Raw genomic sequence first — 54738 nt, 5'->3', positions numbered from 1 at the left:
ACATCGAGTGTCAACAGCGACACGCCGGGCGCGCCGGTGCGCTTCACGTGGGCCGCGCTCAAGCGCTCGACGCTGTTCTATCCGTTCATCGGCCTGCTGGTCGTCTGCATCGTGATGGTGTTCGCGAGCGACAGCTTTCTGTCGGCCGCGAACATCGAGAACGTGCTGCGCCAGGTGTCGATCAACGCGATCATCGCGGTCGGCATGACCTGCGTGATCCTGACGGGCGGCATCGATCTGTCGGTCGGCTCGGTGATGGCGCTCTCGGGCACGCTGTCGGCCGGCCTGATGGTCGCCGGCATGAATGGGGTGGCCGCGCTTGCGGTCGGCCTCGCGGTCGGTCTCGGCTTCGGCGCGGCCAACGGCTTTTTCGTCGCGTTTGCCGGCATGCCGCCGATCATCGTCACACTCGCGACGATGGGTATCGCGCGCGGCCTCGCGCTGATCTACACGGGCGGCTATCCGATCGATGGTCTGCCCGACTGGGTCAGCTTCTTCGGCAGCGGCAAGATTCTCGGCGTCCAGGCACCGGTCGTGATCATGGCGGTGATCTATCTGATCGCGTGGGTGTTGCTCGAACGGATGCCGTTTGGCCGCTACGTGTATGCGATCGGCGGTAACGAGCAGGCGACGCGATTGTCCGGCGTGCGCGTCGCGCGCGTGAAGCTGATCGTCTACACGATCGCCGGCTTGACGTCAGCGTTTGCCGCGATCGTGCTGACCGCGCGCCTGATGAGCGGCCAGCCGAACGCGGGCGTCGGTTTCGAACTCGACGCGATCGCCGCCGTCGTGATGGGCGGCACGTCGATCTCCGGTGGGCGCGGCTCGATCATCGGCACGCTGATCGGCGCGCTGTTACTCGGCGTCCTGAATAACGGCCTGAACATGGTCGGCGTGAATCCATACGTGCAGAACGTGATCAAGGGCGGAATCATTCTGCTCGCAATCTATATCAGCCGCGACCGCAGAAAGTAACGCTCGCTTCCCCACATCCCTCTTTTCGCAGGACCATGCAATGACGACTCAATCCGACCAGCAGAACATGACCGCCATCGTCTGTCATGCACCGAAAGACTATCGAGTCGAGCAGGTACAGAAACCACGCGCGCGCGCGCACGAACTCGTGATCCGCATCGCCGCGTGCGGCATCTGCGCGAGCGACTGCAAATGCCATTCGGGCGCGAAGATGTTCTGGGGCGGCCCGAGCCCATGGGTCAAGGCACCGGTGATTCCGGGTCATGAGTTCTTCGGCTATGTCGAGGAACTGGGCGAGGGCGCGGCCGAGCATTTCGGCGTGCAGAAGGGCGAGCGCGTGATCGCCGAGCAGATCGTGCCGTGCGGCAAGTGCCGCTACTGCAAATCCGGCCAGTACTGGATGTGCGAAGTGCACAACATTTTCGGCTTTCAGCGCGAGGTGGCGGACGGTGGCATGGCCGAGTACATGCGCATTCCGCCGACCGCGATCGTCCACAAGATTCCCGACGGCATCTCGCTCGAAGACGCCGCGATCATCGAGCCGCTCGCGTGTGCGATTCACACGGTCAATCGCGGCGATCTGCAACTCGACGACGTGGTCGTGATCGCGGGCGCGGGGCCGCTCGGTCTGATGATGACGCAGGTCGCGCATCTGAAGACGCCGAAGCAGCTCGTCGTGATCGATCTCGTCGAAGAACGGCTCGCACTCGCGCGCGAATATGGCGCGGACGTGACGATCAATCCTCGGAAGGACGACGCGCTCGCGATCATCCATTCACTGACGGACGGCTACGGCTGCGACGTCTATATCGAAACGACGGGTGCGCCGATCGGGGTGAATCAGGGGATGGACCTGATCCGCAAGCTCGGGCGCTTCGTCGAATTCTCGGTGTTCGGCGCGGATACGACGCTCGACTGGTCGGTGATCGGCGATCGCAAGGAACTCGACGTGCGCGGCGCGCATCTTGGGCCCTATTGCTATCCGATCGCAATCGATCTGCTCGCGCGCGGGCTCGTCACGTCGAAGGGCATCGTCACGCACGGCTTTTCGTTGGAAGAATGGGACGAAGCGATCAGGATCGCGAACTCGCTCGATTCGATCAAAGTGCTGATGAAGCCGCGCGCGTGAATCTGGGGCGCGGCGTTTCAACGGAGACTCTATGAACTACGTCATCGGCGTCGATATCGGCACGCAGAGCACGAAGGCGCTGCTGGTCGACGAGCAGGGCGCGATCGTCGCGCAGCATGCGTCGAGCTATCAGCCCGATACGCCGAAGCCATTGTGGGCCGAGCAGTGGCCCGCGGTGTGGCTGAAGGCCGTGGTCGAATGCGTGGCCGCGTGCGTCGGCGACGCGAAGGCGGCCGGCATCGCACCGGGCGCGATCAAGGCACTGTGCGTGAGTAGCCTGTACGGCGGCTCGGGCATTGCGGTCGACAACGACATGCGGCCGCTCGCGCCGTGCCTGATCTGGATGGACCGGCGCGCGACCGCGCAGGTCGACTGGGTGCGCGAGAACGTCGATCTCGAACGGCTCTATACGATCACCGGCAACGGGGTGGACAGCTACTACGGTTACACGAAGATGCTGTGGCTGCGCGAGAACGAGCCGGACGTGTGGGCGCATACGCGCTATTTTTTGCCGCCGAACGCATACGTGATCTACATGCTGACCGGCGAGGTCGCCGTCGATCACAGCTCGGCCGGCAACATCGGCGGCGTCTACGATATCGCGCGGCGCGACTGGTCGGACGAAGCGCTCGACATGCTCGGCATTCCCGCGACGATGATGCCGGAGCGGCTGGTCGAATCGTCGGAGGTGGTGGGCGGGCTGTTGTCGCAATGGACCGCGCAGCTCGGGCTCGACGCGGGAACCGCGATCGTCGCGGGTGGCGTCGATGCGGCGATGGCGACGTTCGCGGCCGGCGTCACGCGCGCGGGGCAGCACGTTGCGATGATCGGCACCAGCATGTGCTGGGGTTACATCAATCAGCGTGTCGACGCACGGCACGGTTTGATCAGCATGCCGCACGTTTTCAACGGGCAGCACGACATCTACGTATTCGGCGGCGCGATTACCGCGGGCGCGTCGGTCACGTGGTATCGCGAGCAGTTCTGTCATGCGGAGATCGAGGCCGCGCGCGCGACACCGCATGGCGATCCGCATCGGCTGCTCGAAGAGAGCGCCGCGCAAGTGCCGGCCGGCGCCGACGGCGTGGTGTTTCTGCCGTATCTGATGGGCGAGCGCAGCCCGGTGTGGGATGCGAAAGCGAGCGGCGCGTTCGTCGGGCTGTCGCTGTTTCATACGCGCGCGCATCTGTATCGCGCCGTGCTCGAAGGCGTGTCGTTCGCGCTGAAGCACAACATCGAGGCGGGGCGCAAAGGCGCGCAATCGCTCGACGACAAGCTGATCGTGGTCGGCGGCGCCGCGCATTCGGACCTGTGGATGCAGATCATCGCCGACGTCACCGGCTATCCGGTCTACACGATCGAGCAGGACGTCGAAGCCGCGATGGGCGCCGCGCTGCTCGCCGCGCTCGGGGTCGGTCTCGTGTCGCGCGAAGCGGCGCAAGGCGGCTGGGTCACGCTGATCGAGCGCGCGCAGCCCGAGGCACGGCGCATGGCGCTATACAAAGAGCGCTTCGGCGTGTACACGGACCTCTATCCGGCGTTGAAGCCGGTCATGCATCGCTTGCAATCATCATGAACGCTACTTTCGATTTTTCCGGCCGCTCGATTCTGGTGACGGGCGCCTCCAGCGGCATCGGCCGCGCGACGGTCGAGGCGCTGTGCGCGAGCGGCGCGTCGGTCGTCGCGGCCGCGCGCAACCTGAACGAGCTCGCGCGGCTCGCCGAGGAAACCGGCTGCGAGCCGTTGAGGCTCGACATCAGCGACGAAGCCGTGATCGACGAAGCAATGGCCTCGCTCGCACCGTTCGACGGTCTGGTGAATTGCGCGGGCATCGCGTTGCTCGAACGCGCGGTGGAAACGACGGCCGCAAGCTTCGATCGCGTGATGGCGGTGAATGCGCGCGGGGCGGTGCTGGTCGCGAAGCACGTCGCGCGTGGCATGCTCGACGCGGGGCGCGCGGGCAGCATCGTCAACGTGTCGAGCCAGGCCGCGCTCGTCGCGCTCGACGATCATCTGAGCTATTCGGCATCGAAGGCCGCGCTCGATGCGATCACGCGCGCGTTGTGCATCGAGCTGGGGCCGTACGGAATTCGCGTGAACAGCGTGAACCCGACGGTCACGCTGACGCCGATGGCGGTGCTGGCGTGGAGCGATCCTGTCAAACGCGATCCCGCTTTGCAGGCGATTCCGCTCAGGCGCTTTGCCGAATCGGCGGAAGTCGCCGCGCCGATTCTGTTTCTGTTGAGCGACGCGGCGTCGATGATCAGCGGGGTGTGTTTGCCGATCGATGGTGGTTATACCGCGCGCTAGCGGGTGTCAGGCACTGTCGGTTGCCGGGTGAAATGGAAGTACGCGGAGGCCCTACCAGACGGTGTGGGGCCGTCCGGTGGGAGGAAGTGCGGGCTACTCACTCAGAAGAAGACGCTTAAGCTTGTCAAGGAAAGCCTCAGTGGTCTGCTCCCACACGGTCGGATCGCACTGGTAGCCAAAATTTTCCTCAAATGCTGCGTCAAGGTTCCCCGCATGATCGTTCTTGAATCGGTCTATCTCGGCCACCGTCGCGTAAATCTCTTCCGGTGTGCATTCGCATGTAAAAGACAAAACCAATTCCTCAATTGTGTTTCCGAACAAGTCGAAATCTTCATGGAAGCGGCCACCAATCAATTGATACAAATTTTCGTATCTCAGATTGATCGACTGGCCGGATAGCACAGCCGCGAGCTGCTGAGCACTCAGTACAACCTTCAGTCCTTCGTCGTCATCGGCACCGGGCATATCGAAACACTCTGATGTTTTTATGGGGTTCCGATGCTGCCATGCTGACCATCTCTCAAGATTCGGATAACTCCGAACTTGCGTAATAGTGTTGGCTTGCTCTTTGTTCCCCGCCAGGATGCCAGGTTTGCCCGGGAAGTGCCTTACGCGCGCTAACCGCTACAGCATCGTCCGCACGTGCCACAGCTCGGGAAACAGCACCACGTCGAGCATCTTGCGCAGATACTGCGCGCCGCTCGTGCCGCCGGTGCCCTGCTTGAAGCCGATGATGCGCTCGACCGTCGTCACGTGGCGGAAGCGCCACTGGCGGAACGCATCCTCCAGATCGACGAGTTCCTCGGCCATCTCGTACAGATCCCAATGCTCGGACGGATTGCGATACACCTCGAGCCACGCCGCTTCGACCGATGCATCATGTTCGGTCGGCTTCGTCCAGTCGCGTTCGAGCCGCGCGGGCGAAATCCTGAAGCCGCGGCGCGCGAGCAGCCTCACCACTTCGTCGTAGAACGACGGCGCTTCGAGTGATGCCTTCACTTGCGCGTACACGTCGGCGCGATGCGCGTGCGGCTTCAGCATCTGCTCGTTCTTGTTGCCGAGCAGGAATTCGATCTGCCGGTACTGATACGACTGAAAGCCCGACGAACTGCCGAGGTACGGCCGCATCGCCGTGTATTCGGACGGCGTCATCGTCGCGAGCACGCTCCACGCCTGCACCAGCTGCTCCATGATTCGCGACACGCGCGCAAGCATCTTGAACGCGGGCGGCAGGTCGTCGCGATGCACGGCCGCGAGCGCCGCGCGCAGTTCGTACAGCGCGAGCTTCATCCATAGCTCGCTCGTCTGATGCTGGATGATGAACAGCATCTCGTTGTGATCCGGCGACAACGGATGCTGCGCGTCCAGCACCGTGCCGAGCGACAGATAATCGCCGTAGCTCATCGACTCCGAGAAGTCGAGCTGCGCGTCGTGCCAGCCGCTGTCGGCCGCGCTCGCGGACGGCGCCGACGCCGTCCGTCCGTGTCCGAACGGGCAGCCTTGTGCCGCCGGTTCTTCTGGCAAGCCCGGCGTGTGCATGTGATCGGTCATTCTGTCGTCCTCAGGTAACGGCGCCGCGCTGGGCGAATTCAGGGGCCCGCCAGGCCTCGCGGGTGAGCACGTCGCGCAAGATTTCGACGGCGTCCCATACGTCGACGAAGCGCGTGTACAGCGGCGTGAAGCCGAAGCGCAGCACGTGCGGCTCGCGATAGTCGCCGATCACGCCGTGCGAGATCAGCGCCTGCATCACCTCGTAGCCGTGCGGATGTTCGAAGCTAGCGTGCGAGCCGCGCTGCGCATGCTCACGCGGCGTCACGAGCTTCAGTGGAAATTCGCTGCAACGTGTCTCGACGAGTTCGATGAACAGATCGGTCAGCGCGAGCGACTTCTGGCGGACCGCCTGCATAGACGTTTGCAGGAACACGTCGAGCCCGCATTCGACGAGCGCCATCGACACCATCGGCTGCGTGCCGCACAGGTAGCGGCCCACGCCGTTGTCGGGCTGATACGTCGGGTTCATCTCGAACGGCGCGCGATGCCCCCACCAGCCCGACAGCGGTTGCGCAAACCCGTTCTGGTGACGTCTGGGCACCCACACGAACGCGGGCGAACCGGGACCGCCGTTCAGGTACTTGTACGTGCAGCCGACCGCGTAGTCGGCACCGACGCCGTTCAGATCGACCGGCACCGCGCCCGCCGAATGCGCGAGATCCCACAGCGCGAGCGCGCCCCTGTCGTGAATCAGCTTCGTCAGCGCGGCCATGTCGTGCATGTAGCCGGTGCGGTAGTTCACGTGCGTGATCATCGCGATCGCGGTGTCCTCGCCGATCGCGTCGGGCAGTTCGGACGGATCGTCGACGAGGCGCAGCTCGTAGCCGCGATCGAGCTGCTCGATCAGGCCCTGCGCGATATACAGATCGCTCGGGAAGTTCGAGCGCTCGGACACGATCACGCGACGTTTCGGATCGCGCGCATTGGCGAGCCGCACGGCGGCCGACAGCAGTTTGAACAGGTTGATCGAGATCGTGTCGGTAATCACGACTTCGTCTTCGGCCGCGCCGATCAGCGGCGCGAGCTTGTTGCCGAGTCGGCGCGGCAGCGCAAACCAGCCGGCATTGTTCCAACTGCGGATCAGTCCTTCGCCCCATTCGGCGGCGATCACGGTCTGCGCGCGCTGCGCGGCGGCGGCCGGCGGCACGCCGAGCGAGTTGCCGTCGAGATAGATGGTCGTCGGCGACAGCGCGAACTGTTCGCGCAGCGCTGCGAGCGGGTCGGCGCTGTCGAGCGCCACGGCTTCATCACGATGGTTCATGGTGGTTCGATGGGTTGGGTTGTCGGGTTGATCGCTCGCCGGGGAGCGTGGCTGAGCGCGAGCCGGGCAGTGCACGCAGCACCGCGCGCACCGGGCTCGCGTCGAGCGTGGTCAGCTTCAGCGGCAGCGCGATCAGCTCGTAGTCGCCGGGTTCGACCGCGTCGAGCACGATGCCCTCGAGAATCGCCATCCGGTGCGCGCGAATGCGGTGATGCGCATCCATCGTCTTCGATTCCTGCGGATCGAGCGACGGCGTATCGATGCCGAGCAGCGTCACGCCGCGCGCGGCGAGCAGGTCGACGGTCTCGGGCGCGACCGCGCAGAACGCACTATCCCACTCGCGCGTCGGCGCTTTTCTGTAAGTGCGCAGTAAGACTCGCGGCGGCAAATCGTCGAGCGAGCCGGCCAGATGTTGTGGCGTCACAACAGGCAACGCGCCGATACAGTCAATCACTCTGCATAAACCGAGATATGCGTCGAGCGGCACGTTGCCGATCGCGGCGCCGTCGGCGTCGTAGTGCAGCGGCGCGTCGGTATGCGCGCCGGTGTGCGGCGAGATCGTCAGACGCGCGACATTGACCGGCGAGCCAGCCTCCATGCGCCAGACGCGCTCGATGCCGACCGGCGTGTCGCCCGGCCAGACGGGCGTGGCGGTATCGACGGCGGGGGTGATGTCCCAGAGTGCTCGCATGAGGGTGTCGACGGTTGGTGACGATCTCTAAATGATAGAGGTCAAGCTGTGAAATGTGATTGCGAAAAAATCTCCTTACCAGCCGTGTCTTGGAACATAATTTGAGTCAAACAGGAAAGGGAGACCGAATATGAACGCGATCTCGCTCGACGCCACCGATTGCCGTATCTTGACGGTGCTTCAGCAGGAAGGACGGATCAGCAATCTCGACTTGGCGGAGCGCATCTCGCTCTCGCCATCGGCCTGTCTGCGACGCCTGCGTCTGCTGGAAGAGCAGGGCGTCATCGAACACTACCGAGCGTGCCTGAACCGCGAAGTTTTGGGGTTCGAGCTGGAAGCGTTCGTGCAGGTATCGATGCGCAACGACCAGCAGAACTGGCACGAGAGTTTTGCCGAAGCGTTGCGCGACTGGCCCGAAGTGGTCGGCGCTTTCGTCGTGACCGGCGAAACCCACTATCTGCTGCGCGTGCTCGCGCACAACCTCAAGCACTATTCGGACTTCGTGCTCAATCGCCTGTACAAGGCGCCGGGGGTGATGGACATCCGCTCGAACATCGTGCTCGAAACGCTGAAGGAAGATTCGGGCGTGCCGGTGTCGCTCGTGAAGAAGAACAGCGGGCACGGAGCCACGCATAGCGACCGTTCAGGATGATGAGGGCGGGGCGCGCCGTTTTCGACGCGTCCGACCGACAGGCGCTACAGACGCCAGGGAAGCGCCGAGCCGCTCAAAGCGGCTTCAGGCCGTGGAACTGCGCGCTCTGGAACACGAGCGGCAGCATGTCCGCGGCATTTTCATGCACACCGCAGCGCTCCACTTCGCCGACGAAAATCACGTGGTCGCCTTCCTCGTAGCGGCTGCGGTTATGGCATTCGAACCACGCGAGTGCGCCGTCGAGCACCGGCATGCCGCTGTCGCCCGCCGCGTGCGACACGCCCTCGAAGCGGTCGCCCTTCACGGTCGCGAAGCGCTTGCACAGATCGAGCTGCGTCGAGGCCAACACATTGATCACGTAGTGACTGTTGGCGCGGAACACCGGCATCGACGCGGAGCGCGTCGCGAGACTCCACAGCACGAGCGGCGGAGAAAGCGACACCGAGTTGAACGAACTGGCCGTGATGCCGATCAGTTGGCCGGACGCGGCGCGCGTCGTAATCACGGTGACGCCGGTCGCGAACTGGCTGAGCGCCTGTTTGAACGCGGACGGGTCGAAGTTGGGTGGGCTCGCGCGCTTCATCGGGGCGAGGCCCCCGTCGCGCGCCGTGTGAAAGAACGACTGCAGCGCGAATCAAGGCGCGAATTGAAGCGCGAATTGAAGCGTATACCCGCGCGGCGGGAAGCGGATGTTTCGAAAGTCATGGTGAAAATCGTTGATTTCCGCCAATTTTAACTGCAATCGCCGCGCGCGCCGCAGCACAATGCGTGCGGCGCGTGGCAGCCGGGCGGTTGCATCGACGATCGCCTCGAAAGGCTGCACCCGAAAATTTGCCGATCGTGCTGGATCGAGGCGCGGGCGCGGCGCTTGCGTGTGTGAGGCACGGTTATTCACACGTCGCGTGCCGGCGTTTCTATACTCGATATCTGCACGGCCGGATTTGCGGTCATTGCGCGACGGGTGCCTGACTCGTGCCTGACTGCGCCTTTCAGAACGCGTGTTCGGCCATATATTCGGATGCGGTGGCAGATACGGCGGCGCTACGCAGGCCGGCTGCCGATCATTGTGTGAATCTGATCCTGGGGTGAAGCTTATGAACGAGACAGCAACGCTCGGCGGTGGATGTTTCTGGTGCCTCGAAGCGGTGTATCTGGGCGTCGAGGGCGTCAATGCGGTGGAGTCGGGTTATGCGGGTGGTCACGCGCGCCATCCGAGCTACGAGCAGGTCTGCGACGGCGACACCGGTCACGCGGAAGTGGTCAAGGTCGACTTCGATCCGGCCAAGATCAGATATCGCGAGATTCTCGACATCTTTTTCGCGATCCACGATCCGACCCAGCTGAACCGGCAGGGCAACGACGTCGGCACGCAATACCGCTCGGTGATCTTCACGCATTCCGACGCGCAGCACGAAACCGCGCTGCAGGCGATTCGCGAGATCGGCGAACAGCGCATCTACGACGGCAAGCTCGTGACCGAGGTGCTGCCGCTCGGCGACAACTACTGGCCCGCCGAGGCCTACCACCAGAACTATTTCGCGCAGCATCCGAATCAGGGCTACTGCTCGTTCGTGGTAGCGCCGAAAGTCGCGAAATTCCGCCAGAAGTTCGCGCATCGGATCAAGGCGGGTTAACGGCGCAGCGTGGGGATTGGAGTCGGCAACGGGCGGATGCGTAAGACCGCCCGCTGCTGTTCGTCACTGCGGTTCCTGTGCTCGCGATGGCACCTCGTCGCCGTTATCGCCGCGTCCCTGCGTGACACGCACGCAGGCTTCGACGATTTCTTCGGCCAGTTTCACGCAGCTGAGCGGCGCCGATCCCTCCGCCTTGTTGTTGACCGCGATCACGACCGGCTGACCAGCGAGCGCGTAACGCGCGGCCAGTTCGGCGAGCGACGCGCGCGTCGCCGGATCTTCGTCGACGAGCCGGTTGAACGGCTCGTACTTCGCCTTCGCCTGTTCGTACTTGAAACCGCCGTGCAGGCTCCAGCGCACGATCAGCGGACCGGCCGGCTCACCATCGAGCAGCGCGAGCGCCGCGGCCTGGCGCAGCGGATCGGGCATCCGCGCATGAATGCCGACGCAGTAGCGCACGCCAGCCGTCTTCAGCATGCGGATGAAGCGCGGCGTGAGCAGGCTCGCGTCGCGAATCTCGACCGCGTAGCAACTGCCGTCGGGCAGCCCGGGCAGCGCGTCGAAAAACTCCCCCAGTCGTTCGATGAATACCGCCGGCTGCGCGAGCATCTGATCCGGCAGCGGCGAGAACTGGAACACCAGCGCGCCGGCCTTTGCGCCGAGGCCTTCGAGGCAGGGCGTGACGAAATCGTCGATCGCCATCTGTGCGTTCAGGAAGCACGGGTTCAGCGACACCGGCTCGCCGCGCTCGGCGCGCACGGTGGCGTCGGTGATCGTCATCGGCGCCTTGACGATGAAGCGGAAGTGCTCGGGCACCTGCTGCGCGTGGCGCAGGTATTCGGTGACCGTCAACGCCTGGTAGAACGAGCGGTCGATGCTGACCGTCTTCAGCAGCGGATGTGCGCCGTACGCACTCAAGCCCTCGCGCGACAGTTTGCTGTTGCTGTAGTCGTCGCCGTAGACGATGCCTGTCCAACCCGGGAACGACCATGTCGACGTGCCGAGGTGGATCTGCGGCGGCAATTGCGCCGCGAGCGCGAGCAGCTCCGGCGAGGGCGGTGCAGCGAGCACGTCGCGGCTGCGGCGCTTTTTCGGGGCGTCGGCGGAGGCCGGCGCGGAGTCTGGTTCAGGAGCGGGGCTGTCGGGCGGGGTGTCGGCTTCGAACAGCGACGCGGGGGCGTTGGATATTGCGGTCTTCGGCGTGCGCTTGTGCTCTGGCTGCGCGGCAGCGCTTGCGGCCGAATCGGCTTCACGTGCGGACATGGCCGGCGCTTCTGCCGCGGCCTCCACCGGCATCCCGAACAGATCGAACTGCTGCGCGGCCTGATGCGCCGCATCGTCCGTGCTGCCGTCCTTGCCGTTCAACGGCTCTTCGACGTCACTCGTCCTGCTCTGGTCCATCAATGTCCGGCCTGCTGTTCATCAGAATTGCGCCGCGGCGCGCGCTCCATGCACGCCGCCGCGGCGCGACCGGTCACAAACCGGGTCACAGCCGGGTCACAGCGGTTTTTCGTACATGTAGCGGCGCGACCACGGCAGGGTTTTCGCGCTGCGGCCGGCTTTGCGGCACACCACCTGGAAAATCGACACGTCGTCGTTTTCGAACGCATACGCGCAGCCGGCCAGATACACGCGCCAGATGCGGAATTTTTCGTCGTCGACGAGCTTGCGCGCCTGGTCTGCGTGGGCTTCGAAATTTTCCGCCCAGATGTCGAGCGTGTGCGCATAGTGACGGCGCAGGCTTTCGACGTCAACCGGTTCGAGCCCGCCGCGCTGCATCGATTCGAGCGCGAGGCTGATGTGCGGCAGTTCGCCGTCCGGGAACACGAAGCGGTCGATGAACTCACCGCCGCCGAGCGCGGTTTCGCCGCTATCGGCGTCGCTCGACGTGATGCCGTGGTTCATCGCGATGCCGTCGTCGGCGAGCAGATCGTGCATCTTCTGGAAATAGCCGGGCAGGTTCTTGCGGCCGACGTGCTCGAACATGCCGACGCTCGTGATGCGGTCGAACTGCCCCTTGATGTCGCGATAGTCCTGCAGGCGGATATCGATCTGGTTTTCGAGGCCCGCCGCTTTCACGCGCGCGGTGGCGAGATCGAACTGGTTCTGCGACAGCGTGACGCCGACGCACTTCGCGCCGAACTTTTGCGCGGCGCGCAGCACGAGCGCGCCCCAGCCGCAGCCGATGTCGAGCAGACGCTGCCCGGGCTGCAGCTGGATTTTGGTCAGAATGTGATCGATTTTCTTCAGCTGCGCGGTCGCGAGGTCTTCGGTGCCGGTCTCGAAGTACGCGCACGAGTAGACCATGTTCTCGTCGAGCCACAACCTGTAGAACTCGTTCGACACGTCGTAGTGATACTGGATCGCTTTCTTATCCGACGTCTTCGAGTGATTGAAGTAGCGCCGCACGCGCGCGAGCTTGCCGGCGCTCGTCACGGTGCTGCGCGCGAGCTGATAGCCGATATTGATGATGTCCGACAGCTTGCCCTCGATGTCGATCTTGCCTTTGACATAGGCTTCGCCAAGATTGTCGAGGCTCGGTTCGAGCAGATAGGGCAGCGCGGTTGCGCTCTTCACGTGTAGCGTGACCCGGGGCGCGGCGAACTGCCCGAAGTCGTGTTGCTGACCGTCCCACAGCACGAGGCGTGCGGGCAGGTTAGCTGTGGTTTTGACATCTTCAACCCACTGCGCCAGCTTTTTCTCCCAGAACATGTGATCTCTCCGTGTTCGTTGATTTAAAGCAAAGCTATGTGGATCGCGACATGGCGCGGCGCATTCCGCGGGCCGCGCAACGCAATCCCGCCGACGCGCGCCGCTACGTTGGCGCCGCCGCCGGCCTCATTCGTCCGGTCATCGACCGGTCAGGGCGACAGGCGTGCGATCAGCCAGTTGGCGCTTTCTTCCGCGCGCGTGTAAAGCAGACGATCGTGCAGCCGAGACGGCCGCCCCTGCCAGAATTCGATCGCGTCGGGCACCAGACGGTAGCCACCCCAGTGCGGCGGACGCGGAGGATTTTCGCCGTATTGCAGGCTGATTTCGCGTTCGCGTACTTCGAGCTGCGAACGGCTTTCAATCACCTGACTCTGATTCGATGCCCATGCGCCGATCCGCGAGCCGAGCGGACGGGACGCGAAATACGCGTCACTGTCTGCCTCGCTCGTTTTGACGACGCGGCCCTCGATGCGCACCTGGCGTTCGAGTTCGATCCAGTGAAACAGCAGGCTCGCGTAGGGGTTCACGTTCAGTTCGCGGCCCTTGCGGCTTTCATAGTTGGTGAAGAATACGAAACCGCGCTCGTCGACGCCCTTGATGAGCACGATGCGTGCCGAAGGCCGGCCGCGCGCGTCGACCGTGGCCAGCGTCATTGCATTCGGCTCGGGCAGCTTGGCGTCGATGGCCTGCTGGAACCACGTGTCGAATTGACGGAACGGATCGTGGTTGACGTCGGCAACGTCCAGTGAGCCCAGCGAGTAGTTTTTTCGAAGCTCGGCGAGTGAGATCATATTCTTATGCGAACGCTACAGTGTGGGCCAAGTATAGCTAAGGCGTCAGGTTTTTGCGCGCGAGCGAAGCAACGTATGGCGCGGCGCATGTTGCGCCGGCGCAAGCCTGCAACATTGCGTCGCTGCTCGTGGTCCTCCGCGGCTGTTTTCACGTGTTCAGGCAAAATACGGGCTGCGCGCCCCATTTGCCAAAGCAATTTGCCCAGGCGATTTGCCAAAGCGCCGCCGCCTGCTTTGTTCCGCCTGTGTTTTCGAGCCCTGCCATCATGTCCAGCACCGCCGCGCAATCCGATCTTACTACCAGCCTCGACGCGAACGAAACCGCCGACCGCGCGCGCCGTTTCGGCGGCATCGCCCGTCTGTATGGCGCGCCCGCGCTCGCCGCATTCGAGGGTGCGCACGTCGCGGTGATCGGCATCGGCGGGGTGGGGTCGTGGGTCGCGGAGGCGTTTGCGCGCAGCGCGCTCGGCACGCTGACGCTGATCGATCTCGACAACGTCGCGGAAAGCAACACGAACCGGCAGATTCACGCGCTCGACGGCAACTACGGAAAACCGAAGGTCGAAGCGATGGCCGAACGCATCGCGGCAATCAATCCGTACTGCGAGGTGCGGCTGATCGAGGACTTTGTCGAGCCGGACAATTTCGCGGCCACGCTCGGCGGCGGCTTCGACTATGTGATCGACGCGATCGACAGCGTGCGCACGAAGACCGCGCTGATCGCATGGTGCGTCGAGCGCAACCAGCCGCTGATCACGGTCGGCGGCGCGGGCGGTCAGCTCGACCCGACGCGGATCCGCATCGACGATCTCGCGCTGACGATCCAGGACCCGCTGCTGTCGAAGGTGCGCGGGCAGTTGCGCAAGCAGCATGGCTTTCCGCGCGGGCCGAAGGCGAAGTTCAAGGTGAACGCCGTGTATTCCGACGAGCCGCTGATCTATCCGGAAGCGGCCGTCTGCGATATCGATGAAGAAGCCGAGCACGTGAGCACGTCGCCGGGGCATACGGGGCCGGTCGGCTTGAACTGCGCCGGGTTTGGCTCCAGCGTGTGCGTGACCGCGAGCTTTGGTTTTGCGGCCGCGGCGTACGTGTTGCGGGAGCTGGCGAAGAAGGCGACGGTTTAGGAGGCAGCCCGGGCGGCGGTTTCAACCGCGCTGACCCAGGCTGCCATCGGGCAAAACATCACAATCGATCAATACAACGACGCGCTCAGCCTGCGCCGCCACTGCGACACCAGCTCCGGCTGATGTGCGGCCAGATCGAACACCGACAACATCGTCTTGCGGCCGATATCGTCGCGGAACGCGCGGTCGCGTTGCACGATCGCGAGCAGATGTTCGAGCGCCTGCGCGTATTTGCGTCGCGCGATAAACGCATTCGCAAGATCGAAGCGTGCTTCGAGATCGTCGGGGTGGCCGGCGACGCGCGCTTCGAGCGCATCGGTGGGCGGCAGGTCCGCGGCGGCGTCCACCGCGTCGAGCCGAGTCTTGATCGCGTTGAAACGCGCGTCGATGCCTTGCGTGGTTTTCGGCGACAGCAGATCGACTTCGTTGCGGGCCTCATCGATGCGGTTGTCTTCGAGCAGTAACTCGATGCGGTCCATGCGCGCGTCGTCGAAGCCCGGGTCGTAAGCGAGCGCCGCTTGCAGCAGGTCGTAGGCGTCGTCGCGGCGGCCTTCGGCGAGCGCGGTCTGCGCTTCGATGCGCGCGGCCGGCGCCCCTTGCGGCACGAGCCGGTCGAGGAACTCGCGCAGCTGTCCTTCCGTCAGCACGCCGACGAACTGATCGACGGCCTGGCCGTCGGCGAACGCGATCACGTGCGGAATGCTGCGCACCTGGAAGTGCGCGGCCAGCTCGTGGTTCTCGTCCACGTTGACCTTCACGAGCTTCCATTTGCCGGCGGCTTCGGCTTCGAGCTTTTCGAGCATCGGGCCGAGGCTCTTGCAGGGGCCGCACCACGGCGCCCAGAAATCGACCAGCACGGGGGCCAGCATCGACGCCTTGATGACGTCCTGTTCGAAAGTGGCCAGAGTGGTGTCCATTGCGTCCTCGTCGATAGAAACGGTTTGTGAACAGGCGCTAGGTGGGGCCGAATCGCGCGAATTCAATGCCCACCCTGGCGCGCGGCCCGGCGCCGTCACTTGCGCTGCGGCAGCGGAATCCATTCGGTTTCGCCGGGCACGTGGCCCATTTCCTGATTGGTCCACGCGAGCTTCGCGGCTTCGATTTTCTCGCGCGAGCTCGCGACCAAATTCCATTCGATGAAGCGCTCGCCGTCGAGCTTCTCGCCGCCGAGCAGCATCGCGCGCGCGCCGTGCGTGCTCGCGAGCGTGACGGTTTCGTCGAGCGCGAGCACGGCCATCTGGCCCGCTTCGAGCGGCGTGCCGTCGATCTCCAGATCGCCTTCCACCAGATATACACCGCGCTCCTCGTGCTCCGGTTCGAGCGCGAACGCGCTGCCCGGCGTGAAGTCGGCGGCGACGTACAGCGTGCCCGAAAACGTCGCGACCGGCGACACCGCGCCGAACGCGGTGCCCGCGATCACGCGCAGCGTCACGCCGTTGCGCTCGACGACCGGCAAGGTCGCCGCCGCATGATGCGCGAACGACGGCTCGGCATCTTCATCGGCGAGCGGCAGCGCGACCCAGGTCTGGATGCCGTGAATCGTCTGGCCGCGCGCGCGGTCTTCCGGCGGCGTTCGCTCCGAATGGACGATGCCGCGCCCGGCCGTCATCCAGTTGACGTCGCCGGGGACGATCTTCTGCTCGGAGCCGAGGCTGTCGCGATGCATGATCGCGCCGTCGAACAGATAGGTGACGGTCGCGAGGCCGATATGCGGATGCGGGCGCACGTCGAGGCCGCTGCCGGGTTCGAGGGTCGCGGGGCCCATGTGGTCGAAGAAAATGAACGGGCCGACGAGGCGCGCCGCCATCGCAGGCAGGACACGCCGCACGGTCAGATTGCCGATGTCGCGTAAGTGCGGTTTGAGGACGGCTTTGATCGAGGAAGTCATGGGCAAGCTCGACGGGAAAATGGAAGGAGAAGACTCGAATGGTCGATTCTACTGCGCGTCGCGCGCTGCCGACGGCAACGGCGCACGCTCGCCACGAGCGGGCGCAACGAAGCGAATTTGCGGCCTCCGTTACACTGCCAGATCGAACCATTTCTTTGGAGACCCGGATGTCGCCCAGGGACTTGCTGCTCGCGCTGATCGTCGTGCTCGCGTGGGGCGTCAATTTCGTCGTGATCAAGGTCGGCCTGCACGGCGTGCCGCCGATGCTGCTCGGCGCGCTGCGCTTTACGCTCGCTGCGGTCCCGGCGGTGTTTTTCGTCAAGCGGCCGCAGATGCCGTGGCGGTGGCTGTTCGCCTACGGCGCGACGATCTCGTTCGGGCAATTCGCGTTCCTGTTCTCGGCGATGTACGTCGGCATGCCGGCGGGGCTTGCATCGCTGGTGCTTCAGGCGCAGGCGTTTTTCACGCTGATCTTCGCGGCGCTGTTTCTGCACGAGCGCTTCCGTTTGCCGAACGTCGCGGGTCTGCTGATCGCCGCGGCGGGGCTTGCGGTGATCGGCCTGCAAGGCGGCCACACGATGTCCGTCGCTGGTTTCCTGCTGACGCTGTGCGCCGCGTGCATGTGGGCACTCGGCAACATCGTTACGAAGAAGGTCGGCAAGGTCGATCTGGTCGGACTCGTCGTGTGGGGGAGCCTGATTCCGCCGCTGCCGTTTTTCGCGGCGTCGTTCGTGTTCGAAGGGCCGCGCGAGATCGCCGCCGCGCTGACCGGTATCAGCGCGCTGTCGATCTTCGCGATCGTCTATCTGGCGTTTATCGCGACGCTGGACGGCTATGGCTTGTGGAGCCGTCTGCTGTCGCGCTATCCGGCGAGCCAGGTCGCGCCGTTCTCGCTGCTGGTGCCAATCGTCGGACTCGCGTCGGCGTCGTGGCTGCTCGGCGAGCAACTGTCTGCGATGCAGGTGGCGGGCGCGTTGCTCGTGATGGCGGGGCTCGCGGTCAACGTGTTCGGCGGCTGGGTCGTGCAGCGCTTGATACCGGCACGCTGAGCAACCGTTGCACCACGCGTCGCGAGCGTGAATAAAAAAACGGCCGCGAGGCCGTTTTTTTATTGCTTCGTGTGTGCCGACATCACGTCATGCGGCTCTTCGCGAGCGGCGGATTCGCCGCGAAATAGCGCTTGATGCCGGTCAGGATCGCGCTGGCCATCTTGTCGCGATACGCGTCGTCGTTCAGGCGGCGCTCTTCGTCCGGATTGCTGATGAACGCGGTCTCGACGAGGATCGACGGAATGTCCGGCGCCTTCAGCACCGCGAAGCCGGCCTGCTCGACCGAGCCCTTGTGCAGCTTGTTGATGTCGCCGATCTCTTTGAGCACGAAGTTGCCGTAGCGCATCGAGTCGCGAATCTGCGCGGTGGTCGACATGTCGAACAGTGCGCGGTTCACGGTGGCGTCGGCGGACTTGATGTTGATGCCGCCGATCAGATCCGACGAATTCTCCTTGTTCGCCATCCAGCGCGCGGCCGCGCTCGACGCGCCGTGCTCCGACAGCGCGAACACCGAGGAGCCCTTCGCCTCGGGCGTCGTGAACGCGTCCGCGTGGATCGACACGAACAGGTCCGCGCCGACGCGGCGCGCTTTCTGCACGCGCACGTTCAGCGGCACGAAGAAGTCGGCGTCGCGCGTCATCATCGCGCGCATGTTCGGCTGCGCGTCGATCTTCGCGCGCAGCTTCTTCGCGATGTCGAGCGCGACGTGCTTCTCGTAGGTGCCTGCGCCGCCGATCGCGCCCGGGTCCTCGCCGCCATGACCCGGATCGATTGCGACGGTGAGCAGTCGCACGGTGTTGCTGCGGCTCGACTTCGGTGTGGTGAATGCGTAGGTGTCGCCGCTGTCGCCGAGGTTGTCGTTGTTGCTGTCGAGACCGCGTGCGGTGCTGTTGCTGTTGGCGTTGCCACCCTTGTTGCGCGCCAGTGCGGCAGGCGGCGCGGAGGGCGCGGACGGCGCCGCCTGCCTGCCGGCAATGACCGGCGCGGACGGCGCCGTCGTGCCATGCGTGGGCGGATGCGGTACGCCCGCGGCGCCATTGCCGGCGCCACCGTTCTGCGCGTAGTGCTCGAAGAACGCTTCGCTGTTGTCGACCGGCGGCGCCGTGCCGGGGCCGGCAAGCGTCGCGGGCGGCGCGCTGTTTTCTTCGTTGAGCGCCTGCTGCTTGCGCTCGGTCTGCGCGAGCAGGTCCATCAACGGATCGGGCGCGACGGCCGGATACAGGTCGAACACGAGCCGGTACTGGTACGCGCCGACCGGCGGCAGCGCGAACACCTGCGGCTTCACCGAGCCCTTCAGGTCGAACACCATGCGCACCACGTGCGGCTGATACTGCCCGACCCGCACCGACGAAATCTGCGGATCGTTCGGTGTGATCTTCGAGACCAGCTCCTTCAGCGCCTGATCGAGGTCGAGGCCGTTCAGATCGACGACGAGCCGGTCCGGTCCCTGCAGCAGTTGCTGCGTGTTCTGCAGCGGCTGATCGGATTCGATCGTCACGCGCGTGTAGTCGCGCGCGGGCCACACGCGCACGCCGAGCACCGAGCTCGCAAACGCGAGACGCGGAGCGACGAGGCCGAGCACCAGCGTCGACGCACCGGCGCGCAGGATCTGCCGGCGCCGCCAGTTATGCGTTGCGCCCGCCGCCGATTCGATCGAATGGAATGGTTTGATTAACATCTTTCGAGACATGCCTTTCCTGATTCGCTATAAGCGCGTGCGACGAGTACGCGTGCGTCCGCGTTTGCGTCTGTGTTGCCGACGAGCCCGAGCAAGAAGACGAGATCCGGCACGCCGAGCAGCGCTCCCGCGCGTTGCGGCCATTCGACGAGGCAGACCGCGCCGCTGTCGAAATATTCGCGAAAGCCCGCGTCGGCCCATTCGGCCGGATCGGTGAATCTGTACAGATCGAAGTGATAGAGCGCGAGTTCCCCGGCGGGCCGCTCGAGCACATACGGTTCGACGAGCGTGTAGGTCGGACTGCGCACGCGGCCGGTGTGGCCGAGGCCGCGCAAGGTCGCGCGCACGAGCGTGGTTTTGCCCGCGCCGAGATCGCCGACCAGTTGGACTTGCAGGCCGTGGAACGCGGGGCCGCTTGCGGCGCCAGGCTGGGCTGGCTGTGCCTGATGCGAGGCCGCGCGCACGCTTTCGATCGCCTGTGCGAAGCGCGCGCCGAACGCCTGCGTGGCGGCTTCGTCCGCGAGCGCGACAGAGCGTTCGAGCAGCACGGGAGCGGACGGTAGGGGCGCGTGATCGGGATTGACAGGCATTCTCGTAAAATGGCGTGATGAACCGAAGTCCGAAGTCCCCTGTTTTCTGCACGCCCGCATCGGCCGATGATGCCATGCGAGCTTCTGGCGCAACGTCCCGTTTCGACGAGGCGGCGCTTCGTGCGCTCGCGCTCGACATCAAGACGTGGGGCCGTGAACTCGGTTTCGGGGCGATCGGTATTAGCGATACCGATCTGTCGGCCGCCGAAGCGCCGCTTGCAGCGTGGCTCGAAGCGGGTTGCCACGGCGAGATGGATTATATGGCCAAACACGGCATGAAACGCGCGCGGCCGGCCGAGCTTGTGGCCGGCACGCGACGCGTGATCACCGCGCGCATCGCCTATTTGCCTGCGCTGACGCTGGGAGCAGAGGCGGCTGAAGGGGCGCATGAAGGGGGCCATGAAAGCGCGCCTGAAAGCATGCCGCAAGACGTAACGCAACCCGCCTCACGCGCGACACCCCGCGCGCGCGACTGGCGCGCGGCCGAGCACGCGCGGCTCGCGGACCCGTCGACGGCGGTCGTGTCGATCTACGCGCGCGGCCGCGACTATCACAAGGTGATGCGTCAGCGCCTGCAACAACTGGCCGACCGGATCGAAGCGGCGATCGGGCCGTTCGGCTATCGCGTGTTCACCGATTCGGCGCCGGTGCTCGAAGTCGAGCTTGCGCAGAAGGCCGGCATCGGCTGGCGCGGCAAGCACACATTGTTGCTGCAGCGCGACGCCGGCTCGCTGTTTTTCCTCGGCGAGATCTATGTCGACGTCCCGCTGCCGACCGACGCCGAAACCTCGCCCGAGGCCGCGCCCGAAACGCCGGGCTCGCATTGCGGCAGCTGCGCGCGCTGCATCGGCGCCTGTCCGACCGGTGCGATCGTCGCGCCGTACAAGGTCGACGCGCGGCGTTGCATCTCGTATCTGACGATCGAGCTGAAGGGCAGTATTCCGCTCGACCTGCGGCCGCTGATCGGCAATCGGGTGTACGGCTGTGACGATTGCCAGCTCGTGTGTCCCTGGAACAAGTTCGCGCAGGCCGCACCGGTCGCCGATTTCGACGTGCGGCACGGGCTCGATCGCGCGTCGCTGGTCGAACTGTTCGCGTGGAGCGCCGAGGAGTTCGATACGCGCATGCAGGGCAGCGCGATTCGCCGCATCGGCTACGAGAGCTGGCTGCGCAATCTCGCGGTCGGCATGGGTAACGCGTTGCGCGCCGCGCCAGCAAGTCTCGACCTCGATGCCCGTGCCGCGATCGTGCTGGCTTTGAGGCAACGAGCCGACGATCCGTCGGCGGTCGTGCGCGAGCATGTGGAGTGGGCGCTCGAAGCGGCGTAAAGTCGTGGCAATTCGGTGCCGGCGATCTGGCACGCTAGAGGAGCAGGCACATGTTCAACGCAGTGATCGATGCGCCGTTCGGCAAGATCGGCATCCGGCTCGAAGGCGAAGCCGTGCGCGAGATCGTCTATCTGCCCGACTCGACGCCCAACGTCGCGCCCGACACGCCGCTCGCACGCGAGGTGGCCGAACAGATCGAGCGTTATTTCGAGCACGCGTCAGCGAAATTCGAGCTGCCGCTCGCCGAGTGCGGCACCGCGTTCCAGCGGCGCGTGTGGCAGGCGATCAGCGACATCCCGCCCGGCGTCGTGCTGACTTACGGACAACTCGCCAAGCAGCTCGGCAGCGTGCCGCGCGCGGTCGGCCAGGCGTGCGGCGCCAATTTCTTTCCGATCGTGATTCCGTGTCACCGCGTGGTGAGTTCGAGCGGCATCGGCGGCTTCGCGCATGATGGCGGCGACGGCTTCTTCCGCAACGTGAAGCGCTGGTTGCTCGCGCATGAAGGTGTGCCGTACGTATGAGCACGAGCACCACCACCAATACCGCTGTACACGTCGAAGACACGGCCGCCGCATCACCGCTGCTGCTGACCAGCTCCGCATCGATCGACGCCTTCTGCGACGCGCTGTGGCTCGAGCATGGCCTGTCGCGCAACACGCTCGAAGCGTATCGCCGCGACTTGCGGCTCTTCTGCGAATGGCTCGCGCACGCGCGCAATGCTTCCCTCGACACCGCGAGCGAAGCTGACCTGAGCGCCTACAGCGCGGCGCGGCAAAAGGACAAGGCGACCTCGGCGAACCGCCGGCTGTCGGTGTTTCGCCGCTATTACGCATGGGCGGTGCGCGAGCATCGCGCGGCCGCCGATCCGACCTTGCGCATCCGCTCGGCGAAGCAGCCGCCGCGATTTCCTTCGACGTTGAGCGAGGTCCAGGTCGAAGCGTTGCTCGGCGCACCCGACATCGACACGCCGCTCGGCTTGCGCGATCGCACGATGCTCGAGTTGATGTACGCGAGCGGCTTGCGCGTGACCGAACTGGTCACACTGAAAACCGTCGAGGTGGGACTCAACGAAGGCGTCGTGCGCGTCACTGGCAAGGGCTCGAAGGAGCGGCTGGTTCCGTTCGGCGAAGAGGCGCACGCGTGGATCGAGCGCTATCTGCGCGAGGCGCGCCCGGCGCTCCTCGGCCCGCGCGCGGCCGATGCGCTATTCGTGACGACACGCGCGGAAGGCATGACGCGCCAGCAGTTCTGGAACATCATCAAGCGACACGCGCAGACCGCGGGCGTCCATGCGCCGTTGTCGCCGCACACGCTGCGGCACGCGTTCGCGACCCATCTGCTCAATCACGGCGCGGATCTGCGCGTCGTGCAATTGCTGCTCGGTCACACCGATATTTCGACGACGCAGATCTACACGCACGTCGCGCGAGAGCGGCTGAAATCGCTGCATGCGCAGCATCATCCGCGCGGGTGAGCACGACGTGAAGCGCGCGGGTGCCCGCGCGCTTCACACGAACTCGCGTAACCGGTGCTTGAGAATCTTGCCGGTCGATGCGGCCGGCAGCGCCGCGAGCACCTTCAGCTCGGCTGGCCGCTTATACGGCGCGAGCCGCTCGCCGCACCACGCGATCAACTCCGCGGGCGTGACCGTCGCGCCGGAAACCAGTTCGACGAACGCGATCACCTCCTCGTTGCCCTCGACCGCGCGTCCGATCACCGCCGACTGCACGACCTGCGGATGCGCGTTCAGCACGTGCTCGACCTCGGCCGGATACACGTTGAAGCCCGAGCGGATGATCAGCTCCTTGCTGCGCCCGACGATATGCAACGCGCCGTCCGCGGCCTGCCGCGCGAGGTCGCCGGTCTTCAGCCAGCCATCCTCGGTGACGCTCGCGCGAGTCTGCTCGGGGTTGCGGTAATAGCCGAGCATCACGTTCGGCCCGCGCACCCATAGCTCGCCGATCTCGCCCGGCGCGGCTTCGGCGCCGTCGAGCCCGACGAACTTCACTTCGACGCCCGGAATGACTTCGCCGACCGAGCAATCGGCGCGCGGCGCGTCGACCATCGTCTGCGACACGGTCGGGCTGCTTTCGGTCATGCCGTAGCCGTTGTGCAGCGGCAGACCGTACACCGCTTCGGCCTGCGCCTTCAGCGCGGCGTCGAGCGGTGAGCCGCCCGAGTAAGCGAAGCGCAGTCGCGGCGCGGACCATGCGTGGCCGTGCGTGTGCAGATGTTCGAGCAGCTTCGCGTGCATCGCCGGCACGCCCTGGAAGATCGAGACGTGCTCGGCGGCGAGGGCGAGGCGCACCGCTTCCGGCACGAAGCGCGGCGCGAGCCGCAACGTCGCGCCCGCATGCAGACTGCCGAGACACACCGACGCGAAGCCGTACACATGCGAGATCGGCAGCACCGCATAGACGACGTCGTCGGGCCCGACCTGGCGCAGCCGGCTCGACACGGCCGCGATGTACAGCAGATTGCGATGCGACAACATCACGCCTTTCGGCGTGCCGGTGGTGCCGGTCGTGTAGATCAGCGCCGCGCATTGGCGGTCGCTGGCGGCTTCGACGGCTTCGGCTTGCACGCTGCTGTCCGCCACATACGACCATGCGCCGATGTCCGGCGACAGCGTGGGTGCGGGTGTCGCTCGTTGCCTCTCGGCAAGCTGGTGTGCGTCGGGCGAGCTTTCGAGCGCATACGCGACGACGCGCGGTTGCGCATGCGCGCGGATCGAATCGAGTTCGGCGGCCGACAGTCGGGCGTTCGACACGAGCGCCCACGCATGGAGCTTCGCGGTCGCGAACAGCAGCACGATTTGCGCGATGCTGTTCTCCGCGACGATCATCACGCGATCGCCGCCGCGCACGCCCCAGTCGCGCAGCAGCGCGGCGGCCGCATCGACGGCCTCGCGCAGTTGCGCGTTGGTCAGGCGGCGCGCATCTTCGATCAACGCGACATGCCGCGGATCGCGTGCGGCGGCGAGCGCCGGAATGTCGCCGATGCGCGCGGGCAGGGCGGCGAGCAGCGCGGGGATATCGATCGTGGAACGGATGGATGAAGCCTGCTTCAACACTGTCTCCTCTTTACCAATTCGTGGCCCTGCGCGCAGTATCTCGCACCACGCCGGCATATTTTCGAACGATCGTGCCACAAGTGTCGAACCCGCACAATTGGCCATCCGGCAAATAGCCGTTGTGCAAACTCGCCATTACAATGCGCCGATGAGCAAATCCAGACATGTGTCGGAAACACCCGCCACGCAGCTGCTGCGCCGTCACGGCGTCACGTTCGGCGAGCATCCTTACGACTACGTCGAGCATGGCGGCACCGCGGAATCGTCGTGCCAGCTCGGCGTCGACGAGCATCACGTCGTGAAGACGCTGGTGATGGAAGACGAGCACGCGAAGCCGTTGATCGTGCTGATGCACGGCGATCGCACCGTCAGCACCAAGAACCTCGCGCGGCAGATCGGCGCGAAGCGCGTCGAGCCGTGCAAGCCCGAGGTCGCGAACCGGCATTCGGGTTATCTGATCGGCGGCACGTCGCCGTTCGGCACGCGCAAGCAGATGCCGGTGTACGTCGAATCGACCATTCTCGAGATGGACAAAATCTGGTTGAACGGCGGGCGGCGCGGCTTTCTCGTCAGCATCGAGCCGAAGGTGCTCACCGATCTGCTCGCGGCGAAGCCGGTGCAATGCGCGAGCGTGGACTGACGCCGATGAGCGGGTTGACGTTTGCCTGAATGTTTTTCGCGCGGACGCGTTCGGTAAAATGTGCGCCGCCCTGATTCGACGGGCATGCCCTGTTGCGGTTGGGGTATCGAATGTCAGACCGCGATCCTTATAAGAGTCCCAGATGCAAAACCTGATCGTCGCTGTCGTTGCCTATCTGATCGGTTCGTTGTCGTTTGCCGTGATCGTGAGCGCCGCGATGGGTCTCGACGACCCGCGCTCGTACGGCTCGGGCAACCCGGGCGCCACCAACGTGCTGCGCAGCGGCAGCAAGAAGGCCGCGATTCTGACGCTGATCGGCGACGCCTTCAAGGGCTGGCTGCCGGTATGGCTGGTCGTGCATTTCGGCGCGCGTTACGGGCTCGACGAGCGCGCGATCGCGATCGCGTCGCTTGCGGTGTTTCTCGGTCACCTGTATCCGATTTTCTTCCGCTTCAAGGGCGGCAAAGGCGTCGCGACCGCCGCGGGCGTGCTGCTCGCGATCAACCCGACGCTCGGCGTCGCGACCTTGCTAACCTGGCTGATCGTCGCGTTCTTTACGCGCTACTCGTCGCTCGCGGCGCTGTGCTCGGCGCTGTTCGCGCCGCTGTTCTACGTGTTTCTGTTCGGGCCGCGCATCGTCGCGCTCGCGGTTCTGGTGATGAGCCTGCTGCTCGTGTGGCGGCATCGCGGCAATATTGCGAAGCTGATGCGCGGGCAGGAGAGCCGTATCGGCGACAAAAAGAAGGCAGCCGGTCCGGCGGCGGGCAACGATCTTTGAAGTGGGCTGAGCGCTTCGCCCGGCCCGATGGCCCGATGCGAAGCGCTTCCGGGTCCGCGGGAGGCTCGTTGCAAGCTTGGCGCGTCGCGTCGCTTAGTCGCGGAAGTTGTTGAAGTCGAGTGGCGTGTCGGTCACGTCCTTGCGCAGCATCGCGATCACGCTTTGCAGATCATCGCGCTTCGCACCGGTGATGCGCACCGCATCACCCTGGATGCTCGCCTGCACCTTGATCTTGCTGTCCTTCACCAGACGCACGATTTTCTTCGACAGATCGCCCGAGACGCCCTTCTTGATCTTGATGACCTGCTTGACCTTGTCGCCGCCGATCTTCTCGATCTTGCCGTAGTCGAGGAAGCGCACGTCGACGTTGCGCTTGGCCATTTTCGACAGCAGCACGTCCTTCACCTGGCCGAGCTTGAAGTCGTCGTCGGCGTACGCGGTGATTTCGTTTTCCTTGTGTTCGACGCGCGCGTCGGACCCCTTGAAGTCGAAACGCGTCGAAATTTCCTTGTTGGACTGCTCGATCGCGTTCTTGACTTCGATCATGTTCGCTTCGCAGACGACGTCAAACGATGGCATTGCTTTCTCCCAATAGTGCGGCAGTGCGCGACACAGCCGGTCGGCTGAGCGCGAGGCACTCGCTATAATCACGGACCGGACGTCATTTTACCGACGCCGCTCTCTTTTGCCCAAGGCCGCCGCGCGGCGTCGCGACGGCGGGCGATCCCGCGTCGGGCGGCGCCGCTCGTGTCGTCAGGCGCGTCATTGGTGGTTTTTGTCGTTTCCTGTTGCTTCCCGTCGTTGCCCTGTTGCCATTCCGATGTCCCAATCCGCTCTTGCCGCTCCCGCCGTCGCGTCCCTCATGGCCGGCTATCCGCTGAAGGCCCACAACACCTTCGGCTTCGACGTGCGCGCGCAGTTCGCGTGCCTGATCGAGCGTGAGGAACAGTTGCTCGCCGCGGTGCGCGATCCGCGCGTCGAGGGCCTGCCGCGCCTCGTGCTGGGCGGTGGCAGCAACGTCATGCTGACCGGCGACTTCGCCGGGCTCGTGCTGCTGGTGGCGCTGCGCGGGCGCCGCGTGGTGCGCGAGGATCAGGAGGCGTGGTATGTCGAGGCGGCTGGCGGCGAGCCGTGGCACGAGTTCGTCGCGTGGACGTTGGCGCAGGGCATGCCCGGCCTCGAGAATCTCGCGCTGATACCTGGCACGGTCGGCGCGGCGCCAATCCAGAACATCGGCGCGTACGGGCTCGAAATGTGCGAACGCTTCGCGTCGCTGCGGGCGATCGAGCTCGTGACCGGCGAGGCCGTCGAACTCGACGGCGATGCGTGCCGGTTCGGCTATCGCGACAGCCTTTTCAAGCGGGAAGGGCGCGAGCGCTTCGTGATTGCGTCGGTGACGTTCCGTTTGCCGAAGGCGTGGCAGCCGCGCGCGGGCTACGCGGATCTCGCGCGCGAGCTGGCGGCGCGCGGTCATGTGGCGAGCGCTGGCCAAGCCGAGGGTGCGGCCGCGCAGCCGACCGCGCAAGCCATTTTCGATGCGGTCGTCGCCGTGCGGCGTGCGAAGCTGCCCGATCCGCTCGTACTGGGCAACGCGGGGAGCTTCTTCAAGAATCCGGTAATCGATGCCGCCCAGTTCGAGGCGCTGAAGCGTCGCGAGCCGGAAGTCGTGTCGTATGTGCAAGCGGATGGGCGGGTGAAGCTGGCGGCCGGCTGGCTGATCGACCGATGCGGCTGGAAGGGCCGCGCGATGGGCGCGGCGGCCGTGCATGAGCGACAGGCGCTGGTGCTGGTGAATCGCGGTGGCGCGAGCGGCACGGAAGTGTTGGCGCTGGCACGGGCGATCCAGCACGACGTGTTCGAGCGATTCGGCGTGGAACTGGAGGCGGAGCCAGTTTGCCTGTGAGCGGCAGTTCTCTCTTTTCGCGCTGAGTTGCCCCGCGGAGCGTCGCCGCCGACGAATGCAAAAGGCGCCGGGAGTTTCCTCCCGGCGCCTTTTTTGTGTCCGCGGTTCCGGCGGGTGTATGGACCAGCGGCTCGCTCAGTGATTGAGCTTGCCGAGCAGCAGGTATTCCATCAACGCCTTCTGCACGTGCAGACGGTTTTCCGCCTCATCCCACACGACGCTCTGCGCTCCGTCGATCACTTCCGCGCTGACTTCTTCGCCGCGATGCGCGGGCAGGCAGTGCATGAAGAGCGCGTCGGGATTCGCGCGCGCCATCATGTCGGCGTCGACGCACCAGTCTGCGAAGGCCTTCTTGCGCGCTTCGTTCTCGGCCTCGAAGCCCATGCTGGTCCACACGTCGGTGGTGACGAGATCGGCGCCCGTGCAGGCTTCGTTCGGGTCGTCGAATTCCTCGTAGAACGACGCGCTTTGCGCCGCGACGAGCGCGCGGTCGAGCTTGTAGCCGGGCGGCGTGGACAGGCGCAGCCTGAAGCCGAGAATCTGCGCGGCTTCGATCCACGTGTACAGCATGTTATTCGCGTCGCCGACCCACGCGACCGTCTTGTCGCGAATTGGACCGCGATGCTCGAAGTACGTGAAGATGTCTGCGAGCACCTGACACGGGTGGTATTCGTTCGTGAGCCCGTTGATCACCGGCACGCGCGAATTCTCGGCGAAGCGCTGGATGATGTCCTGGCCGAACGTGCGGATCATGATGATGTCGACCATGCGCGAGATGACTTGCGCGGCGTCTTCGATCGGCTCGCCGCGGCCGAGCTGCGTGTCGCGCGTGCTCATGAACACGGCGTGGCCGCCCAGCTGGAAGATGCCGGCTTCGAACGACAGGCGCGTGCGTGTCGAATTCTTTTCGAAGATCATCGCCAGCGTGCGGTCATGCAGCGGGTGATAGGTCTCGTAGTTCTTGAATTTGCGTTTCAGGATGCGCGCGCGCTCCAGCACGTACTCGTAGTCTTCCAGCGAGAAGTCCTTGAACTGCAGGTAGTGGCGAATTTTCTTGGCGGTCATGAAACAAATACGGCGGTCTCACCCGGCAGGGTTGCCGGACTGCGCCGCCGTCGGTTTGGTGGTAACTCCATGCAGCATAAAGGATTTCGCCTCGTTTGACGAGTCGGCGGGAGGGCGCAGAAAGCGATTCGAAAGCGTCGTATCGGGCTTCGCGAGGTCGTCGGAAGGCGCTTGTGTGCGCTGCGGAAAAGGGCCCGCTGCGCTATAATCTGCGGGTTATCCCAAAGCCCAGCAGGCCGGCGTTTCGCTTGAAGAAACGCGGCTCGCGCGGCGCGGAAAGCCTGTCACGGCGTGGCCGTCATGACAGACGCCAGAGCGGTTCAGCCGGTTCGCCGCAGCGGTTCTCGTGGTGCGGTTCGTCATTGTTGCGTTAGCGCCAGATCCCACGCACGTCGCAGGTGGCTGCAAGCGCTTGCCGTACATGCCGCTTGCGGTGAGTTCGAGCGTACAACTGGCGTCGCCGGTTGGTCGTCATTCCGCTGGGCAGTCACACAGGTATTTCTACATGGCCGAAGCAGCTCCAATCGAATATTTCATTCAGGGCATTACGTCGACCGGAAAAAAATTTCGGCCGAGCGACTGGTCGGAGCGGCTCGCGGGCGTCATGTCGTCGTTCGGGCCCGGCGTGAGGAAGGGGCCGAACGCCTATATGCAGTACTCGCTGTACGTGCGGCCGACCATGATCGGCGACCTCAAATGTGTGATTCTCGATTCGCGGCTGCGCGACATCGAACCAATGGCCTTCGATTTCGTTATGAACTTCGCGAAAGACAACGACCTGCTGGTCACCGAGGCGTGTGAGCTGGAACTCGAGCATGCGCCTGCGCCGCAAGCCAAACGGCACGTCATCTGATGTAAGTCGACCGGATCGGCAAAAGCAAAAAAACAAAAACCCGCAAGCAGCGGGTTTTTTTGTGGCTGGCAATTCAACCCAAACAAAAAAGCCCGCCAAAGCGGGCTTCTTGTGCAGCGGAAACAGGAGGTAGCCCGCCGAAGCGGGCCGACCGGAATTACTGCGCTGCGGGCGCTTGCAGACCCTTGACGGCTGCAGCGAGGCGGCTCTTGTTGCGAGCTGCCTTGTTCTTGTGAACGATGTTCTTGTCGGCGATGATGTCGATGGTCTTCGACGATGCCTTGAAGATTTCGGCGGCCTTAGCGTGATCGCCTGCGTCGATTGCCTTGCGGACAGCCTTGATAGCCGTGCGGAACTTCGAGCGCAGTGCCGAGTTGTGCGAGTTTGCCTTCGCGGCCTGGCGGGCGCGCTTGCGTGCTTGTGCGGAGTTAGCCATGACGGTTCCTTATCCTGTTCCTGTTTCCAGTACCCGGCCTTCAATGATGAGGCGAGGTGCTGCTTCTCGATCCGAACCCTTGGAAGCGATTGCCCAAGGGCGCAAAAGTGTCGAAAAAATCGATCGAACTACGCGAAAGCGGGCCCGTGTTTCAAGGCATCCGGATGTATTGACAGGCGGCGCTGCGCCAACCTGAGAACCGCGTCCGAAGACCATTCGAAAACTGAGCAAGCTTCGAAACCGACGATTATAGCAACAAAATCAGGCACGTGACAACGGAAAACACGTGCCGGCGCCATAATGACCGGAGCGGCGTCATGTCGGCGCGTATGTGCTGGCCCTCCTGCGAGGGCGCCGATGGAAGGCGGCGGCGCTGCCGGGAAGACCGCAGAAAACACAAAAAATCGCGCTTTCCAGCCGATCGCGGCGAACGTCCGCGTGGCAAATCGGTCCGAATCGCGTTCTGGCTCGTCGCCCGCATTGGCGGGACCCGTATAATAAGCGCCCCATGAATCTATTACGAGCCCTGCTGACGGTCAGCGGCTTCACGCTGCTGTCGCGCGTGACCGGACTGGCCCGTGAAACGTTGATCGCCCGTGCGTTCGGCGCCAGTCAATACACCGACGCTTTCTACGTCGCCTTTCGCATTCCGAACCTGCTGCGTCGCATTTCCGCCGAAGGCGCGTTCTCGCAGGCCTTCGTGCCGATCCTCGCGGAGTTCAAGAACCAGCAAGGCCACGACGCCACCAAGGCGCTCGTCGACGCGACCTCGACCGTGCTCGCGTGGGCGCTCGCCGTGCTGTCAGTGATCGGCGTGGTCGGCGCGTCGGGCGTCGTGTTCGTCGTCGCGTCGGGCCTCGCGCACGAGGGCCACGCGTACCAGCTTGCGGTCGCGATGACGCGCATCATGTTCCCATACATCATTTTCATCTCGCTGACGTCGCTGGCGTCGGGCGTGCTGAATACGTACAAGAACTTTTCGTTGCCCGCGTTCGCGCCCGTGCTGCTGAACGTCGCGTTCATCGTCTCCGCCGTATTCCTCGCGCCGCGCCTGCAAACGCCGGTCTATGCGCTCGCCTGGGCAGTGATCGTCGGCGGCGTGCTGCAATTCGTCGTGCAGCTGCCGGGCCTCAAGAAGATCGACATGGTGCCGCTCATCGGCCTGAACCCGCTGCGCGCGCTCGCGCATCGCGGCGTAAAGCGGGTGCTCGCGAAGATGGTGCCGGCGATGTTCGCGGTGTCGGTCGCGCAGATCAGCCTGATCATCAACACCAACATCGCGTCGCACATCGGCCCCGGCGCGGTGTCGTGGATCAACTACGCCGACCGGCTGATGGAGTTTCCGACCGCGCTGCTCGGCGTCGCGCTGGGCACGATCCTGCTGCCGAGCCTGTCGAAGGCGCACGTCGATGCCGACTCGCATGAGTATTCGTCGCTGCTCGACTGGGGACTGCGCGTCACGTTCCTGCTCGCCGCGCCGAGCGCGATCGCGCTTTTCTTTTTCGCCCAGCCGCTGACAGCGGTGCTGTTCAACTACGGCAAGTTCGACGGCAATGCGGTCGTGATGGTGAGCCGCGCGCTCGCCGCCTACGGAGTCGGCCTGATCGGCCTGATCCTGATCAAGATCCTCGCGCCGGGCTTTTACGCGAAGCAGGACATCAAGACGCCAGTGAAGATCGGCATCGGCGTGCTGGTCGTCACGCAGCTGAGCAACTACGTGTTCGTGCCGGTGTTCGCGCATGCGGGTCTCACGCTGAGCGTCGGGCTCGGCGCTTGCGTCAATGCGTTGCTGCTATTCATTGGTCTGCGCAAACGTGGCATTTATATGCCGTCGAGCGGCTGGCTCAAGTTTTTCGTGCAGTTGCTCGGGGCGTGCCTCGTGCTCGCCGGCGTGATGCGCTGGCTCGCGATCAGCTTCGACTGGATCGGCATGCATACCCAGCCGGTCAGCCGCATGGTGTTGCTCGGTGCGTGTCTCGTGCTGTTCGCCGCGCTGTATTTCGGTATGCTTTGGCTGATGGGCTTCAAGTACGCGTATTTCAGAAGGCGAGTGAAGTGATCACCATGTCGCGGGTTCTCGATTATTTCAGTACGCTCGTCGCCGAAGACGAGAGCCTGCCGCTGACCGAGACGGCGCTCTCGATCGCGCAGGATGCCTATCCCGACCTCGATCTGCAGTCGGTGCTCGCCGAGATCGACGAGCTGGTGCTGCGGCTGCGACGCCGCATGCCCGACGATGCCGACATCCGTCAGAAGGTTGGCATCCTCAACCGTTTCTTTTTCCGCGAACTCGGTTTCGCGAGCAACCTGAACGATTACTACGACCCCGACAACAGCCATCTGAACGTCGTACTCAAACGTCGCCGCGGCATTCCGATTTCGCTCGCGGTGCTCTATCTGGAGATGGCCGAGCAATTCGGCGTTCCGGTGCGTGGGGTGTCGTTTCCAGGCCACTTCCTGCTGCGCGTGACGATGCCCGACGGCGACGTGATGCTCGATCCGACCACCGGTCATTCGCTGTCCGAAGCGCAGATGGTCGAGATGCTCGAGCCGTACGTCGCGTCGGCTGGCGATTCGGTCGGGCGCGCGCTACGCATGCTGCTGCAACCGGCCACGCATCGCGAGATCGTCGCGCGGATGTTGCGCAACCTGAAGGCGATCTATCTGCAGACCGAGCGTTGGCAACGTCTGCTCGCGGTGCAGCAACGGCTCGTCATTCTGCTGCCGGACAATATCGAGGAAGTGCGGGATCGCGGTTTCGCGTATGCGCGGCTCGATTATCTACGGCCCGCGCTCGAGGACCTCGAAAGCTATCTCGGCGATCGCCCCGATGCGGAAGATGCCACCGTGGTCGAGTCGCAGTTGCATGAATTGCGGCAGCGCACGCGGCATGATGGCGGCGAATAGCGACGCGCGTTTTCACGCTGCATAAAGCACAAACGCCTGCACATGTCGCACATGCACAGGCGTTTTTTTATCACCGGGTGTAGGCCTTGGCCTAGCATCGGCGACCAGATCGATCGCTAAGCGATCCTCACTTCGGCTGCATGCGGATCGCGCCGTCCAGCCGGATCACCTCGCCGTTCAGCATCGGATTGTCGAAGATCTGCTTGGCGAGCATCGCGTATTCGGCCGGTTTGCCGAGGCGCGGCGGGAACGGCACCATCGCACCGAGCGCGTCCTGCACTTCCTGCGGCATGCCGAGCAGCATCGGCGTTTCGAAGAGGCCGGGGGCGATCGTCATCACGCGGATCGCGTTGCGCGACAGGTCTCGCGCGATCGGCAGCGTCATACCGACCACGCCAGCCTTCGACGCGGAGTAGGCCGCCTGGCCGATCTGGCCGTCGAACGCGGCGACCGATGCGGTGTTGATGATCACGCCGCGCTCGCCGTTGGCGTTCGGCTCGTTCTTCGACATTTGCACCGCGGCGAGCCGGATCATGTTGAACGTGCCGATCAGATTGATCGAGATCGTGCGCGTGAACAGATCGAGCGAATGGGGCCCATCCTTGCCGACGGTCTTCGCGGCCGGCGCGACGCCCGCGCAGTTGACGAGACCGCGCAGCGTACCGAGCTTCGTCGCAGCTTCGACGGCCTGTTGCGCGTCCTCTTCCCGGCTCACGTCGCATTTGACGAAAGCGCCGCCGAGTTCCTTTGCGAGCGCCTCGCCCGCGTCCAGATTCAGGTCGGCGAGGACGACTTTGCCGCCGTTCTCGACGAGCAGGCGCGCGGTGGCAGCGCCGAGCCCTGATGCGCCGCCGGTGATCAGGAACACGTTGTCACGAATTTCCATGTCTTCTCCTTTACTACGGTTGTTCAGTGCGGCCTCGAGCGAAGCATTTTTCGACGACGATCGATTGTAGCGGCTGTGCTGCGCTGCGGAAAGCGAAGCGGGCGGCGGCATGCAAGCGCTATGGAAACCTAACTGGTTCCGCTGGGCGTTCCCCACCGCTTGCCGCTTTTGGTTTGCGCACCAAGCCAAATAAAAAACCCGCCCAACGTGGGCGGGTTTTGGTCAACGAAAACAGCGGTAATGTTTGGACCAAGCCGGCTTACTTCAGCGCGTCGAACGCGCGGGCGCGAATTTCATCGACGCTGCCGAGGCCCGAAATGCGGCGATATTGGGGCGCCTTCACCGAGCTCGACGTATCGCCGTTCTTCGCCCAGCCGTTGTAGTACTCGATCAGCGGCTTGGTTTGCGATTCGTACACTTCCAGACGCTTCTTGACCGTTTCTTCCTTGTCGTCGTCGCGCTGGATCAGCGGCTCGCCGGTCACATCGTCGATGCCCTCGACCTTCGGCGGATTGAACGTCACGTGATAGGTGCGGCCCGATGCGGGGTGCGAGCGACGGCCGCTCATGCGCACGATGATCTCGTCGAACGGCACGTCGATTTCGAGCACGTAGTCGATCGCGACACCGGCCTGCTTCATTGCTTCGGCTTGCGGAATCGTGCGCGGGAAGCCGTCGAACAGATAGCCGTTCGCGCAGTCCGGCTGCTGCAGACGTTCCTTCACGAGGTTGATGATCAGCTCATCCGTGACGAGCTCGCCGGCGTCCATGAAGCGCTTTGCTTCGAGGCCGAGCGGCGTGCCGGCCTTGACGGCCGCGCGCAGCATGTCGCCGGTCGAAATTTGCGGGATGCCGAACTTTTCCTTGATGAAGTTGGCCTGAGTGCCTTTGCCGGCACCCGGTGCACCCAACAGGATCAAACGCATGGATATCTCCAGATCTATGTGAATTCTTTGTTGACGCGGCATGCTTCCCGGCGATTCTCGCAGGTTCCGCATCGGCTACCGTTGGCTACCTCGCGCTGCACGTCGAATACGACGGCGCTGCAAGATCCGCACGGCGCGACCGGGATAACCCGCGTGTCGCCTGCGCTGGGAGGCGCGCATAACCGTTCGATTATGCCACGGCTTCCCGCGCTCAAGACCCGAATAAGGCCCGTACGCGCGCGAGATCGGCGGGGGTATCGACCCCCGCCAACGGTACGTCTTGCGTGACGAGGACCGCGATGCGCTCGCCATGCCACATCGCGCGCAGTTGTTCGAGCGCTTCGACCTGCTCGATCGGCGAGATCGCGAGGCTCGGGTACGTGCGCAGAAATTTCGCGCGATACGCGTACAGGCCGATGTGCCGGTATACGACGGCGGGCGCGGCCGGCGTCGGCATCGATGCGACGTTGGGCCAGTGCGGTTGCCATGCGTCGCGCGCCCACGGGATCGGCGCGCGCGAGAAATACAGCGCGATGCCGCGCGCATCGGGCACGACCTTGACGACGTTCGGATTGAAAATTTCGGCGGGATCGGTGATCGGATGCGCGGCCGTCGCGATCGCGCAGTCGCTCGTCGTTGCCAGATGCGCGGCGACGCCGCGCACGAGCGCCGGGTCGATCAGCGGCTCGTCGCCCTGCACGTTGACGACGATCGTGTCGTCGCTCCAGCCGAAACGCGTCGCCACTTCCGCGAGACGGTCGGTGCCCGACGGATGGTCGGCGCGCGTGAGTACCGCGTCGAAGCCGTGGTCTCGCGCCGCGTCGAGCACTTCCTGCGCGTCCGACGCGACCAGCACCTGTTGTGCGCCCGATTCGCGCGCGCGCTGCGCGACGCGCACGACCATCGGTTTGCCGCCGATGTCCGCGAGCGGCTTGTTGGGCAGACGCGTCGACGCGAGGCGGGCCGGCACGACGGCGATAAACGGATGAGGGGTGGTGTGGATCATCGGATCAGGAACGGTCGGCGATCAGGCCGGAGGAAGAGGCTGCGCGCGCGACGCTCACGCAGGGTCGGATATGAGCCGGAGCGGCGAAAACGGCTGCGGATCGATATTGGAGCGCATGCGGGGAGGGGGCGGTGGCATCGATGAAGCCTGCCTTGACCCGCGCGCGAGCGAGACGTCGCGGCGCCTCGGTGCCGCGACGCGGCGGGTCAGGCGACCGAGCCTGGATTCAGATCGACCGGCGTGCCTTCGACGGTCTGCCTCGCTTCGTCGACGAGCATCACGGGAATGCCGTCGCGGATCGGATAGGCGAGCTTGTCCGCGTTGCAGATCAGTTCCTGCGCGGCGCGGTCGTAGCTGAGCGGGCCCTTGCAGATCGGGCAGACGAGGATTTCAAGCAGGCGAGCGTCCACGGACTTTCTCCACAACTAATGCAGTGAGGCGGTGATCAAGCGCGGCTTCGACCGGGACTACCCAGATGCGCGCGTCGTGCCAGGCCCCCAATTTTACCGCATCCTTTTCCGTAATCAGGATCGCGTCGGCGTCGACGTCGGTGAACGGATTGCGCTCGAACGCGTAGTGGTCGGGCAGCGCGCGCGTCGTGGGCGCGAGGCCGGCCGCGCGCACTGTCGCGAAAAAGCGTTCCGGCGCGCCGATGCCGGCCGCGGCCAGCACGCGTTGACCGGCGAATTGCGCAAGCGGGCGGCGCAGCGCGGGATTGTCGAGATGCCACGCGTCGGCAGGGGCGAGCTGCAGTGCGAACGTATTCGGCCACGCGGGCAGCGTGCGCGCGTACGGATCGTTGATCAGCGTCGCGTCGCGGCGGCGCGACAGCGGCTCGCGTAGCGGCCCGGCCGGTAGCAGGAAACCGTTGCCGCCGAGCCGGTGATCGAACACGACGAGTTCGACGTCGCGCGCGAGGCGATAGTGCTGCAAGCCGTCGTCGCTGACGATCACGTCGACGTCGCGATGCGCGGCGCACAGCGCCTGCGCGGCGGCGACGCGGTCCGGACAAACCCACACGGGTGCGCCGGTGCGGCGCGCGATCAGCAACGGCTCGTCTCCGCCGACCCGTGCCGACGAACCGGGCGTGACCCGGGTCGGCGTGCTCACGCGCGCGCCGTAGCCGCGCGACACGATGCCGGGCGTTAAGCCCGCGGCGCGCAACGCTTCGACCAGCGCGATGACGGTCGGCGTCTTGCCAGTGCCCCCGACCGTCACGTTGCCGACCACCACCACCGGCACGCCGACGCGCACCGATTTCAGCCAGCCGAGCGAAAACACGGCGCGGCGCGCGGCCGCGACTGCGCCGAACACGCAGGCGAGCGGCGTCAGCGCCCAGGCGAGCGGTCCACGTTGCTGCCATTCGCGCGCGAGGCGCGCTCCGAGACGGTCGCTGAGTTCGCTCATGGGCGGGTTGCGAGCACGGACTGCGCGCCGTGCGCACTACGCGGGATCAACATCAACGCGGTTCTCCGGGCAATCGAGTGCGAATACGGGTCGAAAAACGAGGTGCGAGCGGCGCGGCGAAAGGCCCGCGCCCAGTGGCCTCGGGCCGGGCAAGCTCTCCGCCGCGCTGCGCGATCGACATGCCGTCGAACCCGGCACTGTAGCGCGCGGGCGTCCCGCCCGGCAAGTCGCGTAAGGTCCAACGCACGCCGCTCCACGCTATGTGCGGTTGCTCACAGTCTGTGGATAACTTTGTGGAGAACCTGCCGTCCGATCGTCCCGAAGGGCCATTCCGTGCGCTTTGGATCGTAGTACTCGCTCGCTATCGAGATGCAAACGCCATATAAATCAAGGCTCTGCCAGGAATTTATTGACGTTGGCGGGCGTTCTGGCGGAATTCGTCAGGCGGTTCCCGCCATGTGGACACTTTTAACAATCCTGCGATTCCGGCTGGACGCCGCTCTTCGCTCGGTCTATCGTCTGTCCGGCCAGCGCTATTTATTCCTTGCATGAACCCCGAAAATCCTTTTGCTTCTGCGGCCGCACCTGGCGGTGAGGTCGTCGTTCCCGTCTCCGCGCTCAATCGCGCGATCGGCACGATGCTCGAACGCTCGTTTCCACTCGTTTGGGTCGCGGGTGAAGTGTCGAACTTCACCCGCGCCGCGAGCGGCCATTGGTACTTCTCGATCAAGGACGCGCAGGCGCAGATGCGCTGCGTGATGTTCCGCGGTCGAGCTCAGTACGCCGAATTCATGCCGCGCGAAGGCGATCGCATCGAAGTGCGCGCCCTCGTCACGATGTACGAGCCGCGCGGCGAACTGCAGCTTAATGTCGAAGCGGTGCGCCGCACCGGCCAGGGGCGTTTGTACGAAGCGTTTCTGCGGTTGAAGGCGCAACTCGAGGCCGAGGGGCTGTTCGCCGCCGAGCGCAAGCGCGCGCTGCCGACGCATCCGCGCGCGATCGGTATCGTCACGTCGTTGCAGGCGGCCGCATTGCGCGATGTGCTGACGACGCTGTCGCGTCGCGCGCCGCATATTCCGGTGATCGTTTATCCGGCGCCGGTGCAGGGCGCGGGCGTCAGCGCGAAGCTCGCGGCGATGGTCGAGGCGGCTGGCGCGCGCCGCGAGGTCGACGTGCTGATCGTGTGTCGCGGCGGCGGCTCGATCGAAGATCTGTGGGCCTTCAACGAAGAAGTGCTCGCGCGCGCGATTGCCGAAAGCGTCATACCCGTGGTGAGCGGCGTCGGTCACGAGACCGATTTCACGATTGCCGATTTCGCCGCCGACGTACGTGCACCGACGCCGACCGGTGCCGCCGAACTCGTCAGTCCACAGCGCGTCATGCTGCTGCGCGAACTCGATCATCGGCACGCGACGCTCGCGCGCGCGTTCGGCCGCATGATGGAGCGGCGCGCGCAGCAGCTCGACTGGCTGGCGCGCCGGCTCGTGTCGCCCGCCGAGCGGCTCGCTCGGCAGCGCACGCATCTGCAGCAGTTGCGCGTTCGGCTCGCGTCGGCGGGCGCCCGGCCGGTGCGCGACGCTCGTGCGCGATTTTCGTTGCTGCAGATGCGCTGGCAACGCTGGCGTCCGGATCTCGCGGCCGAGCGCACGCGCGTCAACGTGTTGGCGCAGCGTCTGAATGCGGCGCTATCGCGCCGGCATGAACGACAGGTCGCGCGCATCGACATGCTCAGCGCGCGACTCGAAGTGCTGAGTCCACAGCGCACGCTCGAGCGCGGTTATGCGGCCGTGCTCGATGCGCAAAGCGGTCGGGCGATTCGCACGCCGTCGTCGCTGAAACCTGGACGTCGTCTGACGATGCATCTCGCCGAAGGCTCGGCCGATGTCGCGCTCGCCGACGTGCAGGCGCGTCTGACCGACGGTTTCTGACGTTTCGCCGGTGGGCGCGTGACGCCCTGTTTACTGTCTTCCGACGAGCCGGGCACGCGCCATGCGCGCCCTTCTCATGGGCCTTGCGCACGGCGTGTTCGACATGCCGGACATAAAGGCCGTTGGTTTGCGGGGTTATTCCAACTCGCCTACAATCGAGTGCTCGATAGCGTCATCCGCAGACTCCCCACAACAGATACAGAGAAGGAAAGCACCATGGAACATACGCTCCCGCCGCTGCCGTTTGCGAAAAACGCGCTCGCTCCGCACATGTCGGAAGAGACGCTCGAGTTTCACTATGGCAAGCATCACCAGACCTATGTGACCAACCTGAACAATCTGATCAAGGGCACCGAGTTCGATAACCTGTCGCTGGAAGAGATCGTCAAGAAGTCGTCGGGCGGTATCTTCAACAATTCGGCTCAGGTGTGGAATCACACGTTCTTCTGGAACAGCCTGTCGCCGCAAGGTGGCGGCGCACCGACCGGCGCGCTGGCTGACGCCATCAACGCGAAGTGGGGTTCGTTCGACAAGTTCAAGGAAGAGTTTGCGAAGACCGCGGTCGGCACGTTCGGCTCGGGCTGGGCATGGCTCGTGAAGAAGGCTGATGGTTCGCTCGACCTCGTGTCGACGAGCAACGCCGCCACGCCGCTCACCACCGACGCGAAGGCTCTGCTGACGATCGACGTGTGGGAGCACGCTTACTACATCGACTATCGCAATGCGCGTCCGAAGTTCGTCGAGGCGTACTGGAACATCGTCAACTGGGACTTCGCAGCGAAAAACTTCGCTTGAGATTGCCGGTTGCGGCTCGCCGTCTGATGTCGTGATCCTTGCGGTCGCGATTGAAGATGGTAGCCAGAGACGAAAGCCCTCCATCGCGAGGGCTTTTTCTTTCTGGAGGCGATTGGAAGGGGAGGGATTGGTATTGCTTACCACCGAGGGATGCCCTTCTTACGCGCTCCTGAAAGAAGTTTGTCACAGTTGGTAACTGCGGTTTGGCGGGGCGCGGCGCTAAGTGAAATTGCCCTGCGGCTAATCGTCGGGACCAGAATTCGTGGACATCTGTCGATGCCGATGAGCCCGGTCCCCGCTCGACGACTTTGCCGAACTGGCGGGGGCGGGTGCTGGCGGCGGATGGTTCATGTACTGGAAGTTCTGCGCGGTCGCGGCGCTCGGGAAGGTCGTCACGCCCAGTTGCTGGAGTACGACGTTCGGCGCGGCCGGCGTCGTGTCAATCGATTGCCAGCTCATCTACAAGCATTACTTGATATAACGTACCAATCGCCGCAGCGGACTCACAGCAAGGTCGAGGCCAGCCAGCCGGGCAAAAAACTTTCTGTAACTGAGCCGTAACCACGGAATTTCGCGATTAGCCTAACGTTTGAACTCCAAACCTCCGAAGTGCACCACCATGATTCCCAGCAATAAAACGATCAGCCTGGCGATTCCCGCCACCGTCATCGCGCTCGCGTTAGGCGGTTGCGCAGTGGCGCCACCGAGCGGCCCGAGCATAGCCGCGATGCCGCGCAGCGGCGAGCCGCTCAGCCAGTTCCAGCAGAACGACTACGCCTGCCGCGACTACGCGAATCAATCGACGAATCCGTCCGGCGCTGCGCAGGCGGCCACCACGAACAGCGTGAACAGCGCGGCGCTCGGCACGCTCGGCGGCGCAGCGATCGGCGCGCTGTTCGGCGCCGCGGCGGGCAACGCCGGCGCGGGCGCGGCGATCGGCGCCGGCAGCGGTCTGCTGATCGGGGGCGCGAACGGCGCGAATGGCGCCCAGTATTCGGCGGCCGGCATGCAGGCGCGCTACGACACCGCCTACGCCCAGTGCATGACCTCGAAGGGTGAGACGATCGTTCAGCCGCAGCCTTACTATTCGACGCAGCCGGTGTACGTCGCGCCCCGTCCTTATTACGCGCCGCCTCCGCCCGTCATGTACGCGCCTTATCCGGCTTACTGAGCGGTGATAGCTGAGATCGGCCGGCTTGCTTGTCTTGCATTGTCGGCCGGTACTGCATTTCAAGTCCGAAGGACGGTTGGGCGGTAGTTTTTAGCGACGATCGTCGAATCCGTGCCGCTCCTTATTCCGCGCTGTCGGTTGATGCCGCTTTGCGCGGGCGACGGCTCCGGGACGCCGTTTTACGGGCTGCTGCCTTCCTGGCGGCCTCAGACCCTTCTTCCGAGTTGATTGCTGGAGCAGGGGGCGCGGCCGGCGCTGCGATCTCAGGTACTTCCTCGATCGTGCCTGGCGTGCTTTTCTTCACTTTCTTCGCGGCCGTTTTGCGCGATGCGCGCTTTTTGGCGCTTTGACGCAGCGCGGGTTGGTCGCTGTCGGTGGAATGGTCGGTTCCTTGGCCGAATACGACTTGTTCAGCGGCTGTATCCGCTTTCGCTGTTACAGCGCGAGCTTTGGACTCTTCAGTTATCGGTTCAGTGACGAGCTCATGTGGGAGCGGCTCGTGTTCACGCCGTTCCTGCCGCTCGACCTCTTCGGCGGGTTCCGCGTGTTCGGTGAGAGCCGGAGCGGTAGCCGCATGCTCTTCATCAGCCGTTTCGTGGTGACCGTGCTTGCCGTGCGCGGCCTCCTGCTGACCCCGCCCCAGCTTGCGGTTGTTGCGCTCCTTGCGCCGCGACTTGTGCTTGCCGCCCGACTCGGACGCGGCCGCTTGCGCAGCCTGCGCTTCATACGAATGTTCGGCCGATACCGCTTCAGCCGACCCCGTTTCGGCAGACTCCGCCGCGGTTTCGCCGATGGCTTCACTTGCCGCTTCACTCGCAACGTTCACGGCTGTGCTTCGATAGACGTACGCGCCTGACTTTTCATCGCGGCCGAATTCGAGCAGCCCGCGCGCCTGCGCTTCTTCCAGCAGATTGCCGAAAGCGCGAAACCCGTAATACGTCTCGTTGAAATCCGGTTTGCGCCGTTTGATCGCGTTCTTCAGCACGGACGCCCAGATCTTGCCGCTGTCGCCACGTTCGGAAGCGAGCGCGTCGAATGTCTGCACCGCAATTTCAACGGCCTTGCTGCGGCGTTTCTCCAGATCTTCCTTGGGCGGAGCCTTCTCTTCATCAGGCGCGCGTTTGGCTGCCTGCTGGGTGTTCTGTTGCTGACGCGACGATTCGGGCCTCGCGACTGCGCGCTGACTTTCGCGTACGAGATCGTCGTAAAAGAAGAACTCGTCGCAATTCGCAATCAGCAGATCCGAGGTGGACTGTTGCACACCGACGCCGATCACCTGTTTGGCGTTCTCGCGCAGCTTCGACACGAGCGGCGAGAAATCCGAATCACCACTGATGATGACGAACGTGTTGACGTGCGATTTCGTGTAACAAAGATCGAGCGCATCGACGACGAGCCGGATGTCGGCGGAATTTTTGCCCGATTGGCGCACGTGCGGAATTTCGATCAACTCGAAATTGGCCTCGTGCATCGCGCCTTTGAAGCTCTTGTAACGATCCCAGTCGCAATACGCTTTCTTGACGACGATGCTGCCCTTCAGCAGCAGGCGCTCGAGCACCAGCTTGATGTCGAACTTGTCGTACTTCGCGTCGCGCACGCCAAGCGCGACATTCTCGAAGTCGCAGAACAGCGCCATGCTGACGTTTTCGTTGGATGACGCCATGTGTATCTCCATTGAAGCGGTCGTCGAAGTCGACGAATCGCGACATGATAGCGATTCCAGCGAAGGTGAGCAGCTTTTGTGGTGCGCTCGCACCGATCGGTAGGTGGGAATTTGCAGCCAGCGGTCCAACCGGTGGTTCAGCGGGCGGCTCGATGTCAGTTCCGTTACAGGGTGTCGCGACGGCCTGCGTTGTTCCATGTCGCGCGAGCTTCCAGCACGTCGTCGATCAATCCGTATTCCCTCGCTTCGAGCGCCGACATGAAGTTGTCGCGGTCGGTATCGCGCGCGATTTCTTCGATGCTGCGTCCGGTGCGCTCGGCCATCATCGCATTGAGACGCGCTCGTACATACAGCACCTCCTTGGCCTGGATTTCGATGTCCGCCGCGGTGCCCTGACCGCCGCCCGACGGCTGGTGAATCATGATGCGCGCATTGGGTAGCGCATACCGTTTGCCGCGTTGGCCCGCGGTGAGCAGAAAGGTGCCCATGCTCGCGGCAAAACCCGTGCACAAGGTCGAGACCTCCGGCTTGATGAACTGCATGGTGTCGTAAATCGCGAGGCCGTCATACACGGAGCCGCCGGGCGAGTTGATGTAAAAAGAAATATCCTTGTCGGGGTTCTCCGATTCGAGAAACAGCAATTGCGCGACGATCAGACTGGCTGACTGCTCGTTCACGGGCCCGACAAGAAAGACGATGCGCTCGCGCAGCAGGCGGGAGTAGATGTCATAGGCACGTTCGCCCCGGCCGGATTGTTCGATCACCGTGGGCACAAGGCCGAGGCCGGAGACAGACGGGTAACTGGAAGGCATGGATTCCTCGTTCAGGATGGATAGCGCGGGCATTCCGGGATGAGCAGGCCGCCGCGGATCAGAAGCCGCGTGACATGCGCCGGTTGTTGCTCATTTGACGAAGCAGCCGCTGGCGTTGTGACAGGTTGTGACAGCGAATTTTTTTGCGCCGCGCTGTCACATCACCGGTTGCCCATGCGTCAAGCTCAGGAATACCGAGCATGACGCGCGCCTGAGCCATGCCACCGGTATGCAGCCGCTTTTTCACCACGCACCATCGGGAGGTCTACGCATGACGGAACAGGGAATCGACAAGGCATCCAGTTTCGAGGCCGCGCGCGCCCGTCTGCTGGCACTCGCATATCGGATGCTCGGCAGTCGCGCGGAGGCCGAAGACGTGGTGCAGGATGTCTGGCTCAAATGGCACCTGGCCGATACGCAGGCGGTGCAAACGCCGGTCGCGTGGCTCACCACGCTCACCACGCGCACGGCGATCGACCGTCTGCGGCATGCACAGCGCGAGCGTGCGTCACAGGCTAGCGGCTGGTTGCCGGAGCCGTGGCTCGACGAGGTCGCACCATCGGCGGAGGAGTTGGCGTTGCGAGCGGCAGATATGTCGTACGGCGTGATGCTGCTTCTCGAACATCTGAAACCAGACGAACGTGCGGCGCTTGTCCTGCATGAAGCGTTCGAGTGCGGTTATGCGGAAATCGCCTCGATTCTCGAGCGCACACCGGCCGCTTGCCGGCAAATGGTTCATCGCGCCAAGGAGCGTCTGAGACGTGCGGGGGCGCCGTTGGAGCGGCCCGATCCGGCGGTGCATGGGCGAATCGTCGAGCGTTTGCGCGCGGCGCTCGAAGCGCAAGACCGGGCGGGCCTGCTACAGCTTTTCAGCGATGCGCCGCAACTGATCAGCGACGTACCTTTGTACGCTCCGCCCCCTCCGTTCCCCACAGCCAACCCGGCCCTTCGAGCACAAGGGCCAACGCCTGAAACCGAAGCGCAACGCGACCGCGAACCGGGTTCAGGTCCGAAGTGGATGGCTGTAGTCACATCGCTCGCGCAACAGGCGAGCCATGCGGAGGTGGTGTCGATGGCGGGTGCGGTGTGCATCGCACTGTTCTGCGACGGCGAGATCGTCGGGTTAATCGACGTGGTGACGGATGGCAAAACGGACCTTTCGGCGAAAATCGTCTCGCTGCGCATCCTGACCAGCGCCGCGCATCTGCAGGCGGCCAACCGGATGCTGGGCCGTGATGCGGTCACGGAACTGCTTGCCCGCATCAAGGACCATCCGGGGGCGTCAGTTACGGTGAGCCGCGACTTCCCAGTTGATGTCGACGCATAGCACCTGCGTACCATGCGACGTGTGCGCGGCAATCGAGGCGGTCACGCACAGATGCGCTTCGTTGATCGACAGATACGGCGGCGTCAGATTAACCCGCCCCGGTTGACGCATCGCCTGAATGAAGTACGGGCGGCGCTCCCAACTCGCGCCTTCGGAATGCAGCAGCGGGCTGAAGCGCTTTGCGCGTTGCGATGTGCGCCCCGGCGGCAGCACGTTGTCGCCGATCTGCCGCCCCGAACCATCCAAAACAAAGCAGCGCGCCGTTTCTCCGAGCGCGAGCAGAGGTGCGGTCGCCTGCGTGATCGATTCCCCGGCAACCAGCTGCGCGGCGGCTGCCTCGAGCGCCGTGACATACGGCGCGAGCCGCGCGGATTGCGCTTTCTCTCGAGCGGCAACGCGTTCGCGCAGCGAAGCGGAGAGCGAATCCATCAGGCCAGCGGCAACTTGCGGCTTGACGGGTTCGACGCTCGGACCCGCGAAAAATGCGCCCTGGACGAAGTCGACATTGCATTCGAGCGCGATCAGCGCATCACGTTCGGTGCTCAGACCGCCCATCAGCACCAGTTGCCCAGACTCGTGCAACAGAGAGACGAGGCCCGGCAACACGCGCTCGATATGCGAGTGTTCACTCGCTTGCGCGAGGATGCAGCGGTCGAGCGTGACGATGTCCGGCCGCAGATTCCACACCCGGTCGATGTTCGAATGCTTGGCGCCAAAGCCGTCGAGCGCGATCAGGAAACCGGCCTTGCGCAGCGAATCGACGATTTCGGCGAAGCGCGTGGTTTCGCCGCCAGCCTGTTCGGATACTTCGAGCACCACGCGCTGCGGCGGCAGGCCGAGCGCCTTCAGGCTGGCAAGCAGCGCGTCGCCGTAGCTGGTGTCCATCAGTGCGGCCGGATGCAGGCTGAGGAAGAGCCATTCGTCGTGGCTGTCGAATGCGTTGAAGTTGCCGAGGTGCAGCGATTCGGCCAGCCGTCCGAGTTCCAGCAGATCGCCGCGTCGCGCGGCCTGCGTAAAGACTTCGTGCGAGGGCACTTGCCGCTCATGCTCGTCGTGCACGCGCAGCGACGCGTGATACCCGATCGCGCGCCGGTGCGATACCGAAAAGACCGGCTGAAACACGCTGAAAACGGTGTAGCCGCCATAGAGAACGGTACGCCGGGAGCCTTCGTCGCCGGCCATCGGGCGTGGTGGCTGGAAGCCGGGAGGATCGAGTTCGATCATGCTCATCGTGTCAGTCGTGTGGAAATGGCGGCGCTTGCTGGGCCAGGCAGGAGTTCGCGCGCGCAGACCAAGAGTTTACAGGATAGACGAGCAAGAACTATGCGCGTGTTCGAACAAAGCTCGAGCGTCCACCAGCAATGCTCCGAGGAAATCGTTGTGCGCCCGCCGCGGTACGAAGGCGATAACGCGCACTTCGCTGGTGCGGGACGCGCCCTGTTGCGGGTCGGCGACGCTGTGCAAGCGTGCTGCGTGCGGCGCGCGCGGAGCGATGCCCGGAAATCCGTTCGCGACTGCACGAGGATGCGTCGTCCTGGCTCGTGCGGCTTTCAAGTTCGCTCCGAAGGATCGGTCTTTTTCGCGGGCGTGCGAATCTCCGGCGACAACTGCGCAAAGATCCATGACGAGCATGCGGTGATGATGCCGACACAGAGGAACGTCGCATGAAACGCGGGCAGCGAATTGGCGCCAGTCGCGCGTTGCATGATGCCGGTAAAGGTTGTCAGCAACGCACCGGCCACCGTCACGCCGAGACTCATCGAAAGCATCTGCACGAGCGAAAACAGGCTATTGCCGCTGCTGGCGCCGCCGGTGCCGAGGTCCTTCAACGTCAACGTGTTCATCGCGGTGAACTGCATCGAGTTCACGCCGCCGAAGATCGCCAGTTGCACGAGCCGCAGCCACAGCGGCTGATGCGTGCTCGTGAGCGCGAAACTCGCCATCATCAGACCGACCAGAATCGTGTTCGCCATCAGCACGCGCCGGTAGCTGTACTTCAGAATCAGCTTCGTCACGAGGCGCTTCGTCGCCATGCCCGCGGCCGCCACGGGCAGCATCATCAGCCCGGCTTCGAATGCGCTATAGCCGAGGCTCACCTGCAACAGCAGAGGAATCAGGTAGGGCATCGAGCCGCTGCCGATCCGCGCGAACAGATTACCGAGCAGCCCAACGCTAAACGTGTGGATCTTGAACAGATCGAGCGGGAAGATCGGCTCGGGCACGCGCACCGCGTGCAGCCCATACGCAACGAAGCACGCCATGCTCAGAATCAGCAGCACCAGCACCGTCGCATGTTGAATGCCGAACTCGGTGCGGCCGTCGAGCGCGAACGAAATCGCCACCATGCCCACCACCAGCAACAGGTAGCCGCCAAGGTCGAATTTGCTCGTGTGTTCGTTGCGGCTATCCGGCATGAAGATAAACGTCGCGATGCAGCCCACGATGCCCACCGGCACGTTGATCAGAAAGATCCAGTGCCACGACGCGATCTTGACGAGCCAGCCACCGAGCGTCGGTCCGATCAACGGTCCGATCAGCCCCGGAATCGCCACGAACGACAACGCCGGCAGATAGCGCTCAGCCGGGAAGGTTCGCAGCACCGCGAGCCGCCCAACCGGCAGAAGCATCGCGCCGCCCACGCCTTGCAGAACACGAAAGAGCACCAGTTGGTTCAGCGTATGCGCGTTCGCGCACAGCAACGAGCCCACCGCGAACACGAGGATCGCACTGAAGAACACGCGCCGCGTGCCGAGTCTGTCGGCGAGCCAGCCGGACACGGGGATCATCACCGCCATCGTCAGCGAGTAGGCGATCACCACCGATTGCATGCGCAGCGGCAGTTCGCCGAGGCTTGTCGCCATCGCGGGCAGCGCGGTGTTGACGATCGTCGAATCGAGCGTCTGCATGAAGAAGCCGGTGGCGACCAGCCACAGCATCACGGTCAGCGAGCGGGGCGAAGGACCCGAGGGGATATCGGGAGCGAGGGCGGGCGGAGGCGGCGTCGTGGACATATGAGGCGGCTGGGCGCGCTCGGTCGGGTTGGGACTCGCTATTCTAGGGAAAAGCGGGTCCCGGCGCAGCGGGCGGCGCAGCGTTGCGCGGGTGTCGGCGCTGCGTCACGGCCGCGCTCCGCGCCGTGTTCACGCATCAGGCGGCAACTGCGCCGCCGCATGAAAAAACGCCTGCGCCCGTGGCTCGTTGCCAAACGCCACATGAATCCTGATCCACGGGCTCACCTCCCGGTTCGGCCTGAAGTGTTGTCCAGGCAGCACCGTCACTCCGAGGGGCACGCCGCATTCAACGAGCCGCTCGGCGTCCGCGACATGCGGCACGCGTGCCCACACGAACTTGCCGCCCGCTGGTTCTTCGAAGATCTCCCAGCCGGCATCTTCGAGTGTCTGGACGGTCGAGCCGAGCGCGCCGCGCATCTGGCGGCGCAGTCGCTCCAGATATTTGCGATATGCGCCGCGCTCCAGCATCGACACCGCCACCGCTTCGGCAAAGCGCGAACAGCCGATGCTCGTCAGCATCTTGATGTCGACCAGGTCCTTGATGATCGCGTGACTCGCAACCACGTAGCCGACCCGCAGCGAAGACGACAGCGTTTTCGACAATCCGCCGATGTAGATCACCTGTTCGAGTTGGTCGAGGGTGGCCAGGCGGTCGGTGAGCTCGGTCTGAAAATCCGCGTAGATATCGTCCTCGATGATCTGGAAGCCATGCTCTCGCGCCATTTGCAGCAAACGGAATGCGACCTGCGGTGCGACCGTGGTGCCGGTCGGATTGTGGAACACGGTGTTGATGAGCAGCAATCTGGGCCGGTGCAGCTTCAGTTGCGCCTGCATCGTGTCGAGGTCGGGACCATTGCCGGTGCGTGGAATGCCGATCAGCTTCATGCCGTGCAGGCGCAACAGGCCGTACAGGTTGTAGTAACCGGGGTCCTCGACAAAGATCGTGTCGCCTGGCTTGAGCATGTAGCGCACCAGCAGATCGAACGCCTGGCTCGCGCCATTGGTGATCAGAATCTGCGATGCGTCTGCCTGGATGCCCAACTGGCCAATGCGGCCGCGCAACTGTTCGCGCAAGACCGGGTTGCCGAGCGGCGTCGCGTACTCGACCATGCTAGCCGGATCGGTTCGCGACACGTGGCGGATCGCCTGCGCAATGCCATCGATGTCGCGCCAGCTTTCGGGGATGAAACCGGTGCTGAGCTTCAGCGTTTCGCCCGGAAAGTTGAATTGCTCGAGCAGATGGTCCGACTCGACATCGGCGCGGCGCGGGTCCGAAGTGCCCTGGCAGCGCATGTCGGTCGGTTGGCGATCGGCGACGTAAAAGCCGGAGCCGTGGCGCGAGTCGACATAGCCGAGCGACACCAACCGGTCGTATGCCTCGATCACCGGAAAGCGGCTTACGTCGAAGTCGGCGGCGAACTGGCGGATCGACGGCAGCTTTGAGCCAGGATGCGCATTGCGCGAGCGGATCCACGCCGAGACGCCCGCGACGATCTGCTCGGTCAGCGGCACGCCGTTGTCCCGATCGAGCTGGATTTCGAGTTTCATACGCTTGCCTTCTGTCGCCGGCCTGCGAACGCGAAAGTTTTAAACCTGCGCCGCGCGAGCCATGCCAACTGTTCGGTTTTTTGACTGAACAGTTCCGATGAAAGTGTTCGGAACTGTGCATGTGTCTCCGATCATCGCACGTCAATAATCGGTACAACAGAAAGTTCATCGAGGAGAACGGCGATGCGAGAAGTGCGAGTTTTCGAGCTGGAACATGGCGAGCCCGTCAGGGCCTGGCGGGTTGCGCGTCCGACGATTTTCAAGGTGATCAGCGGCAACGTCTGGCTGACCGTCGAGGGCGAGCATGAGGATCACTGGCTGGCGGAGGGGCAGTCGATCGAGTTGGCGCGTGGATCGGTGGCATGGATCAGCGCCGGGCGGGCCGGGGCGTGTTTTGCGCTGGCGAGCGGCTCGGAACGCCGGTTGCCGACGCTGCTATTCGGCTGGCCGATGCCGGCCTGGCTGGCGCGTCGGCCGGGCGTGGTCTGATGCAGGGCGAACGGCGAGCCGCCTCTTCCTGGTCCCTACGCAGCACCTCCCGCCTCATACTCCCCGATATACCGCGCCCGCGGCCGGATCAACCGGCCATCGCGCGCCTGCTCCATCGCGTGCGCGATCCAGCCGACCACCCGCCCGAGCGCGAACAGCGTGAACGCGGCCCCGCTCGGCAAGGCGAGCACGCGCTCGATCGCGGCAAGCGCGAAATCCACCGTCGGCTCCGCGCCGGTCGTGTCGCGCACCGCTCGCGCGACCTGCAGCACCTCGTTGAGCGGCGAGCGGGCTGGCGCGCAGTCGGCGAGCATCGCCAGCAATGATCGCGCGCGCGGATCACCGTCCGGATAGAGCGGATGACCGAAGCCCGACAGCACCGGCCCTTGCGCGCCGTGCTCGTAGCGCGCGAGACGGTTCGCCAGATAGCGGTCCAGCTCGGGCGAGCGCGACGCCTCATCGAGCAGCGCGGCGATGCGCACGGTTTCGCCGCCGTGACGCGGCCCAGAAAGCGCCGCGAGCCCGCCCGCGACCGCACCGAACAGGTGCGTGCCCGTCGACGTGATGCAACGGACCGTGAACGTCGACGCGTTCAGTTCGTGATCCGCGCAGGCGACCAAGGCCGCGCGCAGCAGTCCGCTTTGCTGACGGCTGCGCACCCGCCAGGCCGTCGCGATCTGCCGATGCAGCGGTTCGTTCGACGGCGCCGCCGTCAGCATCGCGGCGGCCAGCAGCCGCATCACGGCGCACGCGGTGTCGAGCTGCGCATCGCGGCCGAGCGCCCACACGCGCGGCATCTGCGCGGCGGCGGCCGGCAGCAGCACCAGCGCGCGATCGAGCGGCGCGCTGTCACTCCACAGCTTGAGCCACGCGGCCCATTGCGCGGGGGCGAGCGGCACGACGGGCGCATCGGCGATGCGCCGCGCGCTGCATTCCCACAACAGCGCCGCGACGTCTTCGAGTGACGCACTGCGCGCGAGCTCGATCGCATCGTGCCCGCGATACAGCAGCCGACCGTCCGCGACCAGCGTGATCGACGATTCGAGCACCGGTACGCCCCAGTCGAGCACCTTCTGCGCGACCTTGCCGGCGCGTTTGCCGTCCGCCTTGCGACGCGCGAGGCGGCGCACCTCGGCGGCATCGTAGAGCCGATGCCTGCCTTGCGCATCCGGCGACGAGCCGAGCATGCCTCGGCTTACATACGCGTACAGCGTCGGCAAGCTGACGCCGAGCGTTGCGGCCGCTTCGGCGGCGCTCAGGTAAATCGGGGCTGGCATAAAAGTGCGTATAAACCGAAGAAATCAATATATGTTGATTATCATAATCAAGATTGATTGCCGCAAGGCTCAAATTTAGACTCGGTGTACCTGCTTCCTGTCCGCGCGGCCAGCGCGCCCGATCCCATGACGCCCGAACTCGCCCTCAAGCACATCTGGACCCTCGCCGGCTGCGATCCGGTCGCGCTGCACGCCGTGTCGCTCGCCGGCGCGGATCCCGGCTTGCCGTCGGTCTACCGTGTCGGCAGCCTCGCGGCGTCGACCATCGCCGCGACGGGCCTCGCCGCCGCCGAATACTGGCGCTTGCGCAGCGCTCGCCTGCAACAGGTGTCGGTGCAGATGCGTCGCGCGCTGGCGGCGTTTCGCAGCGAACGCTATTTGCGGATCGACGATGGGCCGCCGCCCGCGCTGCGCGATCCGGTCACCGGCTTCTATGAAACGGGCGACGGCCGCTGGATCCAGTTGCATACGAATTTCGCGCATCACTTGAAGGGCGTGCTCGAGGTGCTCGGTTGTGACAATGGGCGGCCCTCGGTGGCGGCCGCGATTCGCGGCTGGGAGGGCGCGACGCTCGATCAAACGCTCGCCGACGCGGGCCTGTGCGCCGCCTTGATTCGCACGCCCGACGAATGGGCCGCGCTCGAGCAGGCCAAAGCGATCGCGCGCTTGCCGCTGTTCGAGATCGAGCGCATCGGCGACGCCCCGGCCGAGCCACCGCGCCACGCCGCCGCTGACGCTGACCCCGGTATCGACCGCCCGCTCGTAGGTGTGCGGGTGCTGGATCTGTCGCGGATCATCGCGGGACCGGTGGCCGGCCGCGCGCTCGCGCATCATGGCGCGGACGTGTTGACGATCAACGGGCCGCATCTGCCGAACATCGCGCCGCTCGTGATCGACAACGGCCGCGGCAAGCGTTCGGCAATCGTCGATCTGCGCGAGGCGGCAGGCTGCGACACGTTGCGCGGACTCGCGCGCGATGCCGACGTGTTCCTGCAGGCCTATCGTCCGGGCGCGCTCGAGGCGCGCGGCTTCGGGCCGGACGAGCTGGCACGGCTGCGGCCCGGCATCGTCTATGTCTCGGTGTGCGCGTACGGGCACACAGGGCCGTGGGCGCAGCGACGCGGCTTCGATAGTCTGGTGCAGTCGGCGAGCGGCATCGCGTGGACCGAGCGCGCGGCGGCGGGTTCAGCCGAGCCGCGGCATCTGCCGTGTCAGGCGCTCGATCACGCGACCGGCTATCTGGCCGCGTTCGGCGCGATGGTCGCGCTCGCGCGGCGCGCTCGCGAGGGCGGCAGCTGGCATGTGAAGGTGTCTCTTGCGCAGACGGGGCGTTGGCTGCGGTCGTTCGGGCTGCTGGCCGATGGGCAGCAGGCGCCCGAGGTGTCGCTCGACGATGTGCGCGATTGCGTCGCGAGCGTGCAATCGGAGTTCGGGCGGGTGCTTGGCGTGCTGCCGGCGGAGGAACTGGAGCAGACGCCTGCGTTTTATGCGCTGCCGCCGACGCGCATCGGCGCGCACGAAGCCCGGTGGACGTGACGGTTGGAGCGGGCGGCGCGTTCAGGTTGGGAACGCGGCGTACCTGACCGCCCACCGTGTCGCCGCTTACTTTCGCAACTCCGCCACGAAGTCGTAGTAATCGTTGCGGCAGTACGTGTCCGTCAGTTCGATCGCGCGTTGATCCGCCGTATAACCCACGCGCGTGATCAACAGCAACGCCTCGTTCGGCGCGATGCTCATCTGCTGCGCGATCTCGTCGCTCGCGTTCACCGCGCGGAAGTGCTGCAACGCGCGCACGATCGTCAGTCCGCGATTCTCCAGATACGTGTACAGCGAATCGCCGATTGCCTGTGGATCGGGAATCACCGCGGCCGGGAACGTCGAATTCTCGACCGCCATCACGATGCCGTCGGCGAGCCGCAGCCGCCGCAGCCGCGTGACCGCTGCGGCCGGCGACAGCCCCAGTTGGATCACCTCGTCGCGATTGGCCGGCGAGATTTCGCGCGACAGCCACTTCGAACTCGGCGTGAAGCCGCGCCGGCGCAGCATTTCGCTGAAGCTCGACAGACGCGACAACGGATCTTCGTAGCGCGGCGTGATGAAGCTGCCCGCGCCTTGGGTGCGGCGGATCAAACCCTGCTCCACGAGCAGCGCGATCGCCTTGCGCGACGTGATGCGCGACACGCCGAGCGCCTCCGACAGCACGCGCTCCGAAGGCAGCGCCTCGCCGGCGTTCCAGCGGTTTTCGTGGATCGCGCTGCCGAGCTTGCGGGCAAGTTGCAGATAGAGCGGCGTGTCGTTTTCCGGGTCCGGGCGCAGGTCGCGCCAGCGGTCTTCCGAGGCAGAGGTCATGGGGCTCACGCAAGATGGGCAAGCGGCAATTTTAAAACATCGGCGCGTCCTGTTATAGCTGGCTTTTGCCAGGCGCGCCGTCGTGAGGCCGCGGAGCCGCTAAACTCGTCGCCAGGTTTTTAGTAGCGTGCGTTGCGTGATGAGGCGGCGGGCCAGCGTTTCGCATCTGGATCGAGCCACTTTCGAGGAGTCAGCATGACGAGCGAGATCGCAAGCGTGAGCCTGCCGGGCGGCGAGCGCATGCCAGCACTGGGGCAGGGCACGTGGGAAATGGGCGAGCAGCGGGCACGACGCGCGGCGGAAATCGATGCGCTGCGCTGCGGCATCGAACTCGGCATGACGCTGATCGATACCGCCGAAATGTACGGCGACGGCGCGACCGAGTCACTGCTCGGCGAAGCGCTCGCGGGTTTGCGCGACAAGGTGTTTCTGGTCAGCAAGGTGTATCCGCACAACGCCAGCCGGCGCGGCGTGATCGCCGCGTGCGAGCAGAGCCTGAAGCGTCTGAAAACGGACCGGCTCGATCTGTATCTGCTGCACTGGCGTGGTTCGGTGCCGCTCGCGGACACCGTCGACGGCTTCGAGGCGCTGCGGCGCGCGGGCAAGATCCGTCATTGGGGCGTCAGCAACTTCGATACCGACGACATGGAAGAACTCGTCGCGACGCCAGGCGGCGACGCGTGCGCGACCAACCAGATTCTGTATAACGTGGCGCGGCGCGGGCCGGAGTTCGATCTGTTGCCGTGGCTCGCCGCGCGCGGCATGCCGGCGATGGCGTACAGCCCGGTCGATCATGCGCGGCTGCCGAAACGCTCGCCGCTCGACGATATCGCCGACGCGCGCGGCGTCTCGGTGTTTCAGGTGGCGCTCGCGTGGGTGCTGGGCAAGCCCAATGTGTGCGCGATTCCGAAGGCGGCGCGCGTCGAGCATGTGCGCGACAACCATCGCGCGTCGCAACTGGTGCTGGAAGCCGGCGAACTCGCCGCGCTCGACGCGTACTTCACGCCGCCGCGCGGCAAGCGTGCGCTGGAGATGTTGTAAGCGCCGGCGCGGCCGCCGTCCGTTGCGCAACGGCGGCGCGCGAGGCTCGAAGCGCTGTGGGCGTCGATGACGCCGCTCGCGCTGA

At 64.7% G+C, this 54738-nt stretch carries 55 protein-coding genes (1 of these 55 only partly in view); 24 read left to right on the top strand and 31 right to left on the bottom strand.

Annotated features, from left to right (window positions below; all coding sequences use genetic code 11):
• The 4 genes in view from OKW37_RS19780 to OKW37_RS19765 are tightly spaced (at most 40 nt apart) and all read left to right on the top strand, a layout consistent with a single transcriptional unit that may run on beyond the window.
• Positions 1–975 carry the 3' portion of an ABC transporter permease gene (locus OKW37_RS19780; RefSeq protein WP_184058264.1) on the top strand. 33 nt of this gene lie to the left of the window's left edge, so only the last 975 of its 1008 coding nucleotides appear in the window; its start codon lies off the left edge, out of view; it ends in the stop codon at positions 973–975.
• Between the two features lie 40 nt (positions 976–1015).
• On the top strand, positions 1016–2104 hold the full coding sequence (locus tag OKW37_RS19775) for an alcohol dehydrogenase catalytic domain-containing protein (protein ID WP_184023044.1): 1089 nt from the start codon (positions 1016–1018) through the stop codon (positions 2102–2104).
• 31 nt (positions 2105–2135) lie between these two features.
• On the top strand, positions 2136–3680 hold the full coding sequence (locus OKW37_RS19770; protein ID WP_429404589.1) for an FGGY-family carbohydrate kinase: 1545 nt from the start codon (positions 2136–2138) through the stop codon (positions 3678–3680).
• Positions 3677–4414 (top strand): SDR family oxidoreductase, encoded by a 738-nt coding sequence (locus tag OKW37_RS19765; RefSeq protein ID WP_429404591.1) that lies wholly within the window; start codon positions 3677–3679, stop codon positions 4412–4414. Before OKW37_RS19770 ends, OKW37_RS19765 begins: the two co-directional genes overlap by 4 nt.
• Before the next feature lie 93 nt (positions 4415–4507).
• On the opposite strand, the gene OKW37_RS19760 is transcribed toward OKW37_RS19765, so the two are convergent.
• The 4 genes from OKW37_RS19760 to kynB form a co-directional block, all read right to left on the bottom strand.
• Positions 4508–4879: a contact-dependent growth inhibition system immunity protein gene (locus tag OKW37_RS19760; protein WP_429404593.1), complete on the bottom strand. Its 372-nt coding sequence runs from the start codon at positions 4877–4879 to the stop codon at positions 4508–4510.
• Positions 4880–5038: 159 nt separating this feature from the next.
• The gene (kynA, locus tag OKW37_RS19755) at positions 5039–5965 is read right to left on the bottom strand and encodes a tryptophan 2,3-dioxygenase (RefSeq protein ID WP_184051495.1); all 927 of its coding nucleotides are present in this window, start codon (positions 5963–5965) and stop codon (positions 5039–5041) included.
• Positions 5966–5975: 10 nt separating this feature from the next.
• Positions 5976–7226 (bottom strand): kynureninase, encoded by a 1251-nt coding sequence (gene kynU, locus OKW37_RS19750; RefSeq protein WP_429404596.1) that lies wholly within the window; start codon positions 7224–7226, stop codon positions 5976–5978.
• Positions 7213–7917, bottom strand: coding sequence for an arylformamidase (gene kynB, locus OKW37_RS19745; RefSeq protein ID WP_429404598.1), 705 nt, complete (start codon positions 7915–7917; stop codon positions 7213–7215). The genes kynU and kynB overlap by 14 nt, the downstream gene beginning before the upstream one ends.
• Before the next feature lie 130 nt (positions 7918–8047).
• On the opposite strand from kynB, the gene OKW37_RS19740 reads away from it, so the two are divergent.
• The gene (locus OKW37_RS19740) at positions 8048–8569 is read left to right on the top strand and encodes an Lrp/AsnC family transcriptional regulator (RefSeq protein ID WP_090801655.1); all 522 of its coding nucleotides are present in this window, start codon (positions 8048–8050) and stop codon (positions 8567–8569) included.
• A 73-nt stretch (positions 8570–8642) separates the two neighbouring features.
• Here OKW37_RS19740 and OKW37_RS19735 read toward each other — a convergent pair whose 3' ends face one another.
• On the bottom strand, positions 8643–9152 hold the full coding sequence (locus OKW37_RS19735; RefSeq protein ID WP_090801653.1) for a flavin reductase family protein: 510 nt from the start codon (positions 9150–9152) through the stop codon (positions 8643–8645).
• Positions 9153–9203: 51 nt separating this feature from the next.
• The gene (locus OKW37_RS19730) at positions 9204–9464 is read right to left on the bottom strand and encodes a hypothetical protein (RefSeq protein WP_429404600.1); all 261 of its coding nucleotides are present in this window, start codon (positions 9462–9464) and stop codon (positions 9204–9206) included.
• Between the two features lie 199 nt (positions 9465–9663).
• On the opposite strand from OKW37_RS19730, the gene msrA reads away from it, so the two are divergent.
• Entirely contained in the window at positions 9664–10203 is a 540-nt protein-coding gene (gene msrA, locus OKW37_RS19725; protein WP_429404602.1) for a peptide-methionine (S)-S-oxide reductase MsrA, read from the top strand.
• 63 nt (positions 10204–10266) lie between these two features.
• Here the strand turns inward: msrA and OKW37_RS19720 are convergent, their stop codons facing one another.
• The 3 genes from OKW37_RS19720 to pdxH all read right to left on the bottom strand — a co-directional run bounded on the left by OKW37_RS19720 (position 10267) and on the right by pdxH (position 13706).
• Positions 10267–11604 (bottom strand): DUF72 domain-containing protein, encoded by a 1338-nt coding sequence (locus OKW37_RS19720; RefSeq protein ID WP_429404604.1) that lies wholly within the window; start codon positions 11602–11604, stop codon positions 10267–10269.
• A 96-nt stretch (positions 11605–11700) separates the two neighbouring features.
• Positions 11701–12915, bottom strand: coding sequence for a class I SAM-dependent methyltransferase (locus tag OKW37_RS19715; protein WP_429404606.1), 1215 nt, complete (start codon positions 12913–12915; stop codon positions 11701–11703).
• A gap of 149 nt (positions 12916–13064) precedes the next feature.
• The gene (gene pdxH, locus OKW37_RS19710; protein WP_090801646.1) at positions 13065–13706 is read right to left on the bottom strand and encodes a pyridoxamine 5'-phosphate oxidase; all 642 of its coding nucleotides are present in this window, start codon (positions 13704–13706) and stop codon (positions 13065–13067) included.
• 266 nt (positions 13707–13972) lie between these two features.
• Here pdxH and tcdA point away from each other — a divergent pair, with 266 nt between their 5' ends.
• Complete coding sequence (tcdA, locus tag OKW37_RS19705; protein ID WP_184058247.1) at positions 13973–14830, top strand: tRNA cyclic N6-threonylcarbamoyladenosine(37) synthase TcdA; 858 nt, start codon at positions 13973–13975, stop codon at positions 14828–14830.
• Positions 14831–14898: 68 nt separating this feature from the next.
• On the opposite strand, the gene trxA is transcribed toward tcdA, so the two are convergent.
• Positions 14899–15747: a thioredoxin gene (trxA, locus tag OKW37_RS19700; protein WP_090801643.1), complete on the bottom strand. Its 849-nt coding sequence runs from the start codon at positions 15745–15747 to the stop codon at positions 14899–14901.
• Positions 15748–15842: 95 nt separating this feature from the next.
• Complete coding sequence (locus tag OKW37_RS19695; RefSeq protein WP_429356074.1) at positions 15843–16718, bottom strand: pirin family protein; 876 nt, start codon at positions 16716–16718, stop codon at positions 15843–15845.
• 167 nt (positions 16719–16885) lie between these two features.
• On the opposite strand from OKW37_RS19695, the gene OKW37_RS19690 reads away from it, so the two are divergent.
• On the top strand, positions 16886–17767 hold the full coding sequence (locus OKW37_RS19690) for an EamA family transporter (protein ID WP_429404609.1): 882 nt from the start codon (positions 16886–16888) through the stop codon (positions 17765–17767).
• Between the two features lie 82 nt (positions 17768–17849).
• Here the strand turns inward: OKW37_RS19690 and OKW37_RS19685 are convergent, their stop codons facing one another.
• Both OKW37_RS19685 and tsaE read right to left on the bottom strand, forming a co-directional pair.
• Positions 17850–19457 (bottom strand): N-acetylmuramoyl-L-alanine amidase, encoded by a 1608-nt coding sequence (locus tag OKW37_RS19685; protein WP_429404611.1) that lies wholly within the window; start codon positions 19455–19457, stop codon positions 17850–17852.
• On the bottom strand, positions 19439–20035 hold the full coding sequence (tsaE, locus tag OKW37_RS19680) for a tRNA (adenosine(37)-N6)-threonylcarbamoyltransferase complex ATPase subunit type 1 TsaE (protein WP_429404613.1): 597 nt from the start codon (positions 20033–20035) through the stop codon (positions 19439–19441). The genes OKW37_RS19685 and tsaE overlap by 19 nt, the downstream gene beginning before the upstream one ends.
• A gap of 17 nt (positions 20036–20052) precedes the next feature.
• On the opposite strand from tsaE, the gene queG reads away from it, so the two are divergent.
• From queG to xerD, 3 genes are read left to right on the top strand one after another with little or no spacing between them, the layout of a single operon-like run.
• Entirely contained in the window at positions 20053–21363 is a 1311-nt protein-coding gene (gene queG / locus OKW37_RS19675) for a tRNA epoxyqueuosine(34) reductase QueG (RefSeq protein WP_429404615.1), read from the top strand.
• A 50-nt stretch (positions 21364–21413) separates the two neighbouring features.
• The gene (locus tag OKW37_RS19670) at positions 21414–21884 is read left to right on the top strand and encodes a methylated-DNA--[protein]-cysteine S-methyltransferase (protein WP_090801634.1); all 471 of its coding nucleotides are present in this window, start codon (positions 21414–21416) and stop codon (positions 21882–21884) included.
• Positions 21881–22837, top strand: a complete 957-nt coding sequence (gene xerD / locus OKW37_RS19665) for a site-specific tyrosine recombinase XerD (protein WP_429404617.1) — start codon at positions 21881–21883, stop codon at positions 22835–22837. Before OKW37_RS19670 ends, xerD begins: the two co-directional genes overlap by 4 nt.
• A 33-nt stretch (positions 22838–22870) precedes the next feature.
• On the opposite strand, the gene OKW37_RS19660 is transcribed toward xerD, so the two are convergent.
• Complete coding sequence (locus OKW37_RS19660) at positions 22871–24433, bottom strand: class I adenylate-forming enzyme family protein (protein WP_429404619.1); 1563 nt, start codon at positions 24431–24433, stop codon at positions 22871–22873.
• A gap of 151 nt (positions 24434–24584) precedes the next feature.
• On the opposite strand from OKW37_RS19660, the gene ybaK reads away from it, so the two are divergent.
• On the top strand, positions 24585–25076 hold the full coding sequence (ybaK, locus tag OKW37_RS19655; RefSeq protein ID WP_090801630.1) for a Cys-tRNA(Pro) deacylase: 492 nt from the start codon (positions 24585–24587) through the stop codon (positions 25074–25076).
• Between the two features lie 142 nt (positions 25077–25218).
• Complete coding sequence (plsY, locus tag OKW37_RS19650; protein WP_184023064.1) at positions 25219–25854, top strand: glycerol-3-phosphate 1-O-acyltransferase PlsY; 636 nt, start codon at positions 25219–25221, stop codon at positions 25852–25854.
• Positions 25855–25947: 93 nt separating this feature from the next.
• Here plsY and OKW37_RS19645 read toward each other — a convergent pair whose 3' ends face one another.
• Positions 25948–26433 carry a YajQ family cyclic di-GMP-binding protein gene (locus tag OKW37_RS19645; protein ID WP_018421633.1) on the bottom strand — a complete coding sequence of 162 codons (486 nt, stop codon included), beginning with the start codon at positions 26431–26433 and terminating at the stop codon, positions 25948–25950.
• A 241-nt stretch (positions 26434–26674) separates the two neighbouring features.
• Here OKW37_RS19645 and murB point away from each other — a divergent pair, with 241 nt between their 5' ends.
• Complete coding sequence (gene murB, locus OKW37_RS19640; RefSeq protein ID WP_429509895.1) at positions 26675–27757, top strand: UDP-N-acetylmuramate dehydrogenase; 1083 nt, start codon at positions 26675–26677, stop codon at positions 27755–27757.
• Positions 27758–27892: 135 nt separating this feature from the next.
• Here the strand turns inward: murB and argF are convergent, their stop codons facing one another.
• Positions 27893–28822, bottom strand: a complete 930-nt coding sequence (argF, locus tag OKW37_RS19635) for an ornithine carbamoyltransferase (protein WP_184058229.1) — start codon at positions 28820–28822, stop codon at positions 27893–27895.
• A 505-nt stretch (positions 28823–29327) separates the two neighbouring features.
• Between argF and OKW37_RS19630 the strand changes: the two genes are divergently transcribed.
• Positions 29328–29675, top strand: a complete 348-nt coding sequence (locus OKW37_RS19630; protein WP_008923011.1) for a DUF3579 domain-containing protein — start codon at positions 29328–29330, stop codon at positions 29673–29675.
• A gap of 157 nt (positions 29676–29832) precedes the next feature.
• Here the strand turns inward: OKW37_RS19630 and rpsT are convergent, their stop codons facing one another.
• Positions 29833–30111 (bottom strand): 30S ribosomal protein S20, encoded by a 279-nt coding sequence (rpsT, locus tag OKW37_RS19625; protein WP_027198671.1) that lies wholly within the window; start codon positions 30109–30111, stop codon positions 29833–29835.
• 508 nt (positions 30112–30619) lie between these two features.
• Between rpsT and murJ the strand changes: the two genes are divergently transcribed.
• Positions 30620–32170: a murein biosynthesis integral membrane protein MurJ gene (gene murJ / locus OKW37_RS19620; RefSeq protein WP_184023068.1), complete on the top strand. Its 1551-nt coding sequence runs from the start codon at positions 30620–30622 to the stop codon at positions 32168–32170.
• 5 nt (positions 32171–32175) lie between these two features.
• Positions 32176–33018: a SirB1 family protein gene (locus tag OKW37_RS19615; RefSeq protein ID WP_184023308.1), complete on the top strand. Its 843-nt coding sequence runs from the start codon at positions 32176–32178 to the stop codon at positions 33016–33018.
• Positions 33019–33145: 127 nt separating this feature from the next.
• On the opposite strand, the gene OKW37_RS19610 is transcribed toward OKW37_RS19615, so the two are convergent.
• From OKW37_RS19610 to lpxK, 5 genes are all read right to left on the bottom strand, one after another.
• Positions 33146–33904, bottom strand: coding sequence for a 3-hydroxyacyl-CoA dehydrogenase (locus tag OKW37_RS19610; RefSeq protein ID WP_090805443.1), 759 nt, complete (start codon positions 33902–33904; stop codon positions 33146–33148).
• 259 nt (positions 33905–34163) lie between these two features.
• The gene (gene adk / locus OKW37_RS19605; protein ID WP_090801619.1) at positions 34164–34829 is read right to left on the bottom strand and encodes an adenylate kinase; all 666 of its coding nucleotides are present in this window, start codon (positions 34827–34829) and stop codon (positions 34164–34166) included.
• 211 nt (positions 34830–35040) lie between these two features.
• Positions 35041–35835: a 3-deoxy-manno-octulosonate cytidylyltransferase gene (gene kdsB / locus OKW37_RS19600; RefSeq protein ID WP_429404625.1), complete on the bottom strand. Its 795-nt coding sequence runs from the start codon at positions 35833–35835 to the stop codon at positions 35041–35043.
• A gap of 206 nt (positions 35836–36041) precedes the next feature.
• Entirely contained in the window at positions 36042–36245 is a 204-nt protein-coding gene (locus OKW37_RS19595; RefSeq protein WP_007180583.1) for a Trm112 family protein, read from the bottom strand.
• Positions 36226–37242 (bottom strand): tetraacyldisaccharide 4'-kinase, encoded by a 1017-nt coding sequence (gene lpxK, locus OKW37_RS19590; RefSeq protein ID WP_184058223.1) that lies wholly within the window; start codon positions 37240–37242, stop codon positions 36226–36228. Before lpxK ends, OKW37_RS19595 begins: the two co-directional genes overlap by 20 nt.
• Before the next feature lie 548 nt (positions 37243–37790).
• On the opposite strand from lpxK, the gene xseA reads away from it, so the two are divergent.
• Together xseA and sodB are read left to right on the top strand one after the other, a co-directional pair.
• Positions 37791–39170, top strand: a complete 1380-nt coding sequence (gene xseA / locus OKW37_RS19585) for an exodeoxyribonuclease VII large subunit (RefSeq protein ID WP_429404627.1) — start codon at positions 37791–37793, stop codon at positions 39168–39170.
• A 216-nt stretch (positions 39171–39386) separates the two neighbouring features.
• Positions 39387–39965 carry a superoxide dismutase [Fe] gene (gene sodB, locus OKW37_RS19580; RefSeq protein WP_429404629.1) on the top strand — a complete coding sequence of 193 codons (579 nt, stop codon included), beginning with the start codon at positions 39387–39389 and terminating at the stop codon, positions 39963–39965.
• A 240-nt stretch (positions 39966–40205) separates the two neighbouring features.
• Here the strand turns inward: sodB and OKW37_RS19575 are convergent, their stop codons facing one another.
• Positions 40206–40424, bottom strand: a complete 219-nt coding sequence (locus OKW37_RS19575) for a hypothetical protein (RefSeq protein WP_429404631.1) — start codon at positions 40422–40424, stop codon at positions 40206–40208.
• Between the two features lie 160 nt (positions 40425–40584).
• Between OKW37_RS19575 and OKW37_RS19570 the strand changes: the two genes are divergently transcribed.
• Positions 40585–41136, top strand: coding sequence for a glycine zipper family protein (locus OKW37_RS19570; RefSeq protein WP_184058218.1), 552 nt, complete (start codon positions 40585–40587; stop codon positions 41134–41136).
• Between the two features lie 121 nt (positions 41137–41257).
• Here the strand turns inward: OKW37_RS19570 and OKW37_RS19565 are convergent, their stop codons facing one another.
• From OKW37_RS19565 to OKW37_RS19555, 3 genes are all read right to left on the bottom strand, one after another.
• Positions 41258–42799: an NYN domain-containing protein gene (locus OKW37_RS19565; protein WP_429404633.1), complete on the bottom strand. Its 1542-nt coding sequence runs from the start codon at positions 42797–42799 to the stop codon at positions 41258–41260.
• A gap of 164 nt (positions 42800–42963) precedes the next feature.
• Entirely contained in the window at positions 42964–43611 is a 648-nt protein-coding gene (gene clpP, locus OKW37_RS19560) for an ATP-dependent Clp endopeptidase proteolytic subunit ClpP (protein WP_018421618.1), read from the bottom strand.
• Positions 43612–43669: 58 nt separating this feature from the next.
• Positions 43670–43858, bottom strand: a complete 189-nt coding sequence (locus OKW37_RS19555) for a hypothetical protein (protein WP_184058213.1) — start codon at positions 43856–43858, stop codon at positions 43670–43672.
• 24 nt (positions 43859–43882) lie between these two features.
• Here OKW37_RS19555 and OKW37_RS19550 point away from each other — a divergent pair, with 24 nt between their 5' ends.
• Positions 43883–44938, top strand: coding sequence for a sigma-70 family RNA polymerase sigma factor (locus tag OKW37_RS19550; RefSeq protein ID WP_429404635.1), 1056 nt, complete (start codon positions 43883–43885; stop codon positions 44936–44938).
• Here the strand turns inward: OKW37_RS19550 and OKW37_RS19545 are convergent.
• From OKW37_RS19545 to OKW37_RS19535, 3 genes are all read right to left on the bottom strand, one after another.
• Positions 44894–46168, bottom strand: a complete 1275-nt coding sequence (locus OKW37_RS19545) for an EAL domain-containing protein (protein WP_090801603.1) — start codon at positions 46166–46168, stop codon at positions 44894–44896. The genes OKW37_RS19550 and OKW37_RS19545 overlap by 45 nt on opposite strands.
• A 320-nt stretch (positions 46169–46488) precedes the next feature.
• A complete protein-coding gene (mdtD, locus tag OKW37_RS19540) occupies positions 46489–47949 on the bottom strand; it encodes a multidrug transporter subunit MdtD (protein WP_429404638.1) in 1461 nt (486 codons plus the stop codon).
• A 129-nt stretch (positions 47950–48078) separates the two neighbouring features.
• On the bottom strand, positions 48079–49497 hold the full coding sequence (locus OKW37_RS19535; RefSeq protein ID WP_184058205.1) for a PLP-dependent aminotransferase family protein: 1419 nt from the start codon (positions 49495–49497) through the stop codon (positions 48079–48081).
• Between the two features lie 183 nt (positions 49498–49680).
• Between OKW37_RS19535 and OKW37_RS19530 the strand changes: the two genes are divergently transcribed.
• Positions 49681–49986 carry a DUF2917 domain-containing protein gene (locus OKW37_RS19530; protein ID WP_429356061.1) on the top strand — a complete coding sequence of 102 codons (306 nt, stop codon included), beginning with the start codon at positions 49681–49683 and terminating at the stop codon, positions 49984–49986.
• 35 nt (positions 49987–50021) lie between these two features.
• Here the strand turns inward: OKW37_RS19530 and OKW37_RS19525 are convergent, their stop codons facing one another.
• Positions 50022–51263: a citrate/2-methylcitrate synthase gene (locus tag OKW37_RS19525; protein WP_429404640.1), complete on the bottom strand. Its 1242-nt coding sequence runs from the start codon at positions 51261–51263 to the stop codon at positions 50022–50024.
• 126 nt (positions 51264–51389) lie between these two features.
• On the opposite strand from OKW37_RS19525, the gene OKW37_RS19520 reads away from it, so the two are divergent.
• Complete coding sequence (locus OKW37_RS19520) at positions 51390–52799, top strand: CoA transferase (protein ID WP_429404642.1); 1410 nt, start codon at positions 51390–51392, stop codon at positions 52797–52799.
• A 66-nt stretch (positions 52800–52865) separates the two neighbouring features.
• On the opposite strand, the gene OKW37_RS19515 is transcribed toward OKW37_RS19520, so the two are convergent.
• On the bottom strand, positions 52866–53612 hold the full coding sequence (locus OKW37_RS19515; protein WP_013090333.1) for a GntR family transcriptional regulator: 747 nt from the start codon (positions 53610–53612) through the stop codon (positions 52866–52868).
• A gap of 195 nt (positions 53613–53807) precedes the next feature.
• Between OKW37_RS19515 and OKW37_RS19510 the strand changes: the two genes are divergently transcribed.
• Positions 53808–54653: an aldo/keto reductase gene (locus OKW37_RS19510; RefSeq protein ID WP_187616348.1), complete on the top strand. Its 846-nt coding sequence runs from the start codon at positions 53808–53810 to the stop codon at positions 54651–54653.
• The last annotated feature ends 85 nt before the right edge of the window (positions 54654–54738 follow it).

Source organism: Paraburkholderia sp. MM5482-R2 (assembly GCF_050436125.1).
Lineage (GTDB): Bacteria > Pseudomonadota > Gammaproteobacteria > Burkholderiales > Burkholderiaceae > Paraburkholderia > Paraburkholderia tuberum.
This window is presented reverse-complemented; position numbering and strand designations above follow the sequence as displayed.

Bases quoted from the DNA above. Each gene is read 5' to 3' on its own strand.
- mdtD (WP_429404638.1), bottom strand. From the start codon at position 47,949: ATGTCCACGACGCCGCCTCCGCCCGCCCTCGCTCCCGATATCCCCTCG.
- sodB (WP_429404629.1), top strand. From the start codon at position 39,387: ATGGAACATACGCTCCCGCCGCTGCCGTTTGCGAAAAACGCGCTCGCT.
- OKW37_RS19715 (WP_429404606.1), bottom strand. From the start codon at position 12,915: ATGTTCTGGGAGAAAAAGCTGGCGCAGTGGGTTGAAGATGTCAAAACC.
- argF (WP_184058229.1), bottom strand. From the start codon at position 28,822: ATGACCGCCAAGAAAATTCGCCACTACCTGCAGTTCAAGGACTTCTCG.
- OKW37_RS19545 (WP_090801603.1), bottom strand. From the start codon at position 46,168: ATGAGCATGATCGAACTCGATCCTCCCGGCTTCCAGCCACCACGCCCG.
- OKW37_RS19775 (WP_184023044.1), top strand. From the start codon at position 1,016: ATGACGACTCAATCCGACCAGCAGAACATGACCGCCATCGTCTGTCAT.
- rpsT (WP_027198671.1), bottom strand. From the start codon at position 30,111: ATGGCTAACTCCGCACAAGCACGCAAGCGCGCCCGCCAGGCCGCGAAG.
- clpP (WP_018421618.1), bottom strand. From the start codon at position 43,611: ATGCCTTCCAGTTACCCGTCTGTCTCCGGCCTCGGCCTTGTGCCCACG.
- OKW37_RS19530 (WP_429356061.1), top strand. From the start codon at position 49,681: ATGCGAGAAGTGCGAGTTTTCGAGCTGGAACATGGCGAGCCCGTCAGG.
- adk (WP_090801619.1), bottom strand. From the start codon at position 34,829: ATGCGTTTGATCCTGTTGGGTGCACCGGGTGCCGGCAAAGGCACTCAG.
- ybaK (WP_090801630.1), top strand. From the start codon at position 24,585: ATGAGCAAATCCAGACATGTGTCGGAAACACCCGCCACGCAGCTGCTG.
- OKW37_RS19610 (WP_090805443.1), bottom strand. From the start codon at position 33,904: ATGGAAATTCGTGACAACGTGTTCCTGATCACCGGCGGCGCATCAGGG.
- queG (WP_429404615.1), top strand. From the start codon at position 20,053: ATGAACCGAAGTCCGAAGTCCCCTGTTTTCTGCACGCCCGCATCGGCC.
- OKW37_RS19760 (WP_429404593.1), bottom strand. From the start codon at position 4,879: ATGCCCGGTGCCGATGACGACGAAGGACTGAAGGTTGTACTGAGTGCT.
- kynA (WP_184051495.1), bottom strand. From the start codon at position 5,965: ATGACCGATCACATGCACACGCCGGGCTTGCCAGAAGAACCGGCGGCA.
- OKW37_RS19695 (WP_429356074.1), bottom strand. From the start codon at position 16,718: ATGACTTCCTCGATCAAAGCCGTCCTCAAACCGCACTTACGCGACATC.
- kynU (WP_429404596.1), bottom strand. From the start codon at position 7,226: ATGAACCATCGTGATGAAGCCGTGGCGCTCGACAGCGCCGACCCGCTC.
- trxA (WP_090801643.1), bottom strand. From the start codon at position 15,747: ATGGACACCACTCTGGCCACTTTCGAACAGGACGTCATCAAGGCGTCG.
- pdxH (WP_090801646.1), bottom strand. From the start codon at position 13,706: ATGATCTCACTCGCCGAGCTTCGAAAAAACTACTCGCTGGGCTCACTG.
- OKW37_RS19690 (WP_429404609.1), top strand. From the start codon at position 16,886: ATGTCGCCCAGGGACTTGCTGCTCGCGCTGATCGTCGTGCTCGCGTGG.
- OKW37_RS19735 (WP_090801653.1), bottom strand. From the start codon at position 9,152: ATGAAGCGCGCGAGCCCACCCAACTTCGACCCGTCCGCGTTCAAACAG.
- tcdA (WP_184058247.1), top strand. From the start codon at position 13,973: ATGTCCAGCACCGCCGCGCAATCCGATCTTACTACCAGCCTCGACGCG.
- OKW37_RS19685 (WP_429404611.1), bottom strand. From the start codon at position 19,457: ATGTCTCGAAAGATGTTAATCAAACCATTCCATTCGATCGAATCGGCG.
- OKW37_RS19520 (WP_429404642.1), top strand. From the start codon at position 51,390: ATGACGCCCGAACTCGCCCTCAAGCACATCTGGACCCTCGCCGGCTGC.
- OKW37_RS19630 (WP_008923011.1), top strand. From the start codon at position 29,328: ATGGCCGAAGCAGCTCCAATCGAATATTTCATTCAGGGCATTACGTCG.
- OKW37_RS19565 (WP_429404633.1), bottom strand. From the start codon at position 42,799: ATGGCGTCATCCAACGAAAACGTCAGCATGGCGCTGTTCTGCGACTTC.
- murJ (WP_184023068.1), top strand. From the start codon at position 30,620: ATGAATCTATTACGAGCCCTGCTGACGGTCAGCGGCTTCACGCTGCTG.
- xseA (WP_429404627.1), top strand. From the start codon at position 37,791: ATGAACCCCGAAAATCCTTTTGCTTCTGCGGCCGCACCTGGCGGTGAG.
- kdsB (WP_429404625.1), bottom strand. From the start codon at position 35,835: ATGATCCACACCACCCCTCATCCGTTTATCGCCGTCGTGCCGGCCCGC.
- lpxK (WP_184058223.1), bottom strand. From the start codon at position 37,242: ATGAGCGAACTCAGCGACCGTCTCGGAGCGCGCCTCGCGCGCGAATGG.
- murB (WP_429509895.1), top strand. From the start codon at position 26,675: ATGTCCCAATCCGCTCTTGCCGCTCCCGCCGTCGCGTCCCTCATGGCC.
- OKW37_RS19570 (WP_184058218.1), top strand. From the start codon at position 40,585: ATGATTCCCAGCAATAAAACGATCAGCCTGGCGATTCCCGCCACCGTC.
- OKW37_RS19740 (WP_090801655.1), top strand. From the start codon at position 8,048: ATGAACGCGATCTCGCTCGACGCCACCGATTGCCGTATCTTGACGGTG.
- OKW37_RS19515 (WP_013090333.1), bottom strand. From the start codon at position 53,612: ATGACCTCTGCCTCGGAAGACCGCTGGCGCGACCTGCGCCCGGACCCG.
- plsY (WP_184023064.1), top strand. From the start codon at position 25,219: ATGCAAAACCTGATCGTCGCTGTCGTTGCCTATCTGATCGGTTCGTTG.
- OKW37_RS19535 (WP_184058205.1), bottom strand. From the start codon at position 49,497: ATGAAACTCGAAATCCAGCTCGATCGGGACAACGGCGTGCCGCTGACC.
- OKW37_RS19615 (WP_184023308.1), top strand. From the start codon at position 32,176: ATGTCGCGGGTTCTCGATTATTTCAGTACGCTCGTCGCCGAAGACGAG.
- kynB (WP_429404598.1), bottom strand. From the start codon at position 7,917: ATGCGAGCACTCTGGGACATCACCCCCGCCGTCGATACCGCCACGCCC.
- OKW37_RS19525 (WP_429404640.1), bottom strand. From the start codon at position 51,263: ATGCCAGCCCCGATTTACCTGAGCGCCGCCGAAGCGGCCGCAACGCTC.
- OKW37_RS19575 (WP_429404631.1), bottom strand. From the start codon at position 40,424: ATGAGCTGGCAATCGATTGACACGACGCCGGCCGCGCCGAACGTCGTA.
- OKW37_RS19645 (WP_018421633.1), bottom strand. From the start codon at position 26,433: ATGCCATCGTTTGACGTCGTCTGCGAAGCGAACATGATCGAAGTCAAG.
- OKW37_RS19765 (WP_429404591.1), top strand. From the start codon at position 3,677: ATGAACGCTACTTTCGATTTTTCCGGCCGCTCGATTCTGGTGACGGGC.
- OKW37_RS19720 (WP_429404604.1), bottom strand. From the start codon at position 11,604: ATGGACCAGAGCAGGACGAGTGACGTCGAAGAGCCGTTGAACGGCAAG.
- OKW37_RS19770 (WP_429404589.1), top strand. From the start codon at position 2,136: ATGAACTACGTCATCGGCGTCGATATCGGCACGCAGAGCACGAAGGCG.
- OKW37_RS19510 (WP_187616348.1), top strand. From the start codon at position 53,808: ATGACGAGCGAGATCGCAAGCGTGAGCCTGCCGGGCGGCGAGCGCATG.
- msrA (WP_429404602.1), top strand. From the start codon at position 9,664: ATGAACGAGACAGCAACGCTCGGCGGTGGATGTTTCTGGTGCCTCGAA.
- xerD (WP_429404617.1), top strand. From the start codon at position 21,881: ATGAGCACGAGCACCACCACCAATACCGCTGTACACGTCGAAGACACG.
- OKW37_RS19670 (WP_090801634.1), top strand. From the start codon at position 21,414: ATGTTCAACGCAGTGATCGATGCGCCGTTCGGCAAGATCGGCATCCGG.
- OKW37_RS19550 (WP_429404635.1), top strand. From the start codon at position 43,883: ATGACGGAACAGGGAATCGACAAGGCATCCAGTTTCGAGGCCGCGCGC.
- tsaE (WP_429404613.1), bottom strand. From the start codon at position 20,035: ATGCCTGTCAATCCCGATCACGCGCCCCTACCGTCCGCTCCCGTGCTG.